We start from the raw sequence: 57671 nt of genomic DNA, 5'->3' as shown, positions 1-57671 counted from the left end.
CGATGAGCTCGCCGAAGACGATCATGGAGCGGTATTCGGCGACCGCCCGCGCGGCCCACGCCTGGCGGGCGATCTCGACGTCGGCCGGCGGGAGCGCCGCCGGGTCGAGGCGGTCCCACGGGGGCGCGGGGTAATGGCGATCGAGGAAGCGGCGGTGGAGCGTCGCGAAGAGCCGCTCGGTCGTGCCGAGAGGGAACGCGGTGTTCATGAGCGGATGGGGCGCGGCCGTCGGCGAGCGAGCGGGTCGGCGGGGGATGCCGCTCGCGTCACGGCTTCGTGCGCGCCGGCGTGTTGACGTGCACCGGCGACCTCGGCGGGAGCTGGGGTTGGCCGGGCGGAGGACGATCCACGGTCGCGGAGGACGACGCAGGGGGCGCCGTCGGCGTCGCAGTCGGGGGCGTGTTCACGTGCATCGCCGCCTTCGACGGGTCGGCGCTCGGATCGGCCTGCGGCGCTTCCGGCGGGGTCGCGGAGGACGAGGACTCGGTGGGCGCCGCGGTCGGCGTCGGCGGGACGTGGTCGACGGGAGCCCGTTCGTTGATCGTGTGGTCGGGCGCGGAGCTCCCGCCGCACCCGGTGACGAGCGCGGCAGCCGCCAGGAAATGGGCGCGAACACGGGCGAGGCGCTGCGGATCGAGGGGCATGCGGCGAGCCTAGCGGGGCGCGCGGGGGTTGGGAAGCAGGGAGGCGGGAGCGATGGGGGCGCGGCGACGCTCGCGAGGGGGTGTGGTTTACTCGGGCGCGGTCGCCATCGTGTCCGCTGCCGTCGGCAGAGCGGCTTCTCGCACGGGGGGCGGCTCCTTTCCGGAGAGCGAGCGGCCGCTGCCGCTCGCGATGAAGGCGGCCCAGTAGTAGGGGTGCAGGCCCTTGCGAGCCATGGTGATCTGCACTTCGCGCAGCGCATCGCTGCGCCCGTGATCGGTCGAGAGGCGGCCGTAGTAGTACGTCATCAGCGCCTGGGTTTCTTCATCGGCCACCTTCCACAGACTCATGATCTGGCTGTCGACCCCCGCGAGCACCAGCGCGCGCCGTAGCCCGTAAACGCCCTCGCCCCGGTAGAGCTCGCCCACCCCCGTGTCGCACGCCGACAGCACAACGAGCTTGGTGCCCCACAGATCCAACCCCGCGACCTCGAGCGCGGTCAGCACGCCGTCCTCGCGGCCGCTGCGCCGCAGGTTGGCGCCTGCGAGCGCCAGGCCCGAGCGCAGCAGCGGGTTCTCGAGCAAGGGCGGCAGCGCTCGGGGCTGCGGCACGGGCACGAGCGCCCGGAACTCGCCGGGCGCGTGCGGTACCGTGCGTGGCTGCTCCAGGAAGAAGCCGTGCGTCGCCATGTGCAGGATGGAGGGGCCATTGAGCGCCTTGACCGCGCCCTCGGTGGCATCCTTGTCGAGCAGCATGTGTGCGTTGGGCAAGAGGTTCGCCACCTCGCGCGCCTCGGATTCGGTCCACCGGAGTGGGCCGAACTGCATCTCGCCCATGGCGTCCGAGCGGCGCCCCGAGAGCGCGCCGGCCGGAGCATTGCCGCCCTCGTCGTAGGCCGGGTTGCCGATGACCAGCGGAGGCGAGCGCGGGCTCTGGGTCTGGGTGGCCTCGAGGCGCAGTAGATCCCGGCCGCTGGTCAGGTAGGTGAAGCGATAACGCGCGAGCAGGAACTGCCCGCGTTCGTCGACGAGCGCCGCGAAGGGCACGAGGTTGAGCTCTCCGTCCGGCGACACGTACACCTCGCGCGCCTCGCCGAGGAGCTGCCTCACCGGCTCCATGACCTTCTCGTCAAGCTTGCGTGCCGTCTCGGCGTAGCGCGGATTGGCCGCGCTCAGCGCTGCGCGCGTTTCAGTGATGAGCGCATCGATGGGCGCGGCCGGGCCCAGCTCCACCCAGATCGGATCGCCAGTCCGGTGCAGCACATAGGCGACATAGTGCGGCTCGCCAGACTCTTGGTGGGGCTTGGTGTGCGGATCAGACGGCTCCAACAGCGCGATCTCGACGAGCGCGGCGCCCGGACCGAGCGTGGCTTGCACGGCCTCGAGGGTGACGGCCCGACGCTCCACGGCGAGAGCCTTGTACCGCGCCGCCAGGTCCCGCTCGAGCACCTCGATATCCGCCTGCAGCTTGGCGAGCGCGTCGCCGTGATGGCTCACCTCCTCGCCGGGCACAGGCCCGCGCAGCGTGCGCGTTGCCAGCTCTCCCCTGAGACGTGCGAGTTCGTCCAGCTTCGACTTGTCCTCCTGCCGACCGTGGGCGCGGAGCTGCGTGAGCAGGTCGGCCATGGCGTCGAGGATGCGGCCTTTGCGCTGCAAGAGGACGGTCAGCGCGAGCCGGGCGGCGTCGGCGCGGTCAGGCAGCGCGCGGACGTGAAATCTGACGATCGAGTTGGTCTCGTCTTCCACCGTCGACGCAAACGCGTGCTTTTGCCGCTCGTTGCTGGTGGCAAGGACAGAGGTCAGCTCCCGCTCCTGGATCGCAGCAGCCCGCTGCATCAACGGAAGCGCTCGCGTGGGCGCTTCGCTCTTCGAATACAACCAGGCCAGATTGATGAGGATGGCGGTCGACTCAGGATGCTCGGGCCCGAGCGCCTTCTCCTCGATGGTCAGAGCGCGACGCAAGAGCGGCTCGGCCGTTGCGTAGTCGCCTTGCGCCAGGAGCGACAAGGCCAGGTTGTTGAGGGGGGTAACCAAGGCATGATGCTCGGGCCCGAGCGCCTTCTCCAAGATGGTCACAGCGCGACGGAGGAGCGGTACGGCTGCTGCGTAGTCGCTTCTTTCAAGAGGCCATAGGGCCAGGCTGCTGAGGCTTCTGGCCACGTCGGGATGCTCGAGCCCGAGGGCCTTCTCCCGGATCGCCAGAGCGCGACGCAAGAGCGGCTCAGCCGCGGTGTCGTCGCCTTTCGCCAGGAGCAACAAGGCCAGGCTGTTGAGGCTGTTGGCTACGTCGGGATGCTCGAGACCGAGCGCTTTCTCCTGGATGGCGAGAGCGCGACGGATGAGTGGCTCGGCCGCCGCGTTGTCGCCTTTGACCCAATGCAACATGGCCAGGCTGTTGAGGCTCTGGGCCACGTCGGGGTGCTCGAGACCGAGGGCCTTCTCCCGGATAGCGAGAGCGCGACGGTAGAGCGGCTCGGCCGACGCATGGTCGGCTTTCGTGGAGAGCAACCCGGCCAGGCTGGCGAGGCTCTCGGCCACATCGGGATGCTCAGGCCCGAGCGCCTTTTCTCGCAGCTCGAGCGCCCGGCGTGCGAGCAGGATGGCCTCGTCGTATCGGCGTGCCTGTTCGAGCTCGACGACGCGGCGATGCAGCCGCTCTGCCTCTTCGAGCCGCCCTTTCGCCGCCGTGGCCGCCTCCTGTGTCGGCGTCTGCGCCAGTGCTTCGACCCACGGATGCGCCGCCACGATCGCCGCTGCGAGTCGTGTTGCACGCATCCTTAATCCCCCCTTCATCTCACCGCTCCTCATCTCTCAGATTCGAGCTCGACGACAGCGCTCACGCCGGCGAACGGCGTAAGCTGGGCGCGGCCCCCTCACCACGGGCTCGCATCTACTCGAGCGCCATCTCCCCGGTGTCCAGAGCCCTCGGCACGTCGGCGTCTCGCACGGGGGGCGGCTCCTTTCCGGAGAGCGAGCGGTCGCTGCCGCCTGCAATGAAGGCGGCCCAGTAGTACGGATGCAAGGGCTTGCGAGCCATGGCGAGCTGCACTTCCCGCAGCGCATCGCTGCGCCCGTCGCCGGCCGAGAGGCGACCGTAGTAGGCCTTCATGAGCGCCTGGGTCTCCTCGTCGGCCACCTTCCACAGACTCATGATCTGGCTGTCGGCCCCGGCGAGCACGAGCGCGCGCCGGAGCCCGTAGACGCCCTCGCCCCGGGAGAGCGCGCCGACCCCCGTGTCGCACGCCGACAGCACAACGAGCTTGGTGCCCCACAGATCCAGGCCAGCGACCTCGAGCGCGGTGAGCACGCCGTCCTCGCCGCCGCTGCGTCGCTGGTTGGCGCCTGCGAGCGCCAGACCCGAGAGCAGCAGCGGGTTCTCGGGCAAGGGCGGCAGCGCTCCGGGCTGCAGCAGCGTCAGGAACGGCCGCTGGGCCCCGCGGGACGCGTGCGGTGCCCCGGGTTCCTGCGCCAGGAAGAAGCCGTGGGTGGCCAAGTGCACGATGGCGGGGCCCGCCAGCGCCTTGATCGCGGCCTCGGTGGCGTCCTTGTCGAGCAGCAGGCGTGCGTCCGGCAAGAGCTCCTTGACGGCGCGCGCCTCTGGCTCCGTCCACCGGAGTGGACCGAACTGCATGGCTCCCATGCCGTCCGACCGGCGCCCCGAGGTCGCGCTGGCCGGCACGCCTCCGCCCTCGTCGTAGGCCGGGTTGCCGATGACCAGCGGCGACGAGCGGGGACTCTCGGTCTGGGTAACTTCGAGGCGGAGCAAGTCGCGGCCGCTGGTCAGGTACGTGAACCGATAGCGTGCGAGCAAGAACTGCCCGCGCTCGTCGACCAGCGCGGCGAAGGGCACGAGGTTGAGCTCTCCGTCTGGCGACAGGTACACCTCGCGCGCCTCGCCCAGAAGCTGCCTCACCGGCTGCATGACCTTCTCGTCGAGCGCACGCGCCGCCTCGGCGTAGCGCGGATCGGCGGCGCTCAGGAGCGCACGTGTTTGAGCGACGAGCGCATCGATGGGCGCGGCGGGGCCGAGCTCCACCCAGCTCGGATCGCCGGTCCGGTGCAATACATAGGCGACGTAGTGCAGATTGCCAAGCCTGCGCTCCGGCCTCGCGTGCGGATCAAACGGTCGAAATAGCGCGATCTCGACGAGCGCGGCGCTCGGACCGAGCGTGGCTTGCACGTTCTCGAGGGGGACGGCGCGGCGCTCCGCGGCCAGCGCCTTGTACCGTGCGGCCAGGTCCCGCTCGAGCACCTCGACATCCGCCCGCAGCTTGGCGAGCGCGTCGCCATGATGGCTCACGTCCTCGCCAAGCGCAGGTCCGCGCAGCGTGCGCGTCGCCAGCTCGCCTCTGAGGCGAGCCAGCTGGGTCAGCTTCGCCTGGTCCTCGGGCCGGCCGCGCGTGCGGAGCTGCGCGAGCATGTCGGTCATGGCGTCGAGGACGCGGCCCTTGCGCTGTAGCAGGACGGCGAGCGCGAGCCGGGCGGCGTCGACGCGGCCCTGCAGCGTGCGGACGTGAAGGGAAACGGTCACGTCGGTCTCGCCTTGCACCGTCCGCACAAACGCGTGCTTTTGCCGCTCGCTGCTGGTCGCAAGGACAGATGCCAGGACCCGCTCGTGGATCGCAGCGGCCCGCTGTATCAGCGGAAGCGCCCGCGTGGGCGCTGCGCTCACCCAATGCAAGACGGCCAGGTTGTAGAGGCTGGCGGCCACCCTGGGGTGCTCAGGCCCGAGCGCCTTCTCCTGGATAGCCAGGGCGCGACGGTAGAGCGGCTCGGCGGACGCGTGGTCGCCTTTCGCCTCGAGCAACACGGCCAGGTTGTTGAGGTTGATGGCCACGTCGGCGTGCTCGGGCCCGAGCGCCTTCTCCCGGATGGCCAGAGCGCGACGGTAGAGCGGCTCGGCGGACGCGTGGTCGCCTTCCTTATCGAGCAACCCGGCCAAATTATCGAGACCGACGGCCACGTCGGGATGCTCTGGGCCGAGCGCCTTCTCCCAGATGGCCAGAGCGCGACGGTGGAGCCGCTTGGCTGCCGAGTAGTCGCCTTTCTTGTCGAGTAACACGGCCATGTTGTTGAGGGCAGTGGCCACGTTGGGATGCTCCGGCCCGAGCGCCTTCTCCAAGATGGCCAGAGCGCGACGGTGGAGCGCCTCGGCCTCTGGATCGTCCCCTTTCTCCTGGAGCAACCAGGCCAGGCTGTGGAGGGATCTAGCCACGTTTGGATGCTCTGGGCCGCCCACCTTCTCCTCGATGGCCAGAGCGCGACGGTGGAGCGGCTCGGCCGCCGCGTAATCGCCCTTCGCATAGGCCAATAGGGCCAGATTGTGGAGGACGGCGGCCACGCTGGGATGCTCGGGCCCGAGCGCCTTTTCCCGGATGGCCAGAGCGCGACGGTAGAGCGGCTCGGCCGCCGCGTAGTCGCCTCTCAGAAAGAGCAACTCCGACAGGTTCTTGAGGGCAGTAGCCACGTTGGGATGTTCCGGCCCGAGCGCCTTCTCCCGGATGGCCAGAGCGCGACGAAAGAGAGGCTCGGCTGCCGTATAGTCTCCTTTCGCCTGGAGCAACGCGGCCATATCGTTGAGGGCAATGGCCACGTTGGGGTGCTCCGGCCCGAGCGCCTTTTCCCGGATGGCCAGAGCGCGACGAAAGAGAGGCTCGGCCGCCGTATAGTCGCCCTTCGCCTCGAGCAACCCGGCCAGACCGCTGAGGCTCACAGCCACGTCGGGGTGCTCGGGCCCGATCGTCTTCTCGCGGATGGCCAGAGCGCGACGGTAGAGCGGCTCTGCCGCCGCATCGTCGCCTTTCGTCTGGAGCAACTCGGCCAGGCAGTTGAGGCTGAAGGCCACGTCGGGATGCTCGGATCCGAGCGCGTTCTCTTGGATGGTTAGAGCGCGGCGGAGGAGCGGTTCGGCCGCCACGATGTCGTCTTTTGCATAGAGCAACCCTGCCAGGCTGTTGAGGCTCTCAGCCACGTCGGGATGCTCGGACCCGAGCGCCTTCTCCCGGATGGTTAGAGCGCGACGAAAGAGCGGCTCGGCCGCTGCGTAATCGCTTTTCGTCGCGAGCAATGCGGCCAGGTTGTTGAGCGTGGTGGCCACGTCGGGATGCTCAGGCCCGAGCGCCTTCTCCTGGATGGCCAGGGCGCGACGGAAGAGAGGCTCGGCCGCCGCGTAATCGCCTTTCGCCTTGAGCAACGCGGCCAGGTTGTGGAGAGTGATGGCCACGTCGGGATGCTCAGGCCCGAGCGCGTTTTCTCGCAGGTCGAGCGCCCTCCGAGCGAGGGGGATGGCCTCGTCATATCGGCCGGCCTTATGGAGCTCGACAGCGCGGCGATTCAGCCGCTCTGCCTCTTCGAGCGGCCCTTGCGCCGCCGTGGCGGCCTCCTGTGTCGGCGTCTGCGCCTGGGCCGTGACCCCTGGTTGCGCGACCACGATCGCTGTGGCGAATTGTATTGCACGGATCCTCGAACCCCCCTTCATCTCACCGCTCCTCATCCCGCAGCTTCGACAATGGCGAGCGCCGTCGCGTCGGCGAACGGCGCAACCTGGGCGTAGCCCCCTTACCACGCGTTCGCGTCTACTCGGGCGCATTCCCCCCGGGGTCCAGAGCCCTCGGCACATCGGCGACTCGGACGGGGGGAGGCTCGTTTCCGGACAGCGAGCGGCCGCTGCCGCCTGCGATGAAGGCGGCCCAGTAGAAGGGGTGCAAGCCCTTGCTCACCATGGTGATCTGCACTTCGCGCAGCGCATCGCTGCGACCCTCGTCAGCCGAGAGCCGATCGTAGTAGGCCGTCATGAGCGCCTGGGTCTCCTCGTCGGCCACCTTCCAGAGACTCATGATCTGGCTGTCTGCCCCGGCGAGCACGAGCGCGCGCCGCAGGCCGTAGACCCCCTCGCCCCGGTAGAGCGTGCCAATCCCCGTGTCGCACGCCGACAGCACGACGAGCTTGGTGCCCCACAGATCCAGGCCCGCGACCTCGAGCGAAGTCAGCACGCCGTCCTCTCCGCCGCTGCGTCGCAGGTTGGCGCCTGCCAGCGCCAGGCCCGAGCGCAAGAGCGCGTTTTCGGGCAAGGGCGGCAGCGGTCCGGGCTGGAGCACGGTCAGGAACGGCCGCGCCTCGCGGGACGTGTGCGGTGCCGCGGGTGCCTGTGCCAGGAAGAAGCCGTGGGTTGCCATGTGCAGGATGGAGGGGCCCGCGAGCGCCTTGACGGCGGCCTCTGTGGCGTCCTTGTCGAGCAGCAGGCGGGCGTCTGGCAAGCGCTCCTTGACCGCGCGCGCCTCGGGTTCGGTCCACCGGAGTGGGCCGAACTGCATCGCGCCCATGGCGTCCGAGCGCCGCCCCGAAATCGCAGCGGCCGGCGCGCCGCTGCCTTCGTCGTAGGCGGGGTTGCCGATGACCAGCGGCGATGAGCGCGGGTTCTCGGTCTGGGTGACCTCGATGCGGAGCAGGTCGCGGCCGCTGGTCAGGTAGGTGAAGCGATAACGCGCGAGCAGGAACTGCCCGTGCTCGTCGACAAGCGCCGCGAAGGGAACCAGATTGAGCTCTCCGTCCGGCGACAGGTACACCTCGCGCGACTCGCCCAGGAACTGCCTCACCGGCTGCATCACCTTCTCGTCAAGGGCGCGTGCCGCCTCCGCGTAGCGCGGATCGGCCGCGCTCAGCGCCGCGCGCGCTTGAGCGACGAGCGCGTCGATGGGCGCGGCGGGGCCCAGATCCACCCAGCGTGGATTGCCGGTCCGGTGCAGCACATAGGCGACGTAGTGCGGCTCGCCAAATCTTTGGTCGGGTTTCGCGTGCGGATCGAAAGGGTGAATCAGGGCGTTTTCGACGAGCGCGGCACCCGAATTAAGCGCGGCCTGCACGGTCTCAAGGGCGATGGCTCGGCGCTTCGCGGCCAGTTCCTTGTACCGTGCTGCCAGGTCCTGCTCGAGGACCTCGATGTCCGCCCGCAGCTTGGCGAGCGCATCGCTGTGATGGCTCACGTCCTCGCCGGGTGTGGGCCCACGCAGCGAGCGCGTCGCCAGCTCACCTGCGAGCCTTGCCAGCTGGGCCAGCTTCGCCTGGTCCTCCTGTCGGCCGCGGGCGCGAAGCTGCCCGAGCATGTCGGTCATGGCGTCGAGGACGCGACCCTTGCGCTGCAGCAGGACGGTGAGCGCGAGCCGGGCGGCGTCGGCGCGGCTCTGCAGCGCGCGGACGTGAAGGGCAACGAACACATCGGTCATGTGTTCCGTCGCCCTTGTGAACGCGTGCTTCTGCCGCTCGCTGCTGGCGGCAAGGGTGGCTGCCAGGACCCGCTCGTGGATCGCAGCAGCGCGCTGCATCAGCGGAAGTGCCCGCGTGGCCGCAGCGGTCGCCCAATGCAACCCGGCTAGGTGGATGAGACTGGTGGCCACGGCGGGATCCTCGTACCCAACCATCTTCTCCCGGATAGCCAGAGCGCGACGGAAGAGCGGCTCGGCTGTCGCATAGTCGCTGTTCTCAGCGAGCAACCAGGCCAGGTTGTCGAGGCTGGTGGCTACGCGGGGATGGTCTGGTCCGAGCACCTTCTCTCGGATAGCCAGAGCGCGACGGAAAAGCGGCTCGGCCGCCGCGGGATCATCCTTCACCAAGAGCAGCCACGCCAGGTCGTTGAGACTGGTGGCCACGGCGGGATGCTCGGACCCGAGCGCCTTCTCCATGATGGCAAGAGCCCGGCGGAAGAACGGCTCGGCCGCTGCGTAGTCGCCCTTCGCCATGAGCAACCAGGCCAGGTCGGTGAGGCTATGAGCCAAGGCGGGATGCCCGGACCCGAGCGCTTTCTTCCGGATGGCTAAAGCGCGATAGGAGAGCGGCTCGGCCGTTGCATAGTCGCCCTTCCCGTACAGCAACCTGCCCAGGCTGTGGAGGCTGTCAGCCACGTGGAGATGCTCGGATCCGAGCGTGTTCTCCCGGATGGCTAAAGCGCGACGGAAGAGCGGCTCGGCTGTCTCGGAGTCGCCCTTCGCGTACAGCAACCTGGCCAGGCTGTCGAGATTGGTGGCCACGTCGGGATGCTCGGATCCGAGGGCCTTCTCCAAGATGGCCAAAGCGCGACGGAAGAGCGGCTCGGCCGCCGCGTAGTCGCCTTTCGTATGAAGCAACCTGGCCAGGCTGTGGAGGCTGCTGGCCACCTCGGCATGCTCTGGCCCGAACGTCCTCTCCCGGATGGCCAAAGCGCGACGGTAGAGCGGCTCGGCCGTCGCGTAGTCGCCTTTCCTGTCGAGTAACAGCGCCAGGCTGTCTAGGCTCTCAGCCACGTCGGGATGTTCTGGCCCAAGCGCCTTCTCTCGAATGGCCAGAGCGCGGCGGAGGAGCGGCTCGGCCGTCGCGTAGTCGACTTTCACCAAGAGCAACAGCGCCAGGTTGTTGAGGCTTTCAGCCACGTCGGGATGCTCGGGCTCGAGCGCCTTCTCTCGGATGGCCAGAGCGCGGCGGAGGAGCGGCTCGGCCGTTGCGTAGTCGACTTTCACCAGGAGCAACGTGGCCAGACGGTTGAGGCTCTCAGCCACGTCGGCATGCTCTGACCCGAGCGCCTTCTCTCGCAGGTCGAGCGCCCGCCGTGCGAGGGGGATGGCCTCGTCGTATCGTCCGGTCTGCTCGAGCTCGACGACGCGGCGATGCAGCCGCTCTGCCTCTTCGAGCGGCCCTTTTGCCGCCGCGGCCGCCTCCTGTGGTGGCATCTGCGCCTGCGCCTCAACCCCCGGATGCACGGCCACGATCGCCACGGCGAATCGTGTTGCACATGCCCGCAAAATAGCTTTCATCTCACTGTTCCTCATCGCTCGGGTTGAGCCGGGCGAGCGCTGTCGCGTCGACGAACGGTACTACCTGAGCGCGGCCCCCTCACCACGGGCTCGCATCTACTCGGGCGCAATCCGCCCGTTGTCCAGAGGCCTCGGCACGTCGGCTTCTCGCACGGGAGGCGGCTCCTTTCCGGAGAGCGACAGCCCGCTGCCGCCAGCGATGAAGGCGGCCCAGTAGAAAGGGTGTAATCCCTTGCGAACCATGGCGATCTGCACTTCGCGTAGCGCATCGCTGCGCCCGTCGTCGGCCGAGAGCCGACCGTAGTAGGCCGTCATCAGCGCCTGGGTCTCCTCGTCGGCCACCTTCCACAGACTCATGATCTGGCTGTCGGCCCCGGCGAGCACGAGCGCGCGCCGTAGCCCGTAGACGCCCTCGCCCCGCTGGAGCGCGCCGATTCCGGTGTCGCACGCCGACAGCACCACGAGCTTGGTTCCCCAAAGATCCAGCCCCGCCACCTCGAGCGCGGTCAGCACGCCATCCTCGCTGCCGCTGCGCCGCAGGTTGGCGCCTGCCAGCGCGAGGCCCGAGCGCAAGAGCGCGTTTTCGGGCAAGGGCGGCAGCGCTCCGGGCTGGAGCACGGTCAGGAACGGCCGCGCCTCGCGGGACGCGTGCGGTGCCGCGGGTGCCTGTGCCATGAAGAAGCCATGGGTTGCCATGTGCAGGATGGAGGGGCCCGCGAGCGCCTTGACGGCGGCCTCTGTGGCGTCCTTGTCGAGCAGCAGGCGTGCGTCCGGCAAGAGCTGCTTGACCGCGCGCGCCTCGGGTTCGGTCCACCGGAGTGGGCCGAACTGCATCGCGCCCATGGCGTCCGAGCGGTGCCCTGAGGTCGCAGCGGCTGGTGCGCCGCCCTCGTCGTAGGCGGGGTTGCCGAGGACCAGCGGCGATGAGCGCGGGCTCTCGGTCTGGGTGACTTCGATGCGCAACAGGTCCCGGCCGCTGGTCAGGTAGGTGAAGCGATAACGCGCGAGCAGAAACTGCCCGCGCTCATCGACCAGCGCTGCAAAGGGCACCAGGTTGAGCTCTCCGTCCGGCGAGAGGTACACCTCGCGCGCCTCGCCCAAGAGCCGTCTCACCGGCTGCATCACCTTCTCGTCAAGCTTGCGCGCCGCGTCGGCATAGCGCGGATCGGCCGTGCTCAGCGCCGCGCGCGCTCGAGCGACGAGCGCGTCGATGGGCGCGGCCGGGCCCAGCTCCACCCAGAGTGGCTTGCCCGTCCGGTGCAGCACGTAGGCAACGTAGTGCGGGTCGCCAAACCATCGGCCTCGCTTCGCGTGCGGATCGTAAGGATGAAACAGCGCAATCTCGATCAGCGCGGCATCCGGACCGAGCGCGGCTTGCACAGCCTCGAGGGTGACGGCCCGACGCTCCGCGGCGAGCGCTTTATACCGTTCCGCCAGGTCTCGCTCGAGGACCTCGATGTCCGCCTGTAGCTCGGCGAACGCGTCGCTGTGATGGCGCACGTCTTCGCCACGCCGCGCCCCGCGCAACGTGCGCTTTGCGAGCTCGCCCCGGAGGCGTGTCAGCTCGGCCAGCTTCGCCTGGTCCTCAGGCCGGCCGCGAGCACGGAGTTGCGTGAGCAGGTCGGTCATGGCGTCGAGGACGCGGCCCTTGCGCTGCAGCAGGACGGCGAGCGCGAACCGGGCGGCGTCGGCGCGGTCCGACAACGCGCGGACGTGGAGAGACACGGTCATGTCGGTGTGACCTTCCAGCATCGACGCGAAGGCGTGCTTTTGCCGCTCGCTGCCGGCGGCAACGACGGAGGCCAGGACCCGCTCGTGGATCGCAGCAGCTCGCTGCAACAGCGGAAGCGCTCGCGTGGGCGCCGCGCTGGCCCAATGCAACCAGGCCAGGTTGTCGAAGCTCTGAGCCACCGCGGGATGCTCGGGGCCGAGCGTCTTTTCCCAGATGGCCAGAGCCCGGCGGTAGAGCCGCTCGGCCGCCGCGTGCTCGCCTTTCGCTTGGAGCAAGACGGCCAGATTGTTGAGGCTCTGAGCCACGTCGGGATTCTCTGGCCCGAGCGTCTTCTCCCGGATGGCCAGAGCGCGACGGACGAGCGGCTCGGCCCTCGCGTGGTCGCCTATCGCCTGGAGCAAGACGGCCAGATTGTTGAGGATGGCTGCCACGTTGTGATGCTCGGCCCCGAACGCCTTCTCCACGATGGCCAGCGCGCGGTGGTAGAGCGGCTCGGCCCCCGCGTAGTCGCCTATCGCCTGGAGCAACCCGGCCAGGGCGTTGAGGCTCTGAGCCACAGCGGGATGCTCGGGGCCGAATGCCTTCTCCCGAATGTCGAGGGCGCGACGGTAGAGCGGCTCGGCCACGGCATAGTCAGCCTTCTGCTCGAGCAACAAAGCCAGGCTGTAGAGGCTGGCGGCCACGTGGGGATGTTCTGGCCCGAGCGCCTTCTCCCGGATGACCAGAGCCCGGCGGTAGAGCGGCTCGGCCGCCGCATAGTCACCTTTCTCCTGGAGCAGCAAGGCCAGGCCGGCGAGGCTCTGAGCCACGCCGGGATGCTCTGGCCCGAGCGCCCTTTCTCGCAGCGCGAGCGCCCTCCGTGCGAGGGGGATCGCCTCGTCGTATCGGCCGGCCTGCTCGAGCTCGGCGACGCGGCGATTCAGCCGCTCTGCCTCTTCGAGCGGCCGTCTTGCCGCCGTGGCCGCCTCTTGTTCGGGCGCCTGCGCCTGCGCCTCGACCGCCAGATGCGCGGCCATGATCGCCGCTGCCAATCGCGTTGCACGTGACGGCAAAAGAACCTTCATCTCACCGCTCCTCGTCGCTCAAGTTGAGGCAGGCGGGCGCAGTCGGGTCGGCGAACAGCGCAACCAAGGCGCGGCCCTCCTTGCGATGGGCTCGGCGCTATTAGGGCGCGGCCCCTGCGGTGTCCAGAGCCCTCTCCAAGTCGGCTTGTCGCACGGCGGGCGGCTCCTTCCCGGAGAGCGAGCGGCCGCTGCCGCCAGCGATGAAGGCGGCCCAGTAGTAGGGGTGCAAGCCCGTGCGAGCCATGGTGATCTGCACTTCGCGCAGCGCATCGCTGCGTCCCTCGTCGGCGGAGAGCCGACCGTAGTAGGCCGTCATCAGCGCCTGGGTCTCCTTGTCGGCCACCTGCCACAGACTCATGATCTGGCTGTCGGCGCCGGCGAGCACGAGAGCGCGCCGGAGCCCGTAGACACCCTCACCCCAGTAAAGCGTGCCGACCCCCGTCTCGCACGCGGACAGCACGACGAGCTTGGTTCCCCACAGGTCCAGGCCTGCGACCTCGAGCGCGGTCAGCACGCCGTCCTCTCCGCCGCTGCGTCGCAGGTTGGCGCCTGCGAGCGCCAGGCCCGAGCGCAAGAGCGCGCTCTCGCGCAAGGGCGGCAGCGCTTCGGGCTGCACCAGGGTCAGGAACGGCCGGGCCTCGCCGGGCGCGAGCGGTGCCGCGCGTGCCTGCGCCAGGAAGAATCCGTGGGTGGCCATGTGCACGATGGCGGGGCCCGCGAGCGCCTTGACGGCGGCCTCGGTGGCGTCCTTGTCGAGCAGCAGGCGTGCGTCTGGCAAGCGCTCCTTGACCGCGCGCGCCTCGGGCCCCGTCCACCGGAGTGGGACGAAGTGCGTGGTGCCCATGGCGTCCGAGCGGCGCCCCGAGGTCGCGCCGGCCGGCGCGCTGCCGCCCTCGTCGTAGGCGGGGTTGCCGATGACCAGCGGTGGCGAGCGGGGGCTCTCGGTCTGGGTGACTTGGAGACGGAGCAGGTCCCGGCCGCTGGTCAGGTAGGTGAAGCGATAACGCGCGAGCAAGAAATGCCCGCGCTCATCGACCAGCGCGGCGAAGGGCACCAGGTTGAGCGCTCCGTCCGGCGACAGGTACACCTCGCGCGCCTCGCCCAGGAGTTGCCTCACCGGCTGCATGACCCTCTCGTCGAGCGCGCGCGCTGCTTCGGCGTAGCGCGGATCGGCCTCGCTCAGCGCTGAGCGCGCTCGCGCGATGAGGGCATCAATAAGCACGGCCGGACCCAGCTCCACCCAGGTTGGATCGCCGGTCGGATGCAACACATACGCGACGTAGTGCGGGTCGCCAAACCTGGGCTTGGGCGTCGCGTGCGGATCAAAGGGGTGAAACAGCGCGATCTCGATCAGCGCGGCGTCCGGACCGAGCGCGGCTTGCACGGCCTCGAGGGTGACGGCTCGGCGCTCCACGGCGAGCGCTTTATACTGCTCCGCCAGGTCTCGCTCGAGCGCTTCGGCGTCCGTACGCAGGCTGGCGAGCGTGTCGCTGTGATGGCTCACGTCCTCGCCGGGCGCAGGTCCACGCAGCGTGCGCGTCGCGAGCTCGCCCCTGAGGCTTGCCAGCTGGGCCAGCTTCGCCTGGTCCTCCGGCCGGCCGCGGGCACGGAGCTGCGCGAGCATGTCGGTCATGGCATCGAGGACGCCGCCCTTGCGCTGCAGCAGGACGGTGAGCGCGAGCCGAGCGGCGTCGGCTCGGTCGGGCAGCGCGCGGACATGAAGAGAGACCGTCCTGTCGGTCTCGCCTTGCACCGTCCACGCGAACGTGTGCTTTTGCCGCTCGCTGCTGGCGGCGAGTACAGCGGCTAGGGCCCGTTCGTGGATCGCGGAAGCCCGCTGCAAAAGGGGAAGCGCCTGCGTGGGCGCGGAGCCTGCCCAATGCAACGCGGCCAGGTGGTTGAGACTCTGAGCTACGGCGGGATGCTCGGGCCCGAGCGCCTTCTCTCGGATGGCCAGCGCGCGACGGAGGAGCGGCTCGGCCGCCGCGTAGTCGCCTTTCGCCCAATGCAACGCGGCCAGGTTGTTGACGCTGCCAGCCACGTGGGGATGCGCGGGCCCGAGCGTCTTCTCCAAAATGGCAATAGCCCGGCGGACAAGCGGCTCGGCCGCCGCGTAGTCGCTCTTCGCAAGGAGCGCCCCAGTCAGGTTGTTGAGGCTGCCAGCCACATGGGGATGCTCGGGCCCGAGCGTCTTCTCCAAAATGGCAATAGCCCTGCGGAGGAGCGGCTCGGCCGCCACGTGGTCGCCTTTCGCACGTAGCAGGAACCCGGCCAGGTTGTTGAGGCTGGTGGCCACCTCGGGATGCTCGGGCCCGAGCGCCTTCTCCCGGATGGCCAGAGCCCGGCGGTAGAGCGGCTCGGCCGCCGCGTGGTCGCCTTTCGCCCAATGCAGCGCGGCCAGGTTGTTGAGGGCGATGGCCACCTCGGGATGCTCGGGCCCGAGCGCCTTCTCCCGGAGAGCAAGCACCCGGTGGAGGAGCGGCTCGGCCGCCGCGTAGTCGCCTTTCGCCTCGAGTAACAAGGCCAGGTTGCTGAGGCTGGTGACCACGTAGGGATGTCTGGGCGCGAGCGCCTTCTCCCGGATGGCCAGAGCGCGACGGTAGAGCGGCTCGGCCGCCGCGTAGTCGCCTTTCGTCTTGAACAACAAGGCCAGCTCGTTGAGGCTGTGAGCCAGGTCGGGGTGCTCGGGCCCGAGCGCCTTCTCGCGGATGGCCAGAGCGCGACTGCCGACCGGCTCGGCCGCCGCGTAGTCGCCCTTCGTACGGAGCAATCCGGCCAGGGTGTTGAGGCTGGCGGCCACCTCGGGATGCTCGGTCCCTAGCGCCTTCTCGCGGATGGCCAGAGCCCGGCGGAGGAGCGGCTCAGCCGCCGCGTAGTCGACCTTCGCCTGGAGCAACAAGGCCAGGTTGGTGAGGGAGGTGGCCACATCGGGATGGTCGGCCCAGAGCGCCTTCTCGCGGATGGCCAGAGCGCGACGGAAGAGCGGCTCGGCCGCCGCGTACTCGCGCTTCGCCTTGAGCAACCCGGCCAGGTTGGTGAGGGAGGTGGCCACGTCGGGATGCTCGGTCCCTAGCGCCTTCTCGCGGATGGCCAGAGCGCGACGGAAGAGCGGCTCGGCCGCCGCGTAGTCGCCTCTCGCCTTGAACAACAAGGCCAGCTCATTCAGGCTGGTGGCCACGTTGGGATGCTCCGGTCCGAGCACCTTCTCGCGGATGGCCAGAGCCCGGCGGTAGAGCGGCTCGGCCGCCGCGTAGTCGCCTCTCGCACGGAGCAACAGGAACAGGTTGTTGAGGCTCTGAGCCATGTCGGGATGCTCTGGCCCGAGCGCCTTCTCGCGGATGGCCAGAGCCCGGCGGTAGAGCGGCTCGGCCGCCGCGTAGTCGCCTTTCGCCTGGAGCAACCCGGCCAGGTCGTTGAGGGAGGTGGCCACATCGGGATGCTCTGGCCCGAGCGCCTTCTCCCGGATGGCCAGAGCGCGACGGTGGAGCGGCTCGGCCGCCGCGTAGTCGCCTTTCGTCTGGAGCAACCCGGCAAGATTGTTGAGCGAGGTGGCCACATCGGGATGCTCTGACCCGAGCGCCCTCTCCCGCAGCTCGAGCGCCCGCCGTGCGAGGGGGATGGCCTCGTCGTATCGGCCGGCCCGCTCGAGCTCGAGGACGCGGGCACTCTGCCGCGCTGCCTCCTCTAGCGGCCCTTTCGCTGCCGCCTCGTGTTTCGGCATCTCCGCCAGTGCCTCGACCCGCGGGCGCCCGTCCCCGACCGTCACCCCGAGCCGTGTTGCGCGTGGCATCGAAAACTGCTTCATCCCACCGCTCCTGATCCTTCGGCTTCGGCTGGGCGGGCGCCTTCGCGCTGGCGAGCAGCGATACAGATACCCGGAGCATCCGTCCGAACACGCGTTGCCGTGACCCGTCGACGACTGCCTGGCAGAGATCCTCTCGCCGACATCGAAAGTTCCTCATGCGCGTCGCACACCGGTGATCGTGGGTGCGCCGCCCCGGACGTCAAGTGGACATCGCTCCCTCGTTCGGGAGGGGCTGTCGGCGTCTGGGGGCCCCATCTCCTGGAGCACGCGTCGCTCAATGAAGCTGAAAATGCCGCAGCTGGCTCCCTCGGCCTGAAAATCAGCGTGAGACGACCTGGCGTTTGCCCCTTCCGCCCCTGCTTGACCTTTGAGCGCTGTTCTTTATCGATCTGTCATGGGCTGCTCGCGCGCACGAGCGCACGTCGGCTTTCGCGGAGGGGTAGAAATATGGTGACGCCAGGAGCCAACGTCGGCATCTGCCAGGATCGGAAGCTCCCGCGCGATCTGCAAGAGGATGGAATACGGGGCGGCGTGCGACGCGCGTCCTTCGCGGGCACATGATGGTCCGGGGGCCCATCGGGAGGAAACGGCCTCGCGGCCGCTATTGTTGGAGGAGCACCATGAATAGCCAGCCGAACGACGAACACGACGACGCGGGGAGGAGCAGCGCTGACGACACGGGCCCGACCTTCCGGGCGCTGCTCATCGGCATCGACCTCTATCTCCCGAACCGACTCGAGAACGGCGCCACCTACGCGCCGTTGAGCGGCTGCGTGAACGACATCCGCCTCGTCGAGGCGGCGCTGCACACCCACGTCACTGGACCGCTCGAGATCACGAAGCTCGTCGCACGCGACACCGGTGCTGACCAGCCCGACGGGCCGAGCTCCGACTGGCCCACGTACGCCAACATGAAGGCGGCGTTCGACGCGCTGGTCACCCGTGCGCAGCCAGGCGACCAGGTGTACATCCACTACTCTGGCCACGGTGGCCGCGTCCCCACGAGATTCGAGGAGCTGAAGGGGGCGGACAGAGACGACGAGACGCTGGTGCCTATGGACATCGGCGAGCGATCGACGCCTTACCTGAGCGATGTCGATATGGTATATTACCTTGACGCGCTCACGAGGAAGAGCCAGGCGATCGTGACGGTGGTGCTCGACAGCTGCCATTCCGGCGGCGCGACGCGGGGGATCGACGTCGCGCCGCGGTGCGCGACTGGCGCCCGCGAGGGGGTCGATCCCACGCTCGACACCACGGAGCGGCCGAGGGGCGGCGTTGCCTCGGATGACGAGCTTCGCGCCGCGTGGCAGCGGCTCGTGGCGACGGGCGCCGCGCCGGGAGCGGCTGCTGGCACGACCTGGCTGCCCCCGTCCAACGACTACGTGCTCCTTGCGGCGTGCCGCGACGACCAGACAGCGCTGGAGGCCAACGACGGTGACCAGCGGGGCGGCGTGATGACGGCGGCCTTCCTGAACGCGCTGACGCGGCTCGGCAAGGACCAGAGCTGGAAGACGCTCTACGAGCGCGTGTTCACGGTGGTGCATAGCAATCACCCGACGCAGACACCCCAGTTCCTCGGCAAGGGTGAGCGCCAGGTGCTCGGCGTCGCGCTCCGGCCCGTCGCGTACAAGGTGAGGGTCATCGGAATCGATGAAACGAACCGGAGGGTGAGGCTCAGCGCTGGCCGCGCGACGGGGATGAAGATGGGCAGCAAATTCGGCCTCTATCTTCCCGGGACGACGGACTTCACGCAGGACAACAGGCGTGTGGGCGGCGCCACCATCGACGAGGTGTCAGGCACGGAGAGCTGGGCGACGCTGGACGAGGGCACCCCGGTCGAGGCGGTCCAGGGCGCCCCGGCGATCCTCGAGGACGTGGGATCGGTCGCGCTGAAGCGCGCAGTCAACCTCTTCCGCCGGAATGACCTGCCGCCCGGGATCGATCAGGAGCGGGCGTTCGCGGCCCTGGGGGCAGCGATCGAGACGAGAGGGCGCGGCTTCCTCGTGCTCCACACGAGCGGGACGCCGCACTATCAGGTCGCCATCAACGACGGCGGCCAATACGAGATCTGGGACCCGAGCGGAAAGCGGATGCCCAACGTGCCGGCGGTGAGCGTCGGCGCGCCGAAGGCCGTCGAGCTCGTGGTCGACCGGCTGATCCACATCTTCCGGTACAAGACCATCGAGGAGGTGTACGATCCGTTCTCAGGGCTCAAGGACACGCTTCGCGTCGAGCTCCGCGCTCCCCCGGCAGGGTGGTCGCCGGGTGACTGGATCGAAGGCGGCACGGTGATGGAGCCGGAGGGCGGCAGATACGTCGTGAAGCCCGGTTCCTACTCGTTCGTTCGTGTCGTGAACGACAGCGATCGTCGAATCAATGTCGTGGCTGTCGACCTCGAAGATGATTGGAGCATCGGCGCCGTCATGCCCCCCGACCCGTCCCGGCAGTACTACACCACCGTGGATGCCCATCGAGACGCCTGGTTCGCGCTCGGGGCCGTCCTGCGCGCCGGGCACACTTCGGCCGTCAACGTCATCAAGATATTCGTGACCGTCGACGACTCCGATTTCTGGTGGCTCCTGCATCCGCCGATCGATCAGCCCATCACCCGGTCGGAGAGGAGGAGAGCCAGCGCTGCGCGAGACGCGCTCTTTCGGCTGCGCGAGGCGCTCGACGCTGAAAAGAACGAGGAGAGCAGGATGCGCGTCGTGTCCCAGCCGGGCTTCGACTGGACCGTGCATCAGATCCTCGTCGACACGAAGTAGGCTCGAGGATTTGCGCAAGGCGCACTCGTGCTCCGGGTCGCGCCTCGCGCCAGTGCCCCGTCTGAAGGTGCGTGTCGGTAGGCCCGGGGAGCGTGTCCTGATCCCTTCTGTGCGACACGATGGCCTGCGGCGGGCCGCGGCTCGCGTGCCATGGCTTGCCGGCGTGGCGCCTCTCGCCACCGGGCCTACTCGGGTGCGGCCCTGCCCACGGTGTCCGCTGCCTTCGGCACGTCGGCTTCTCGCACGGCGGGCGGCTCCCTTCCGGAGAGCGAGCGGCCGCTGCCGCCTGCGATGAAGGCCGCCCAGTAGTAGGGATGCACGCGCTCGCGCGCCATGGCGAGCTGTGCTTCGCGGAGGGCGTCGCTGCGCCCCTCGCCGGCCGAGAGCCGACCGTAGTACGCCGTCATGAGCGCCTGGGTCTCCTCGTCGGCGACCTTCCACAGACTCATGATCTGGCTGTCGGCCCCGGCGAGCACGAGCGCGCGACGCAGCCCGTAGACGCCCTCGCCGCGGGCGAGGGGGCCGATCCCCGTGTCGCAAGCCGAGAGCACGACGAGCTTGGTCCCCCACAGATCCAGGCCTGCGACCTCGAGGGCGGTCAGCACGCCGTCCTCGCCGCCGCTCCGCCGCAGGTTGGCGCCTGCGAGCGCCAGACCCGAGCGCAAGAGCGCGTTCTCGGGCAAGGGCGGCAGCGCTTCGGGCTGCAGCACGGTCAGGAACGGCCGGGCCTCGCGGGACGCGTCCGGTGCCGGGCGTGCCTGCGCCAGGAAGAAACCGTGGGTGGCCATGTGCAGGATAGAGGGGCCCTCCAGCGCCTTGACAGCAGCTTCGGTGGCGTCCTTGTCGAGCAGCAGGCGTGCGTCTGGCAAGCGCTCCTTGACGGCGCGCGCCTCTGGCCCCGTCCACCGGAGTGGGCCGAAGCGCATTGCGCCCATGGCATCCGATCGGCGCCCCGAGGCGGCACCGGCCGGCGCGCCGCCGCCGTCGTCGTAGGCTGGGTTTCCGATGACGAGCGGCGACGAGCGCGGGCTCCCGGTCTGGGTGACTTCGCGGCGGAGAAGATCGCGGCCGCTGGTCAGGTAGGTGAAGCGATAACGCGCGAGCAGGAACTGCCCACGCTCGTCGACCAGCGCCGCGAAGGGCACGAGGTTAAGCTCTCCGTCGGGCGACAGGTACACCTCGCGCGCCTCGCCGAGGAGCTGCCTGACCGGCTGCATGACCTTCTCGTCGAGCGCGCGTGCCGCCTCGGCATAGCGCGCATCGGTCGCGCTCAGCGACGCGCGCGCAGCAGCGACGAGCGCATCGATGGGCGCAGCGGGGCCGAGCTCCACCCAGCGTGGCTCGCCGGTTGGGTGCAGCACATAAGCGACGTAGTGCGGGTTGTCGTACCGGCGGCCGGGCTCCGAGCGCGGGACAAGGGGCCGAAACAGCGCGACCTCGACGAGCGCGGCGCCCGGCGCGAGCGCGGCTTGCACGGCTTCCAGGGTGACGGCGCGGCGCTGCACGGCAAGGGCCTTGTACCGCGCCGCCAGGTCCTGGTCGAGCACCTCGATTTCCGCCCGCAGCCTGGCGAGCACGTCGCTGTGATGGTTCACATCCTCACCGGGCGCAGGCCCGCGTAGCGCGCGCGTTGCCAGCTCACCCGCGAGCCTTGCCAGCTGGGCCAGCTTCGCCTGGTCCTCCTCCCGGCCGCGGGCATGGAGCTGCGCGAGCATGTCGGTCATCGCGTCGAGGACGCGGCCCTTGCGCTGCAATAGGACGGCGAGCGCAAGCCGGGCGGCGTCGGCGCGATCGGGCAGCGCGCGGACGTGAAGGGATACGGTCTGGTCGGTCTGGCCTTGCACCGTCCGCGCGAAGGCGTGCTTTTGCCGCTCGCTGCTGGCGGCAAGGACCGAGGTCAGGACCGGCTCGTGGATCGCTGCAGCCCGCTGCATCAGCGGAAGCGCCCGCGTGGGCGCCGCGCTCGCCCAATGCGACCAGGCCAGGTTGCCCAGGAGAATGGCCACCTTGGGATGCTCGGGCCCGAGCGCCTTCTCCGAGACGGCCAGGGCCCGGTGGTAGAGCGGCTTTGCTGCTGCGTGGTCGCCTTTCTCATCGAGCAAGACGGCCAGGTTGCCGAAACTGAAGGCCATCATGGAATCGTCTGGCCCGAGCGCCTTCTCCCAGACGGCCAGGGCCCGACGGTAGAGCGGCTCGGCCGCCCCGTAGTCGCCTCTCTCCAGGAGCAACCCGGCCAGGTTGTGGAGGGTCCGAGCCACGCGGGGATGCTCAGGCCCGAGCGACTTCTCCCGGATGGTCAGAGCGCGACGGAGGAGCGGTTCGGCCGCCGCGAAGTCGCCCATCTCGAAGAGCAATACGGCCAGGCTGTCGAGGCTTTTGGCCGCCGCGGTATGCTCGTGCCCGAGCGCCTTCTCCAGGATGACCAGGGCCCGCCAGTGCAGCGGCTCGGCCGCCACGTGGTCTCCTTTCGTCATGAGCAACCCAGCCAGGTTGTGGAGGGTGGTGGCCACGTCGGGATGCTCGGGGCCGAGCGCCTTCTCCGTGATGACCAGAGCCCGGCGGAGGAGCGGCTCGCCCGCCGCGTAGTCGCCTCTCGCATGGAGCAGTAACGCCAGGAGGTTGAGGGGGGTGACCAGGGCCGGGTGCTCAGGCCCGAGCGCCTTCTCCCCGATGGCCAAAGCGCGACGGACGAGCGGCTCGGCCGCCGCGAAGTCGCCTCTCTCCATGAGCAACCCGGCCAGGATGTTGAGGCTGATGGTCACGTCGGGGTGCTCAGGCCCGAGCGCCTTCTCCCCGATGGCCAAAGCGCGACGGACGAGCGGCTCCGCTCCTGCGAAGTGGCCTTTCTCTATGAGCAATGCGGCCAGGCCGTTGAGGCTGGCGGTCACGTCGGAATGCTCAGGGCCGAGAACCTTCTCCCGGATCGCAAGAGCGCGGCGGTAGAGCGGCTCGGCCGCCGTGGTGTCGCCTTTCCCATGAAGCAACAACGCCAGGATGTCGAGGCTTTGGGTCAGGTCGAGATGCTCGGGCCCGAGCGCCTTCTCTCGGATGGCCAGAGCGCGGCGGAGGAGCGGCTCGCCTGCCGCGTAGTCGCTCTTCACCAAGAACAATAATGCCAGGCTGTCAAGGCTTTGGGCCACGTCGGGATGCTCAGGCCCGAGCGCCTTTTCTCGTAGATCGAGCGCTCTCCGTGCGAGGGGCATGGCCTCGTTGTACCGGCCTGCCTGCTCGAGCTCGGCAACGCGGGCATTCAGCCGCTCTGCCTCTTCGAGCGGCCCGGTTGCCGCCGTGGCCGCCTCCCGTTTCGGTGTCTGCGCCTGCGCAGCGACCGCCGGATGCACGGCCACTATCGCCGCTGCGAATCGTGTCGCACATGCCCGCGAAAACCGCTTCATCTCACCGCTCCTCATCCCTCAGCCTCGAGCTGGGCGAGCGCGGTCGCGTCGGCGAACAGTGCGATCAAGGCGCGGCCGCCCTCGCCACGGGCGCGCTGCGATTAGGGCGCGGCCGCTACGGTGTCCAGCGCTCTCGGCACATCGGCCTCTCGCACGGGCGACGGCTCCCTTCCAGAGAGCGAGCGGCCGCTGCCGCCTGCGATGAAGGCCGCCCAGTAGTAGGGATGCAAGCGCTCGCGCGCCATGGCGAGCTGAACTTCGCGCAAGGCGTCGCTGCGCCCCTCGCCGGCGGAGAGGCGGGCGTAGTACGCCTTCATGAGCTCCTGGGTCTCTCTATCGGCGACCTTCCACAGACTCATGATCTGGCTGTCGGCCCCGGCGAGCACGAGCGCGCGACGCAGCCCGTAGACGCCCTCGCCCCGGGCGAGGGTGCCGATCCCCGTGTCGCACGCCGAGAGCACGACGAGCTTGGTCCCCCACAGGTCCAGGCTTGCGACCTCGAGCGCGGTCAGGACGCCGTCTTCGTTGCCGCTGCGCCGTAGGTTGGCGCCTGCCAGCGCCAGGCCCGAACGCAGCAGGGGGTTCTCGGGCAAGGGCGGCAGCGCTCCGGGCTGCATTAGGATCACGAACGGCCGGTCCTGGTGGGGCGCGAGCGGTGCGGCGCGTGCCTGCGCCAGGAAGAAGCCGTGGGTGGCCATGTGCACGATGGCGGGGCCCGCCAGCGTCTTGACGGCGGCCTCGGTGGCGTCTGTTTCGAGAAGCAGGCGTGCATCTGGCAAGAGATCCTTGACGGCGCGCGCCTCCGGCTCGGTCCACTGGAGTGGGCCGAAGCGCATCGCCCCCATGGCGTCGGAGCGACGCCCCGGGGCCGCCCCGGCTGGCGCGGCGCTTCCCTCGTCGTAGGCGGGGTTGCCGACGACCAGCGGCGACGAGCGCGGGCTCTCGGCCTGGGTGATCTCGAGGCGGAGCAGATCGCGGCCGCTGGTCAGGTAAGTGAAGCGATAGCGCGCGAGCAGGAGCTGCCCGCGCTCGTCGACCAGCGCCGCGAAGGGCACGAGGTTGAGCTCTCCGTCCGGCGAAAGGTACACCTCGCGCGCCTCACCGAGGAGCTGCCTCACCGGCTGCATGAGCTTCTCGTCGAGCGCGCGCGCCGCCTCGGCGTAGCGCGGATCGGTGGTGCTTAGCAACGCTCGAGCAGAAGCGACGAGCGCATCGATGGGCGCGGCCGAGCCCAGCTCTACCCAGTGTGGATCGCCGGTCCGGTGCAGCACATAGGCGACATAGCGCGGGGCACCAAACCTGCGGCCGGGTTTCGCCTGCGGATCATAAGGCCTGAAGAGCGCGATCTCGACGAGCGCGGCGCCCGGACGGAGCGCGGCTTGCACGGCCTCGAGGGTGACGGCGCGGCGCTCCGCGGCCAGTGCCGTGTACCGTGTCGCCAGGTCTTGCTCCAGGACCTCGGTGTCTGCCCGCAGCTTGGCGAGCGCGTCGCTGTGATGGCTCACTTCCTCTCCGGGCGCAGGCCCGCGCAGCGTGCGCGTCGCCAGCTCGCTCCTCAGGCTCGCCAGCACCGCCAGCTTTGCCTGGTCCTCCTCTCGGCCGCGCGCACGGAGCTGCGCGAGCATGTCCGTCATGGCGTCGAGGACGCGGCCCTTGCGCTGCAACAGGACGGCGAGCGCGAGTCGGGCGGCGTCGGCGCGGTCGGGTAGCGCGCCGACGTGAAGAGAAACGTTCATGTCGGTCTGGCCTTCCAGCGTCCACGTGAACGCTTGCTTTTGCCGCTCGTTGCTGGTGGCAAGGACAGCGTCCAGGACCCGTTCGTAGATCGAAGCGGTCCGCTGCATCAGCGGCAGCGCCTCCGCGGGCGCTGCGTTCGCCCAATGCAAGTCGGCCAGGTTGTCGAGGGCGGCGGCCACGTTGGGATGCTCGGGCCCGAGGGCCTTCTCCCAGATGGCCAGCGCGCGACGGTAGAGCGGCTCGGCCGCCGCGCGGTCGCCTTTGGTCTCGAGCAGCGCGGCCAGGTTGTTGAGCGTGATGGCCACGTTGGGATGCTCCGCTCCGAGCGCTCTCTCCCAGATGGCGAGTGCGCGACGGAAGAGCGGCTCGGCCGTATCGTAGTCGCCTTTCGCGTCGAGCAACGCGGCGAGGTTGTTGAGGGTGGTGGCCACGTTGGGATGCTCCGGCCCGAGCACCTTCTCCCGGATGGCCAGAGCCTGGCGGAAGAGCGGCTCCGCCGCGTCATAGTCGCCTTTCGACCGGAGCAGCTCGGCCAGGCTGTTGAGGGTGGTGGCCACGCCGGGATGCTCCGGCCCCAGCGCCTTCTGGATGGCGAGCGCGCGACGGAGGATCGGCTCGGCCGCCGTGTAGTCGCCTTTCGCCCAGAGCAACGCAGCGAGGTTGTTGAGGGTGGTGGCCACGTCGGGATGCTCCGGCCCCAGCGCATTTTCCTGGATATTCAGCGCGCGACGGAAGAGCGGTTCGGCCGCCGCATAGTCGCCTTTCGCGTGGAGCAACTCGGCCAGGTTGCTAAGGGTGGCGGCCATGTCGGGATGCTCGAGTCCGAGCGCCTTCTCCCAGATTGTTCGAGCACGACGGAAGAGCAGCTCGGCCGCCGCGTATTCGCCTCTCACCTGGAGCAATCCGGCCAGGTTGCTAAGGGTGGTGGCCACGCTGGGATGCTCGAGTCCAAGGGCCTTCTCGCGGATGGCCAGAGCGCGACGGTAGAGCGGCTCCGCCGCTGCGTAATCGCCTTTCTCATGGAGCAACCAGCCCAGGTTGCTGAGGGTGGTGGCCACGCGGGGATGCTCGAGCCCGAGCGCCTTCTCGCGAATGGCCAGAGCGCGACGGTAGAGCGGCTCCGCCGCGGTATGCTCGCCCTTCGCATGGAGCAACGCCGCCAGGTTGTTGAGGGTGACGGCCACATCGGGATGCGCGGGCCCGAGGACCTTTTCGCGGATGGTCAGAGCGCGGCGGAAGAGCGGCTCGGCCGCTGCGTAGTCGCCCTTTGCACGGAGCAACTCCGCCAGGTCGCTGAGGCTGTTGGCCACGTCGGGATGCTCAGATCCGAGGGCCTTCTCCAAGATGGTTCGAGCGCGGCGGAAGAGCGGCTCGGCCGCTGCGTAGTCGCCTTTCGCCTGAAGCAACCCCGCTAGGTTGTTGAGGCTCTTGGCCACGTTGGGATGCTCGGGTCCGAGCGCCTTCTCCAAGATGGTCCGAACGCGACGGAAGAGCGGCTCGGCCGCCGCGTAGTCGCCCTTTGCGCGGAGCAAGAGCGCTAGGTTGTTGAGGGGGACGGCTATGTCGAGATGCTCGGGTCCGAGCGCCTTCTCCACGATGGCCAGAGCGCGACGGAGGAGTGGTTCGGCCGCCGTATAGTCGCCTTTCTCCTGGAGCAACCCGGCCAGGCTGTTGAGGCTCTCTGCCACGTGGGGATGCTCGAGCCCGAGCGCCTTCTCTCGGATAGTCAGCGCGCGACGGAAGAGCGGCTCGGCCTCCGCATAGTGGCCTTGTAGCTGGAGCACGACGGCCAGATTGTTGGAGGCGGCAGCTACGCGGAGATGCTCCGGCCCGAGCGCCTTCTCCACGATGGCGAGAGAGCGACGCAAGAGCGGTTCGGCTGCCGCATAGTCGCCTTTCGCGTGGAGCAACCCGGCGAGCCTGTCGAGGGCGGTGGCCACGCGGTGATGCTCGGGCCCCAGCGCCTTCTCGAAGATGGCCAGCGCGCGACGATAGAGCGGCTCGGCCGTTGCGTAGTCACCTTTCGCGTAGAGCAGCCCGGCGAGGTCGTTGAGGCTGATGGCCACGCCAGGATGCTCCGGCCCGAGCACCTTCTCCCAGATGGCTAGCGCGCGGCGGTAGAGTGGCTCGGCTGCTGCGTAGTCGCCTTTCGCGCCGAGCAACTCGGCGAGCCTGTCGAGGGTGGTGGCGACGTCGGAATGCTCTGGCCCGAGCGCCTTTTCCAGGATGGCCAGAGCGCGGCGGTAGAGCGGCTCGGCCTCTGCGTAGTCGCCTTTCGCTGCAAGTAATGCGGCCAGATTGCTGAGGCTTTGGGCCGTGTCGGGATGGTCCGGCCCGAGCGCATTCTCTCGGATGGCCAGCGCGCGGCGGAAGAGCAGCTCGGCGGCCGCGTGGTCGCGCTGCGCACGGAGCAGCCGGGCCAGGTTGTGGAGGGTGGTGGCCGTGTCGGGGTGCTCCGTGCCGAGGGCCCTCTCCTGGATGGCCAGAGCGCGGCGGAAGAGTGGCTCGGCGGCGGTGTAGTCGCCTCTGATGGCGAGCAGGTCAGCCAGGTTGTGGAGGGTGGCGGCCGTGTCGGGATGCTCGGGTCCGAGGATGCTCTCCCGTATCGCCAGAGCGCGACGGAAGAGCGGCTCGGCTGCCTCGTGGTCGCCTTTCGCCTGGAGCAGTGCGGCAAGATTGTTGAGGCTCTGGGCCACGTCGGGATGCTCAGCTCCGAGCGCTCTTTCTCGCAGCTCGAGCGCCCTCTGTGCGAGGGGGAGGGCCTCGTCGTATCGGCCGGACTCGTAAAGCTCGACGGCACGAGCATTCAGCCGCGCTGCCTCTTCGAGCGGCCCGTTCGGCGCCGCGTCCGCGTCCAGACTCGGTGCCTGCGCGGGTGTCTCGACCGACGTATGCGCGGCGACGACCGGCGCCGCGAAACTTGTAGCACGTGCTCTCGAAAACTGCTTCATCTTACCGCTCCCGATTCCTCAGTTTCGAGCAGGGCGCGCGCCGTCGCGCCTGCGAAGCGCAATCCGGCGACAGTCCGTCTGGCGCTATCTTCGCGAGGACCGCAAGCCGTAGGTTCTTGCCCGACCGCATCGATACCGAATTCCGGAGCACCCGTCTGAAATCCCGTCACCGCACTCGGGCGAGAACTTCCCGGCAAGGCGCCTGTCGCCGAAATTGAAAGTTCCTCATGCACGCCGCACACTGGTAATCGTGCGTGCGCTGGCTGGGACGTCAAGCGGACGCTGCTCCCCCCGTTTGGGGGGGCGCCGTCCGCACCGACGTGAGCCGCGGCTCTCTGAACTGACTTGCTTGTCTCATCCCCGCGGCATGGGGCTCCACCTCCTCGAGCACGTATCGGCTCAATGAAGCTGAAAATTCCACAACTGCCTCCCTCAGCCTGAGAACCGACGCGAAACGAGCCGACGGTTGCCGCCCCTCCGCAGCTTGACCTTCGCGCCCTCTTCCTTATCGATCCATCACGGGCTGTCCGTGCGCCCGGGCGCGCGCCGGCCTCTGAGGAGGGATAGGAATATGGCAACGCCGGAAGCCAATGTTCGCATCTGCTACGATCGGAAGCTACCGCTCGCTCTGGAAGAGGATGGAAGACGGGCCGCCGTGCGGGAAAATCCGGCGAACGACGTGGATCCCAGCCTCAATCCGAACGACCCGAACCTCACGCCATCGGAGAAAATTGCGCTCATCGCCAGCAAGCGGTGGCGCCCCGGGAAGGTCCTGAAGATTCGCTTCCTCGACGGTTCTTCCACGATGCGGGCGAAGGTCGAGCAGTACGCCAAGGAGTGGACGCAGCACGCAAATATCGAGTTCGATTTCGGCGATTCGACCTACGCGGAGATCAGGATCTCCTTCTACGCCGACTCGGGCTCGTGGTCGGCGCTCGGAACCGACGCCCTGGTGGAGCAGCACTTCCCGCTCAGCCAGCCCACCATGAACTTCGGCTGGCTCCGGGACGATACCAGCGACGAGGAGTACTCGCGCATCGTGCTCCACGAGTTCGGCCACGCACTCGGCGCCATTCATGAGCACCAGAATCCCCAGGGCGGCATCGTGTGGAACAAGGAGGCCGTCTACAGGTATTTCTCCGGGCCGCCGAATTACTGGACCAAGGAGCAGATCCGCTTCAACGTCCTCGAAAAGTACTCGGAGGATATTCTCCTGGGCACCGTGTTCGATCCCGCCTCGATCATGCTCTACCCCATCCCCCCCTCGCTCATCGTAAGCCCCGCGGGCTGGGTGGTCCGAGATAACGCCAAGCTGTCGCAGATGGATATCGACTTCATCAAGATCGCCTATCCTCAGACAGCCTCGGCGCGGTAGCATCGGTGCCGCGCTCGATCGGCGACGCGCAGCCGTCGCGGAGTCATCAAATTCAGGGGACCACCGGAGGGACCGGCCTCGCGGCCGCTATCATGGGAGGGGCACGATGGGGAGCCAACCGAACGATGAACACGACCTGACGGAGAGGACCAGCGCCAGGGACACGGGCCCGACGTTCCGGGCGTTGCTCATCGGCATCGACTTCTACTTCCCGAACCGCCTCCCGAACGGAGCCACGTACAGGAACTTGCGAGGATGCGTGAGCGACGTCGGGCGCGTCGAGGTGAGGCTGAACGCGCAGGTCCCAGGGCCCCGCGAGATCACGAAGCTCGTCGCGGCCGACACCGGGGCAGGCGTGCCCGCCGGGCCGAGGAGCGACTGGCCTACGTACGCCAACATGAAGGCAGCGCTGGATGGGCTGGTCGCCCGGACGCAACCGGGCGACCAGGTATTCATCTACTACTCCGGCCACGGGGGCCGCGTCCCCACGAAGTTCCCCGAGGAGAAGGGGCCCGGCGGGCGCGACGAGACGCTCGTGCCCATGGACATCGGCGAGGCGTCGACGCGCAACCTGCGCGATCTCGATCTCGCATATTACCTCGTCGCGCTCGCGAGGAAGAGCCAGGCGATCGTGACGGTGGTGCTCGATAGCTGCCATTCCGGCGGCGCGACGCGTGGGGTCGACGTCGCGCCGCGGTGCGCGACAGGCGCCCGGGCAGAGGCCGAGCCCACGCTCGACACCACGGAGCGGCCGACGGACGGCGTCGCTCCCGATGACGAGCTGCGCGCCGCGTGGAGGCGGCTCGTGGCGTCGCGCAGCGCACGAGGTGTCGTCGCTGCCACGAGCTGGCTGCCCGCGTCGAACGACCATGTGCTGCTCGCGGCGTGCCGCGATGACCAGTCGGCGCTGGAGGCCAACATCGAGGGGAACCGGCGAGGCGGCGTGATGACGGAGGCGCTCCTGGACGCGCTGGAACGGCTCGGCACGGACCAGACCTGGAAGACGGTCTACGAGCGGGTGCTCGCCCGGGTGCACAGCCGATTCCCATCGCAGACACCCCAGCTCCTCGGTGAGGGCGGGCGGCAGGTGCTCGGCGTCAAGCTCCAGCCTATCGTGCACACTGTGACGGTCATCGGAATCGACGCCTCGAACCGGAGGGTGAGGCTCCGCGTCGGCCGGGCGATGGGGATCTCCAAGGGCAGCACATTCGGCCTCTACCGCCCTGGGACGACGGATTTCACGCAGCTCGACAAGCGCGTGGGCGGCGTCGTCGTCGACGAGGTCATGGCAACGGAGAGCTGGGCGGTCCTGGAAGAGGGCACCCCGGTCGACAAGGTAGAGCTGGGCGCCCCCGCGCTCCTCGAGGACGTGGGATCCGTCGAGCTGCGGCGTCAGGTCAACCTCTTCCGCCGAGACGACTTGCCGCCCGGGATCGATCAGCAACGGGCGTTGGCCGCCCTCGAGGCCGCGATCAACACGAGAGGGCGCGGCTTTCTCGTGGTCCACACGAGCGGGACGCCTTACTACCAGGTCGCCATCAACGACGGCGGTCAATATGAGATCTGGGACCCGAGCGGAAAGCCGATGCCGAACGTGGGAGCGGTCAGCGTCGGCGCGCCGAACGCCGCCGCCCTCGTGGTCGATCGGCTGATGCACCTCTTCCGGTATCAGACCATTCTGGAAGTCGACGACCCATTCTCGGCGCTCAAGGATGCGCTCCGCGTCGAGCTCCGCACTCCGCCGCCAGGGTGGTCGCCGGGCGATTGGATCGAGGGCGGGACCGTGATCGAGCCGAGCGGCGACGCTCATGCTGTGCAGTCCGGCGCATATACGTTCGTCCGTGTCGTGAACGACAGCAATCGTCCAATCAATGTCGTGGCCGTCGACCTCGAAGATGATTGGAGCATCGACCCCATCATGCCTCCTGATCCGTCTGCGGGGTATTACACCACCGTGGAGGCCCAGAGGGATGTCTGGTTCGCATTCCAGTCCGTCCTGCGCCCCGGGCGCACTCGGGCCGTCGACGTCATCAACATCTTCGCGACCGTCGACGACGCCGATTTCTGGTGGCTCCTGCAGCCGCCGATCGACCAGCCGATCACCCGGTCGGTGATGGTGAGGAGCGGGGCTGCTCGCGACGCGCTCTTCCGGCTGCGCGAGGCGCTCGATGCGGATCGGAACACGGCGCGCGTGATGAGCACCGTGTCAAAGCCGGGCTCCGACTGGACCGTGCGGCAGATCCGCGTCGTCACGAGCTAGGCTCGACGACGGGATCAAGGGCGCAACCGCGCCGCGCGGTGAGTTCCTGCCGATTTGCTGGTCAGGTCGGCCACGCGGCTGCGCGCGACCCGCGTCGCGCGCAGCCGGCCTCTCCCGATGTGGAAGCGGGCGATAATCAGAAGCTGACGACGAGCTGGCTGCCCGCCGTGGCGTTGTTGCCCTCGAGGAGCTCGGGGACTTCGCCGTAGGCGTCCACGATGGCCCCGAGCGTGTAGGTATCCACGGGGACGTAGGTATCCGCGGGGACGAGGAGGCTCTCGCACTGACCTACGGCGAGGCTTGGCACCCAGGCGCCTCCGGGGATGAAGTCGTCCGTCGTGATCGTCGCGTCGGCCGACAGCCGGACCTCCACGATGGTGCCGTAGCTCGGGGCCGTCCCTTGGTTGCAGACGGTGATCGAGACGTCGAAGAGGCCGCCCTGCGTGACGCTCGGCGGGCCGCTCACCGCCGAGACGACGAGATCGGGGCCGTGGCCGATGGCCATCAGCTCGCCGGCGGCGGCGTTGTTGGTCTCGATGAGCTCCTGGACCGGGCCGTTCAGGTCCACGATCGCGCCGAGGTGGTAGGCGCCGTCAGGAGCGTAGGCGCCGGCCGCCACGGTGATGCTTTCGCACTGGCCAGGGCTCAACCCGGGGACCCAGCCGTTGCCGACATGGATATCGGAGGGCGTGATCGTCCCGTCTGACGACAGAAACACATCGACGTTCGTGCCGCCGCTCGGGGTCGTGCCCTGGTTGCACACGGTGACGGTGGCGTCGAAGCCGCTGCCCGGCGCGGCGGTCGATGGACCGCTCACGGACGCGATGAGATCCGGCCGGTAGCCGACGCCGAACACGCCGCTTGTGTTGGTGTTGTTGGTCTCGATGAGCTCCTGCGTCGAGCTGAAAGGGTCCACGACGGCGGCGAGGCGATAGGCGCCGTCGGGCACCGCCGAGTAGGCGGGGATGGTCACGACCGTGCACTGGCCAGCATCCAGAATTGGCACCGGCGCGCCCCCGGCGATCACACCGGCGCTGGCCGTCTGGTCGCTGGCCGCCAGGCGCAGCTCCACATCGCTGCCGTGGCTCGGCTGCGTGCCCTGGTTGCAGACGGTGACCTCGGCGTCGAAGCTGCTGCCTGGGAGTGCGCTGGGCGGGCCCTCCACTGCGGAGACGATGAGGTCCGGCCGATAGCCGACGCCGAGCACGCTGCCCGCCGTGGCGTTGTTGGTCTCGATGAGCTCGGGAACCCAGCCGTACGGATCGACGACCGCGCCCAGGTGGTAAGCGCCTTCCGGCACGTACGCGCTTGCCGTGAAGGTCACGGTGGCGCACTGGCCCGGCGCCAGGTACGGCACCGGCCCGTATGCGGCCAGGAAGTCGGCCGTGGTGATGGTCGCGTCCGAGGGGAGGCGCAACTCCACGTCGCCGCCGTAGCCCGCCTGCGTGCCCTGGTTGCAGACGGTGACCTCGGCGTTGAAGCTATCTCCCGGGGCGAGGCTCAAGGGCCCGCTCACGGCGGAGACGATGAAATCGGGAGCGAAGCCGACGCCGAGCACGCTGCCCGCCGCGGCGTTGTTGGTCTCGATGAGCTCGGCGATCGATTCGCCTGGGTCCACGATCGCCCCGAGGCGGTAGGCGCCGTCGGGCCCATAGGCGCTCGCGAAGATGAGCACGGACGTGCACTGTCCAGGGCTCAGGCCGGCCACATAGCCGCTCCCTGCCTGGAGGTCCGAGGGCGCGATGACGTCGTCGCTCGACAGGAACAGCTCGACATCGGCGCCGTAGCTCGGGGACGTCCCCTGGTTGCAGACGGTGACGGAAGCATCGAATCCGCTGCCCGGCGGGGCGCTGGGCGGACCGCCGACCGCCGAGACGACGAGGTCCGGCCCGAAGCCGACGCCGATCAGATCGCCGGAGGCGGCGTTGTTGGCCTCGATCAGCTCTTCCTGCCAGTCGTTCATATCGACGATCGCTCCGAGGTGGTAGGTGCCGTCGGGAGCATAGAGAACTGCGGCGACCGGCACCGCGGCGCACTGCCCGGGCGCCAGGAAGGGGACCGCGCCGCCGCCGGCGGGTGTGTCGCCTGCCGTGATCGTGGCGTCGGCGGACAGGTAGAGAGCCACGTCGGTGCCGTAGCTCGGCTGCGTGCCCTGGTTGCAGACGGTGACAGAAGCATCGAAGCCGCTGCCCGGCATGGCGCTGGGCGGGCCGCTGACGGCAGAGACGATGAGGTCGGGCCAGTTGCCGATGCCGATCATCGCGCTCACCTCGGCGTTGTTCGTCTCGATGAGCTCGGGGATCCAGTCGAACCGGTCGACGATGGCGCCCAGGTGGTAGGCACCGTCGGGCACGTACGCGGTCGCCGGGAAGGTCACGGTGGCGCACTGGCCCGGATCCAGGTACGGCACCGGACCGTTGCCAGCAGGAGAGTCGGCCAATGTGAGGGTCGCGTCCGCAGAGAGGAGCAGGTCCACCTGGGTGCCGTAGCTCGGCTGCGTGCCCTGGTTGCAGACCGTGACCGACGCGTCGAAGCTTCCGCCAGGGTTGAGGCTCGGCGGCCCGTTCACCGAAGACACGATGAGGTCCGGCCGATAGCCGATGCCGATCACGCTGCCCGCCGCGGCGTTGTTGGGCTCGATGAGCTCGGCGATCGCGCCGTACGGGTCCACGATCGCGCCGAGGTGATAGGCGCCGTCGGGCACATACGCGCTCGCGAGGATCGTCGCGGAAAAACACTGCCCTGCGTTCAGGTAGGGCACATAGCCGCCGCCGATCGGGAAATCAGCGGGCGTGATCCCACCGTCGGGTGAGAGCAAGAGGTTGAGCTCGGTGCCGGAGCTCGGCTCCGTGCCCTGGTTGCAGACGGTGACCGAGGCGTTGAAGGCGCTGCCCTGCGTGACGCTCGGAGGGCCGCTCACCGCCGAGACGATGAGATCGGGGCCGTGGCCGATGGCGATCAGGTCGCCGGCGGCGGTGTTGTTGGTCTCGATCAGCTCCTGGACCGGGCCGTTCAGATCCACGATCGCGCCGAGATGATAGGCGCCGTCAGGAGCGTAGGCGCCGGCGGCCACGGTGACGCTTTCGCACTGGCCAGGGCTCAGCCCGGAGACAACTTCGTTGCCGACATGGATATCGGAGGGCGTGACGTCCCGGTCTGACGACAGCAGCACATCGACGCTCGTGCCGCCGCTCGGGGTGGTGCCCTGGTTGCACACGGTGACGACGGCGTCGAAGCCGGTGCCCGGCGCGGCGATCGATGGCCCGCTCACGACGGACGCGATGAGATCCGGCCGGCTGCCGACGCCGAAGACGCCGCTTGCGTTGGTGTTGTTGGTCTCGATGAGCTCCTGCATCCAGCCGTAGGGGTCCACCACGGCGCCGAGGCGATAGGCGCCGTCGGGCCACGCCAGGGAGGTGGGGATGGCCACGACCGTGCACTGGCCACGATCCAGGTACGCCACCGGCGCGCTTCCGGCGAAGAAACCTGTGTCGGCCTCCTGGTCGCCGGCCGCGAGGCGCAGCTCCACCTCGCTGCCGTAGCTCGGCAACGTGCCCTGGTTGCAGACGGTGACCTCGGCATCGAAGCTGCTGCCTGGCACGGCGCTGGGCGGGCCCTCCACCGCGGAGACGATGAGGTCCGGGCCATGGCCGACGCCGAGCACGCTGCCCGCCGCGGCGTTGTTGGTCTCGATGAGCTCGGGAGTCCAGCCGTACGGATCGACGATCGCGCCGAGGTGATAGGCGCCCCAGGGCACGTACGACGCGCTCGCCGGGAAGGTCACGGTGGCGCACTGGCCCGGCGCCAGGTACGGCGCCGGCCCGTTGCCGGCCAGGAAGTCGGCCGTCGTGATGGTCGCATCCGAGGAGAGGCGGAGCTCCATGTCGCCGCCGTGGCCCGCCTGCGTGCCCTGGTTGCAGACGGTGACCTCGGCGTTGAAGCTATCTCCCGGGGCGAGGCTCGGGGGCCCGCTCACGGCGGAGACGATGAAATCGGGCCCGAAGCCGACGCCGATCACGCTGCCCGCCACAGCGTTGTTGCTCTCGATGAGCTCGACGAGCCATTGTTCCGGGTCCACGATCGCCCCGAGGTGGTAGGCGCCGTCGGGCCCATAGGCGCTCGCGGCGACGAGCACGGAGGTGCACTGCCCAGGGCTCAGGCCGGGGACATAGCCGCTCCCCGCGTGGAGGTCCGCGGGCGAGATCGCGTCGTCGCTCGACAGGAAGAGCTCGAGGTCGACCCCGTAGCTCGGGGACGTGCCCTGGTTGCAGACGGTGACGGAAGCGTCGAAGCCGCTGCCCGGCGGGGCGCTGGGCGGGCCGCTGACCGCCGAGACGACGAGGTCGGGCTGGAAGCCCACGCCGATGAGGTCGCCCGCGGAAGCGTTGTTGGACTCGATCAGCTCTTCCTGCCAGTCGTGCACATCGACGATCGCCCCGAGGTGATACGCGCCCTCGGGAACATAAGCGCTCGCGAAGACGAGCACGGAGGTGCACTGCCCGGGCGCCAGGAAGGGGACCGCGCCGCCGCCTGCGGGTGTGTCGTCTTCCGTGATCGCGGCGTCGGCGGACAGGTAGAGATCCACGCCGGTGCCGTAGCTCGGCTGCGTGCCCTGGTTGCAGACGATGACGGAAGCGTCGAATCCGCTCCCCGGCATGGCGCTGGGCGGGCCGCTGATCGCGGAGACGACGAGGTCGGGCCAGTTGCCGACGCCTATCACGGCGCTCACCTCGGCGTTGTTCGTCTCGATGAGCTCGGGAACCCAGTTGTCCCGGTCGACGATCGCACCCAGGTGGTAGGCGCCGTCAGGCACGTATGCGCTCGCCGGGAAGGTCACGGTTGTGCACTGGCCCGGATCCAGGTACGGCACCGGACCGTTGCCAGCAGGAGAGTCGGCCATCGCGAGGGTCGCGTCGGCGGAGAGCAGCAGCTCCACCTGGGTGCCGTAGCTCGTCTGTGTGCCCTGGTTGCAGACCGTGACCGACGCGTCGAAGCTTCCGCCAGGGATCGTGCTCGGCGGCACGCTCACGGCGGAGACGACGAGATCCGGCGCGTAACCGACGCCAATGACGCTGCCCGCCGCGGCGTTGTTGGTCTCGATGAGCTCGCCGATCGCGCCGTGCGGGTCCACGATCGCGCCGAGGTGATGCGCGCCGTCGGGCACGTAGGCGCTCGCGGGCACGACGACGGAGGCGCACTGCCCGGGGTTCAGCCCGGGGACATAACCGTTCCCGGCGTGGATGTCCGAGGGCGTGATCGCGTCGTCGCTCGACAGCAGCAGCTCGACGTCGGCGCCGTAGCTCTGGGTGGTGCCCTGATTGCAGACGGTGACGGCGGCGTTGAAGCTGCTGCCGGGCGTCACGCTCGACGGCCCGCTCACGGCCGAGACGACGAGGTCGGGCCAGTGGCCGACGCCGATCAGATCACCCGGCGTCGCGTTGTTGGTCTCGATCAACTCGGGCTGCCCGCCGTACGGATCGACGATCCCGCCGAGGTGATAGGCGCCGTCGGCCAGGTAGGCGCTGGCGGGGACCATCACGGCCGCGCACTGGCCGGGATCCAGGTGAGGCGTCGGCACGCCGCCCGCGAACGCGTCGGCCTCCGTGATCGTAACGTCGGCGGACAGGCGCAGCTCCACCATGCTGGAGCCCGGGGTCGTGCCCTGGTTGCAGACGGTGATCTCTGCGTCGAAGCCGCTGCCCGGCAGGACGCTGGGCGGGCCGCTCACCGAAGCGACGGTGAAGTCAGGCCCGTAGCCGATGCCAATCAGAGCGCCTGAGCCCGCGTTGTTGGTCTCGATGAGCTCGGGGACCCCGCCCTGCGGGTCGACGATCGCGCCGAGGTGGTAGGCACCCTCGGGCACATGAGCGCTCGCCGGGAAGGTCACGGTGGCGCACTGGCCGGGATCCAGGTACGGCAAAGGACCGCCGCCGGCGAGGGAGTCTGCGGCCGTGACCGTCGCATCCGCGGAGACGCGCAGCTCCACGTGGGTGCCGTAGCTCGTCTGCGTGCCCTGGTTGCAGACGGTGACCGACGCGTCGAAGCCGCCGCCGGGGAACACGCTCGGCGGCCCGCTCACGGCGGAGACGATGAGGTCGGGGCCATGGCCGACGCCGATCAGGCTGCCCGCCGCCGCGTTGTTGGTCTCGATGAGCTCGAGGAGCGAGCCGCCTGGGTCCACGACGGCGCCGAGGTGATAGGCGCCGTCGGGCACGTAGGCGTTCGCGGGCACGGCGACGGAGGCGCACTGCCCGGGGCTCAGACCGGGCACATAGCCGCCCCCGGCGGGCGCGTCGAACGGCGTGATCTCCTGATCGGACGAGAGCACCACGGCGACGTCGCTGCCGTAGCTCTGCGTCGTGCCCTGGTTGCAGACGGTGACGGAGGCGCTGAATCCGCTGCCGGGCACCAGCGTCGGCGGCCCGCTCACGGCGGAGACGATGAGATCCGGCCGATGGCCCACGCCGAGCTGCCCGCCCGACGCGGCGTTGTTGGCCTCGTTCAGCTCTTCTTGCGAGTTGTACAGATCGACGATCGCGCCGAGGTGATAGACGCCGTCTGGCACGTAAGCGCTCGCCGGGAAGGTCACGGCGGCGCATTGCCCCGGTTCCAGGGACGGCGCCTGGGCGCCGCCGGCGGGCGGGTCGGCCCACGTGATGTTGTCGTCGGGTGACAGGCGCAGCTCCAGGGCGGCGCTGTAGCTCGTGGTCGTGCCCTGGTTGCAGACGGTGACGGTGGCGCTGAAGCCGCTGCCCGGAAGGGCGCTCGGCGGCCCGCTCACCGAGGAGACGATGAGATCCGGTCGATAACCGACGCCGACCACGGCGCCAGCTGCGGCGTTGTTGCTCTCGATGAGCTCGGGAACCCCGCCGTACCGATCGACGATCGCGCCCAGGTGGTAGGCGCCGTCAGGCGCGTAAGCGCCCGCGTGGAGCGTCCGCGTGGTGCACTGCCCAGGATCGAGGTACGGCACCGCATCGCCGCCGATGGGCACGTCGTTCGCCGTGATGATCGCGTCCGAGGAGAGGTACAGCTCCACGTTGCTGCCGTAGCTCGTCTGCGTGCCCTGGTTGCAGACGGTGACCGAGGCGTCGAGGGAGCCGCCAGACATCGCGCTCGGCGGTCCGCTCACCGAGGACACGATGAGGTCCGGCTGGTAGCCGACGCCGATCGCGCCGCCTGCCGCGGCGTTGTTCGTCTCGATGAGCTCGGCGGTCCAATTGGGGACGTTCACGATCGCGCCGAGCGTGTACGCGCCGTCGGGCACGTACGTGTTCGCGGGGATCGTCGCGGAGAAGCACTGTCCGGGGCTCAGGCTCGGCACATCGCCGGCTCCGATCGGGAAATCGGCGGGCGTGATCTCGCCATCGGGCGAGAGGAGGAGGTCGACCTCGGTGCCGTAGCTCGACTGCGTACCCTGGTTGCAGACGGTGACCGAGGCGTCGAACCAGGCGCCGGGCACCTGGCTCGGCGGTCCGCTCACCGCCGAGACGACGAGGTCCGGCTGATTGCCGACGCCGAGCAGCCCGCCTGCCCGCGCATTGTTGGACGTGAGGAGCTCCGCGTACCAGCCGCTCTCGTGCGCGATTGCTCCGAGGTGATAGACGCCTTCGGGGACACTGGCGCTGACGGGCACGGTCACCGACTCGCACTGGCCAGGATCCAGCCATGGAACCTGGACGCCGCCGCCGAGGAGGTGATCCGACGGCTCGATCGCGGCGTCCGGCGAGAGGAGCACATCCACGAGCGCGCTCTGGCTCGGCGTCGTGCCCTGGTTGCACACCGTGGCCTGGACCTCGAAGCCGCCGCCGGGGAGCGCGCTCGGCGGGCCGCTCACGGCCGAGACGATGAGATCCGGGCCGTAGCCGACGCCGATCTCGCCTGCGACCGCCGTGTTGTTGGTCTCCGACAGCTCGATCACCTGCTCGAACGAGTCCACCACGACGCCGAGCGTGTACGCGCCATCGGGCACGGCCGCGGCGGTCTGGACGCCGAGCTCCACGCATTGCCCCGCGTCGAGATACCCCAGCGGCGCATAGCCGGTGATGGGATCCGACGGTGTGATGATGTCGTCGTCCGAGAGGCTCACCTCGACCTGGGTGCTGTAGCTCGCCGAATTGCCCTGGTTGCACACAGTGACCCACGTCGTGAAATAGCCGCCCGGCAGGACGCTGGGCGGCGCGCTCGCGCTCGAGATCACGAGGTCCGGTTCGTCGCCCGTGAGCGCCCCGGTCGCGGCCCCTATCGCCTCGGGTTCGTCAGGGGGTCCGCTGCTCCCGCACCCCACGGTCATCGCCAGCATGCCGAACACGAAGCACGCCCGTCGCACCAGAGATACTCTTAGGCTGAGCATAGAGAATCAGGAGAAGCTAGGGGCGCGTCCACGTCAAGGGGGTCGCGATTCTCGCTGGAGTTTCGCGGGATAGGGGCTTTGCGCCGTCACGAGGCGGGGGGGCGCCTCCGCTTCCGTGACGTCTGTTCCTTCTGTTTCCATGCCGCGCGCGCCGTGGGCTTGTGCTCACCGCTGGAACCTGAGAGAGGAGCTCCATGAACGGGAAGGTCTGCATCGTCACCGGCGGCAACACGGGCATTGGCAAGGAGACGGCCCGCGGCCTGGCTCAGCGCGGCGCGAAGGTGGTGCTGGCGTGCCGCGACACCGGCAGAGGGGAGGCGGCGCGCGACGACATCGCGCGCTCCACCGGCCGCGAGGACGTGGAGGTGATCGCGCTGGATCTCGGGAGCAAGGCGAGCATCCGCGCCTTCGGCGAGCGCTTCCGCGCCGCGCACGAGCGCCTGGACGTCCTTGTGAACAACGCCGGGGTATGGCGGAGCGCGCGCGGCACGACCGAGGACGGCATCGAGGCGACGTTCGGGGTGAACCACGTGGGGACGTGGCTGCTCACGCAGGACCTCCTCCCGCTCCTGAAGAAGAGCGCGCCGTCGCGGGTCGTGGTCCTGTCCTCGAAGCTGCACTACCGCGGCCGGATGGACTGGGAGGACCTGCAGTTCGAGCGGCGGAAGTACGGCACGACCGCGGCGTACAGCCAGTCGAAGCTCGCGAACGTGCTCTTCACCAAGGCGCTGGCCCGGCGGCTCGAGGGCACCGGTGTCACGGTCAACGCCGTCCATCCGGGCGTGGTCAGGACTGACCTGATGCGCGATTATCCAAAGCTCCTTATGAAGTTCTTCAACCTGTTCCTGCTCACGGCCGAGCAAGGGGCCGAGTGTTCGCTGCACGTGGCCACGGCGCCGGAGCTGGCCGGGGTGACGGGGGAGTACTTCGAGGAGAGCCGCATCAAGCCGGCGGCCGAGGCGGCGCTCGACGAGGCCGCGCAGGAGCGGCTCTGGGCGCTGACCGAGGCGCTGGCGGCGTAGCGACGCGAGGCGGCCCGCGGTCGAGCGCGACACCGGGCCTCTTTGCAAAGGCTCGCGAGCGGAGAGAGAGTAACGCCAAGGCGCAAAGGCGCAGAGGCGCAGAGGCGCAAAAATACACGAGATTTGTTCTTTTTTGCGTCTTTGCGTCTTTGCGCCTTGGCGTTGAACTCTCTCTCCGGCTCCATGGCCAGGACTCCTGGCGGGCGGAACTAAGGGCAGCTCGGCCGCCACGCGTCGTCGGCGAAGTACCTGGCGATGAGGTCGTGGAGCGGGCGATCGTAGTCGCGCAGCTCGGCCCGCGTGTCGATCTCGTTGTGGATCCCGTTCGCGGGGATCGCCTCGGTGTTGGCGTCGAACCAGGACTGGACCCCCTCGGCCCAGTATTCGTCCTTGTTCGTCGCCGCGTAGGTGTCCTCCCATTTCCCCGCCTGGAGCGCGGCATCGAAGACGTCCTCGAGCTCCCCGTTGAACGCCGGCTCGACGAAGGCGATGCCCATGATCGCGATGGCGTGCGAGAACTCGTGCACAAGGATGTCCTCGCCGAGGTACGGATCGCTCGCATAACACAGGACGTTCTCCTCGGCGCAGGAGCTCGCGGGCCGGGCGGGGGTCGCGCCGAGGCCGCGGGCCCGCGTGTCCCAGTCCGTCCCCGGGAACGCCTCGTACAGGTCGCTGTGCTCGGGGATGTCGGTTGTCACCTCCGTCTCCGCCATCACGGCGACGCGCGTGTGGTTCTCGATCATCGCCTGACGCACGTCGTCGCGGTGGCCGAGCATGCGGACGGCCACCGAGCAGGTGCGCAGCAGCGCCGCGTCAGGCACCTTCTCGGAGCTGATGACGGGGATGCCCGCGGCGTCGACGTACTTCTTGTAGAAAGGGTCGAACCCCAGCTCGGGCGGCACCTCCGAGACGCTCCCGCACTCGCCCTCGGGCTCTCCGCCTCCTCCGCCTCCTCCTCCGGCCCCGGCGCCCGTCGCGGCGCTGGAGGTCGCGGCTTCGGCCGCGCTCGAGCTGGCCTCCGCTACGCCGCCGGAGCCGCCGCTGCCGGCTGGACCCGCGCCGCCGCCGCCTGCGCCGCCCTCGTCGGCCGGCGACTCGGAACAGGCGGCCAGGGCGCAGGTGAGGAGAGCGATCAATGCAACTCGTCCATGCACGCTTTCACGCATGCGCGCGAGGCTACAAGAGCTGAAGCCAGCATCCAAGTCGCGCGCCGGCCGAATGGGCAGTTGACCGCATCCGCCGGCGCGGCCCCCTGGCGGTGACGGCGCAGGCGCTGGCACAGCCCGGCGCACGGCGAGCCACGCGTGCGGCCGAAGGACTGGATTCCACGAGCTTTTTGCGCCGCGCCAGGCGCCTGTGCGCGCGGCACGCCGCGTGCTGGCGGAGCGGGCATGACGGTGCAGGAACGACGGGAGCATGCATGATGGAGCGCTCACCCAGCGATCGCGTTCACCCTTTGTCCCAGCCGCGCGTGGGTGCGGCCCTCTTGTCGCTCGCCCTCGGCGTCGGCTGCTCGGGCGAGACCCAGCTCCCGACGGAGGAGCACCCACCGAAGCCGACGGTGTGCGACTTCGAGCTTCCCGCGGCCTCCTCGCCCGCGCTGAGCGGCGATCTTCGCATCAACGAGGTGATGACCGGCAACGACGGCGCCTGGGTCGACGAGGTCGGCGAGACGGACGATTTCATCGAGCTGATGAACATCGGCCAGCGCCCGCTCGATCTCGGGGAGTACGCGCTGAGCGACAAGTCCGGCAAGGCGACACGGCTGCCGAAGCTGACGCTCGGGCCGGGGCGAACGGCGCTGTTCTGGGCCGACGACACGCCGGAGCAGGGCCCGCTGCACCTGCCGTTCAAGCTCTCGAACTCGGGCGCGCGCGTGGCGCTGTGGTCGTCGTCGTGCCAGCTCGCCGACCTCGTGAATGTGCCGGAGCTGCCGCGGTCCGAGAGCTACGCGCGCTTGCCTGACGGCACGGGCGAGCCGTCGATCTGCCGCTATGCCACGCCCGAGCGAGCGAACGGCGAGACCTGCGGTCCGCCGGATCCGCCGAACCTCGACGACAGCATCCGCTTCGCGCCTTTCCAGTGGCCCGAGCCGTTCCCGGCCATCGCCGGGCCGCTGGTCATCTCCGAGCTCTCGCTGCGGCCCGCGGGGTTCGTCGAGGTGCTGAACGCGAGCGGCGCGCCCGTCGCGCTCGACGGCTTCGCGCTGCGCCTCGCGGCGCTCTCTCCGGGGCAAGCGCCGCCCGGCGCCGACGCGGGCGTGCTGCTCGCGTGGCCCGAGCCGTCCGTCACGCTCGCGCCCGGCGAGCGGGTGAGCGTCCCGGTGGGCGCGAGCGACACGGCCGAGATCGAGGCCTCGCCCGAGTTCGAGGGCGTGGCGACGCTGTGGCGCGAGGACAGCCCGGAGCCGAGCGATCGCATCGACTTCATGGCCTGGCCCGAGGGCGCGTCGCTGGCCCGCGTGCCCGACGCCACCGGGGCGCCGCGCTTCTGCGGGGCGGCGAGCCCCGGCGCCGCGAACGACGGCTGCGCCGAGCTCCCGGGGCGTGAGCTCGCGAGCGGGCGCGCGCACCGGCTGGAGACGGCCGCGGACTTCGCCGAGCTGGCCGAGGGCGGCACCGCGGTCGGTGAGCTCGGCGTCAAGTTCGTCGTCGACATGGCCGCGAACGACACGGTGCACCTCCTGAGCACGCGAAAGTGGGCGCTCCACTACACCTTTGTCCGCGAGCAGATCCGGAAGGAGCCCCACCTCGATCGCTGCGATCCCGAGCAAGCCGCGGAGTTCAACGTCGGCTGGGGGTTGTTCAGCCAGACCGAGTACTTCCGGTCCGAGGGCCGTCGCTACCTCCTCGGCACGCTTGTCGAGCACACCAACGGAGCCAAGACCGTCGAGTTCTCGCCCGGCGACCAGATCGTCGGCGAGCAGATGCGGCGCGCGTTCTTCGCGGCGATGAAGGCGGTGCCCGACCCGGAGGCGTGGGCGATACGGCCCACCGAGGGGCGCCAGATCATCGAGCTGCGGAAGATCGAGGGGACGGCGCCCATCGTGGGGCCGAACGCGCCGTACAAGGGGCTCACGTACCAGTCGCTCAACCCGGCCGAGGGCTTTGGCACGCTGACGTTCGTCCCGGCGCGCGATCTGGAGACGGCCGAGCTCGGGCCGAACGTGATCGTGGTGACCGACGACGTGCCGAACGAGACCGCGTTCATGGGCGGCCTCATCACCGAGGCCTTCCAGACGCCGCTCGCGCACGTGAACGTGCTGGCGCGCGGCCGGGGCACGCCCAACATGGCCCTGCGCGGCGCGCGCGACGACGCGCGCCTGAAGGCCCTGTTCGGCAAGCTGGTGCGGCTCGAGGTGCGCGCGTCGGACTTCGACATCCGCGAGGCCACCGCGCAGGAGGCGGACGCTTACTGGGAGAAGCGCAAGCCGACCGGCGAGCGGCTCTCGCCGGCGCTCGACCTCTCCGTGCGCGGGGTCGTGCCGCTCGACGCCGCGGGTTACGCCATGGGCGACAGCATCGGCTCCAAGGCGGCAGGCATGGCCGAGCTGTACCGCGTGAGCGGCGTGGGGCAGTATTGCCCGCTCGACCTCTTGCCGCTTTACGTGCCGCCCGCCGCGTTCGCGATCCCGTTCTCGCACTACATGGATCATTTCGAGGCGAGCGGCGCGGCGGAGCTCCTGGCCGAGCTCGAGCAGGATCCCGAGTTCCGCGCCGATCCGCACGCGCACGCCGAGGGCCTGGCCGAGGTGCGGGCGCGGATGCTGGCGCACCCGGTGGACCGCGCGATCTTGAGCGAGGTCACGGGCGCTGTCGAGCAGCGCTTCGGCGGCGACCGCGTGCGGCTGCGCAGCAGCAGCAACACCGAGGATCTCGCGACCTTCAACGGCGCCGGCCTGCACACGTCGACGAGCGGCGAGCTGGACGCCGCGTCGAGCTCCATCGAGGACGCGCTGCGCACCGTCTGGGCGAGCCTGTGGAACACGCGCGCTTACGATGAGCGCGAGTTCGGCCACGTCGAGCAGGCGCGCGCGGCCATGGCCGTGCTCGTGCATCAGGCCTGGCAATCGGAGCGCGCGCAGGGCGTGGCGATCAGCCGCAACGCGCTCGACGCCACCCGCGACAGCCAGTACTACATCAACGCGCAGATCGGGGAGGCCTCGGTCACCAACCCCGCGCCCGGCGTGACAAGCGACGAGATCGTGTACACGCCGCCGCCTCGCACGATCAAGGCGGAGTACCTCACGCGCTCGAGCCTGTCGCGCGGGCGCGACGTGCTGTCGTTCCCGGAGATCCAGCGGCTCGGGTGCGTGCTCGAGTCCGTCCACGCTCATTACCGGCCGCTGGTGGACCCGAAGGGGGAGAACCGGCTGTACGCGATGCAGATCGAATGGAAGCTGATCGGCCCGGAGCGCCGGCTGCTGGTCAAGCAGGCGCGGCCCTACAGCTTCGGCACGCTGGAGGCGCCCGGCGACTGCCGCGAATACTAGAGCGACGGTCACCCGCTTCGGATACGGGCCCACCTCGACGTTTTCGGTGCTCAGCGCACCGGAGTGCGCTTGCGCGCCGAAAACGCCGATCTGGGCCCGTCTCCTGTGCGGGTGACCGTCGCTCTGCTCGGCATGGTGCAGAGGGGGGCGGGAACCGCTGTAGATCCTCTCATTCGAGGAACACCGTGATCGGGTGCAAGCTCATGGTGGTCGAGCGGCTCGCCGGATCCGTGAAGCAGGAAGGGTGATAGATGCCGTTCTTGGGGGCGATGGGGTCGCAATAGCTGTCACACGGGCCCAGGAGTCGGATCGCCCCGCACGGTTGGATGGAGCCAGTCGCCTCGTCGATGTGCCCGGCGGCGCAGTCGCGGAGCGCCGCGCGTGAGCTCGCGTCGTTCTCTGGAACATGGCAGGCGTAGAGCGCCGGCGAGCTCCCGTAGATGTTGCCCCAGAACGCGCCCTCCTCCCTCGTGAACGTGGACAGCTCCGGCGAATTTTGTTTGTTGATCGCCTTGGTGGGTCCACGCGAAGAGATCACGACGGGGATCCTGTAGTAGTTGGTGCGCGCCGCGAGGCACGCCGAGACCCAGCGCTGCCCGTCACCGTCCAGCGGGATCCACGCCCAGCTCCGCGCGAGTCCGAGCACGCCTGTGTAGATCTCGTCGTGATAGACGCCAGAGGCGTCGATCCACCCGAAGCGGAATGATTGCGAGCTTTCGAGGGCGCATTCGACGGCGTACCTCAGGTGCTCGCGTGAGAGCGCGCCGTTCGGCCCGGGGTCCAGGATCGCGGTCAGCGCCTGCGAGCCAAGGGCGATGAGGCTCAAGGCGCCGATCGCCAGCGCGTTGGGGTTGAGCGCGTTGGGATTGAGCGCGTTGGGGTTGAGCGCGTTGGGATTGAGCGCATTGCCGGCCTCCAGCGCGCTCTGCGCTTCGCCCAAGGGCTCTTCCAGCCACACGCCGTCCCCGCCGCATCCGGTTCCGGCCAGAACGATGACCGGTATCAGGCCTACCACGGTATTTCGAGCCATATCAGTCCCCCACTGAAAGGCTGCAATTCTGGTAATAATGGCAGAGTTTGCTGAAGGTGTCGAGTGAGCGGGGCGAAGTAGTGGCGTGACGTCCGACGGACAGACGTCTGGAGCGTGAGGGGGACTTCGATGGCGTGCTCTGTTCCGCCGCCTGTTCCGCCCCTGGTCGATGTCGGGTACGTCATTGGCGGCGAGGAGCGCTCCGGGGAGGATGCCGCCGGCGGTCCAGAGGCTGTCTGGCGTCGAGGCGCGTCCGATGACGCAGGCCGCGATGGCGTCGAGCGCGTACGAGGAGGCCATCGTCACGTCCAGCGTTTACAGGCGCGCCGTCGACCGTTAGCTTCGCGAGCAGCGAGGTGCCCATGTCCACATCTGCCCAAGGTCCGACGTCCGACGAATCCCTCACCCCCGTGCGCTGGGGCGTCCTCGGGGCGAGCAACTTCGCGTTGACGGTCAGCCTGCCCGGCATGAAGCGGGGGCCGCTGACCCAGCTCACGGCGCTGGCGTCGCGCGACATCGGCAAGGCGCGCGACGCCGCGCGGTCGCTCGGGATCGCGAAGGCGTACGGCAGCTACGATGAGCTGCTCGAGGATCCGGAGATCGAGGCCGTCTACAACCCGCTGCCCAACCACCTGCACGTGACGTGGACGGCGCGCGCTGCCCGCGCCGGCAAGCACGTCCTGTGCGAGAAGCCGATCGCGCTCAGCGCCAGGGACGCGGAGGCGCTTGTCGACGTCCAGCGCGAGACGGGCAAGCTGATCGCCGAAGCGTTCATGATCCGCAACCACCCGCAGTGGCAGCAGGCCAGGGACTGGGTGCGAGGCGGCCAGATCGGCGACCTGGTCAGCGTCCAGGCGGCGTTCTCGTATTTCAACCGCGACGCCACCAACATCCGCAACAAGCAGGAAGTCGGGGGCGGCGCGCTCTACGACATCGGCTGCTACGCGGTGAACACGTCGCGCTTCCTGTTCGGACGCGAGCCCGTGCGGGCGATCGCGCTCGTCGAGCGCGATCCCGAGTTCGGCACCGATCGCTTGACCTCGGGCCTCGTCGACTACGGCGGCGCGCACCTGACGTTCACGTGCAGCACGCAGGCGGTGGCCTACCAGCGCGTGAACGCGCTCGGTAGCAAGGGCCGCCTCGAGATCGAGATCCCGTTCAACGCCCCCGCCGACGAGCCGTGCAAGGTCTTCCTCGATGACGGCTCGACGCTGAACTGCAGCTCGGCCAGGGTCACCTCGTTCCCCGCCGTCGACCAGTACCACCTGCAGAGCGAGGCGTTCTCGCGCGCCATCCGGACGGGCAGCCCGGTCGAGAACTCGATCGAGGTCGCGGTGGGCAACATGCGGGTCATCGACGCGCTCTTCCGTTCCGTCGAGAGCGGGCGCTGGGAGAGGGTCTAGCGGCGCGTCAGCGCGTGACGGCGCCGAGCTCCACGAAGGCGCCGTCGGTCATGACCACGAAGGGGCGCTCGTCGAAGGTCAGACCGCCCTTGCCGTCGTGGTCGACGATCTGCAGCTTGCCCATGCCGTAGCCCATCGGGCCGCGCGCGTAGTAGTGCGCCTGCAGGGTGTACCGGCTGGCCCGTTGCTCCCGGGGCGCGCGGATGGTGAAGCACTCGGGCCCGTAGCCGGTGGTCACGTCGGCGTAGAGGCGCCCGCCGCCTGGCAGCGCCGGGTCGCCGTAATAGGCGTGGCCGCCGCGGTCGTCCCGGATGTGGAAGTCGACGTCGTTGGCGTCGGTCTCCCAGTTCAGCACGAAGCGGAGCGAGGGCGCGCCCTCGAGCGCGGCGCCGGCCTTCGCGAGCCGGGCCAGGATGGCCGCCCGGCGCGCGGGCTCCACCTTGAGCCACGCCGCGGCGACCAGGCCGAGATCCTCGCGCAGGATGCTCTCCACGCCGGCGAAGCGCCCCGGCGGGTAGCGGCGCGCGATGCCCGCCGCGAGCGCGTCGAAGGCGGCGGCGTGCTCGCCCCGCTTGAGGCGGGCGAACGCGAGCAAGCGGTGGCTCGCGGGGTGGTCGGGGCGCTGCTCCCGCGCCTTCTCGTACGTGTCGACCGCCAGCTCGAGGCCGGCGCCGCCCGCGAGCCGCTCGAGGCGCGCGCCGGCGAAGCGGCGGAGGTCCGCGCGCGCCGGGAACAGGTCGATCAGCGAGCCGTACGCGCGGGCGGCGCCCGGCGTGTCGCCCGCCGCCTCGAGCGCCTCGCCGAGCGCGACGAGCGCGAGCACGTCGCCGGGGGCCTCCGCGCGCCAGGCCCGGGCGTCGCGCACGGCGGCCGGCGCGTCGCCCCGGGCGAGGGTGTCGTGGATCTGCTTGAAGCGGCCGGCATACGGCTCTGATCGCGGGGGCGCGGCGTCGTCGGGGGCGTCGGCGGCGTCGGGGGCGGCGGGCGCGGCGCTCGGGGGCGGCGAGAACAGGACGGGGTACACCACGTCGACGCTGCCGCCCTCGGGCGCGGGGAAGGTGAGGTCGCGCAAGGCGCGGACCACGCAGGAGACAACGGCCCTGTCGGGCAGATCGGAGCCGCCGTCGCGCGCGTTGATGAGCGCGCCGCGCGGGTCGATGGTGAAGCGCAGGGTGACGCGGCCTTGCAAGCCCTCGTCGCGCAGGAGCCCGCTCTCGTAGCAGAGGCGGAAGCGGCCGAAGTTCTGGCGGACGATGCGCTGGATCACCTCCGGCGGGAGGCGGCCGCTCACCTGGGTGGCGCCCATGCGAACCTGCGGCGCCCTGGTCCGGTGGCTGCCAGCGAGGCGGCCATGGCCGCTGCCGAAGCCCTGGCCGGTGCCCGTGGCGGCCGACACGGCGCTCGGCGCGGGCGCCGCGGCCCCGGCCGCGCTGCCGTGGCCAAGGGTGCCGATATTGCCGAGGCCGATGCCCTCGCCGCGGCCGCCGCCGCCCTCGCCGACGCCCGATAGCCCGAGCCCGCCGGCGCCCCCGCTGACGACCGACAGCGCGCGCCCGTCCGCGCCGAAGGAGTCCTTGCTGTCCGCGCCCGCAGGGGGCGCCGGCGGCGCGGGGGGAGCGCGCAGGGCGGCGCTCCCGCCAGGGGAAACGTCGGCGGCCTGCTCGGAGAAAATCTCGGCGCGCTTGCCAGGCGAACCGCCGGCGACCGGGCTTTGGGCCGGCGCGGGGCCCCACGGCTTCCCGCCCTGCGGCCGCGAGCGCCTCTGCACGGCGACGCGGCCGCCCTCCACGGTCAGGATGTCGGAGAGCCCTCGCCGGGCGATGTCGAAGCGCGCGTAGTCGTGATCGGTCTCCAGCACGAGCAGCGCGGTGTACGGGCTCAGCACCCGGTGCGCGATCGAGAGATCGATGATCTGCTTGCGGATCGCGTCCTGATTGCCACCTTCGCCCTCCCGGGCGAGGAGGCCGTCGATCTTCGCCCGGGCCCAGGAGCGCTGGAGCAGCGGGCGCTCCACGCCGCGGAGGTCGGGCGTCGTGGTGCGGCCGTCGACCGTGAGCCGGACGGGCAGCTCGGCCGGCACCTCGGCGTAGACGAGCGCCTCGTCGCCGGGCTGCACGCCGTTCAGGGTGCGGGGCCAGACCCAGCGCGCGCCCTCGATGTTCACGGCGATCCCCGAGCGCGTGGCCGAGCCGAGGCGCCGCTCGATCTCGGCGGCGCCGCGCGCGCCGTCGACCACGGCCCCGTCGCGGGGCAGGCCCGCCGCGACGAGCTGCCGCAGCGCGGCCTCGTCGCGGAGGCCGCCGAGCGCGACCGCGTCGAGCCGCTCGACCCCCGCGCCCCGCAGCGCCGCCGCGGCGCCGCGGAGCGCCCCCGTCGCGACCTCGCCCGCCGTGGCGATGCCGTCGGAGAGCAGCACGACGCGCCGCTGCCCGCGGGCCCGCGCGCGTTCGCCGGCCCAGCGGAGCGCGCGCCCGAGATCCGAGGCGCCGAGCGCCTGCCGCTCGCGGATGCGCGCGAGCTCCGCCTCGCCGAACGCCGCGGCCGCGCCGTCGAAGACGGGGGTGACGGCCTGGTCGTAGCAGGCGACGGTGAGCGGCGCGCCCGGGCCGCCTGCCTGGGCGACCGCCCGCGCGAGGGCCGCGAGCACGCCGAGCTGCTCCTCGAGCCCGAGCGCGCGTGAGGCGCTCGTGTCCACGAGGATCACCGCGGAGGCGAGGGGATCGGGCCGCGCGTCCACCGGAGCGTTCACGCGGGCGAGCACGAGCTCGCCGCTGCGCAGGCCGCCGCGCGCCTCGATCGACGTGAGCCGCGCGGGTTCCACCACGAAATCGGCCTCGGGCGCGGCGTCGTTCCGGCGCAGCGCGTGGACGGGCGCGGCGGCGCCGGCGACGGTGGCCTCGATGTCGAGGCGGCTCACCGTGGGCAGACCGCGCAAGGGGACGGCGAAGGGAGCGTCCGCGCGGAGCTCCTGGGAGTACGACAGGACGATGTGCTTCACGCCGCGCGCCGGGATGGGGAAGACCCGCGCGCTCACCTCGTTGCCCGCCGCCTGCTCGAGCAGCGCAGGGTCCTGCTTGCGGTGGAGGAAATCCTCGTACGCCTCGCGCGCGCGCTGGCGCTCGACGACCTCGCCCTCCTGCCATCGGTCGTCGATCTTCATGGCGAGGCGCCCGACGCTCGCGCCGGGCGGCAGCGTCACGCTGAAGGTGCCCTCGAGCACGCGATCCTCCGGGTTCTCGAAGGTGAGGTGCAGCTCGGCGAGCGCGAGCGGCGCCTCGATCACCGCGCGGCCGGTGAGCGCGACGAGGCGCAGCCCGGTGCCGTCCGCGGCGGTGAGCCGGAACGGCGCGGCCTCGGGGCGGCGCGCCGCGACGGCGACGGCCGGCGCGGCGGGCAGGGGGCGCGGCGCGGCTGGCCCGGGCGCGTGCGAGAGCGTGGCGGGGGTGGCGGGCGGCGAGGGGCTGTCGGCGCAGCTGAGGAGGGAAGGAACGAGGGCGGCGATCGCGGCGAGCGCAGCGCGGCTGCGGAAGAGGGCTCTGGGCACGGGGGATCTCCGGTCGTTGTGCGGTGGGCCGAGCCTGAGCGCGGGCCCGCCAGCGGTGGGGCAGGGCGATCGACAACCCGGGCGGGCCCGAGGTTCCCGCCTCGGTGAGCCCGGCCGAGCGGCGAATTCCAGGGCGTGGTCGGTGCGGCGTGGAGACGCAGGGGACTTGCGTCTTCTCGACGGACAGCATCGCCGCGGGGGCGCGACAGGGGCGCCAGCGCCGGCGTCGAGACATGTGTACGGCGTGCGCTTGAACTAGATTGCTGCGCACCTCATGCAGCTCCTGAACCTCCCTCCCGCCGAGCGCAGCTCGCTGCGTGTGCCGGGCGCGCCGTCGAGCCGCTGCCGGCTCGTCCCCGTCTTCCTGCTGGCGCTTGCGGCAGCCGCGTGCGGCGGCGGGGAGCGCGGGGGCCACGACCGTACGCGTGATGGCGGCGCCGGTGGCGACGGCGGCGCTGGCGGCAACGGCGGCGCTGGCGGCAACGGCGGCGCCGGGAGCGCGGGCCAAGGCGACGCGCGTTGCCACGACTACACGCGCTTCGACGCCGGGGGCCCCGTGGAGTTCCGGACGGAGGTGCTGCCGCTCCTGCAACGCTCCTGCGCGACCGGCGCCGCCTGTCATGCCGACACGCGCGGCGACACGACGCGGCCCTACCTGGGGCCGACCGCGAGCACGCCGCCGGCGCAGGTCAGCGCGGAGGAGCTCGCCGCCATCCGCGAGCAGAACGTGAACGTCGACTCCGGTGAGGCCTCCGGGATGAAGCGCGTGGCGCCGGGGGACCCGGAGCACAGTTACGTCATGCACAAGATCGATGGAACGCTCGAATGCGGGCTCGTCTCGTGCGACGAGGGGTGTGGCCTCGCGATGCCGCCGACGCTGAAGCCGCTCTCGGCCGACGAGAAAGACACCGTTCGCCGCTGGATCGCTCATGGCGCCGCGATCGATTGAGGAGGAGGCCGCCGGCGCTCGATGGCTTCACTGAAAAGGAGATCCGTCACGATGTCTCACAGGAACGGTTCGCTGTGGTTCACACGGTGCATGCTCGCCGCGGCGAGCGCTCTGGCAGTCCTGGGTTGCGGCGATGGCGACGACGAGCAGCTGCGGCCGGTCCCGACGCCCTCCGTGTTCCGCACGCTCCCCACGGTCCCCACGGGGGAGGCCAGGGAGCTCGATCTGCCGCGGGCTCAGCCCCCGCGCCGCTATCCCGACCTGCCGGAGGCCGTCAGCTCCTTTGGCGCCGCCCTCGCCGACGACACGATCTATACCTACGGGGGGAACCTCGGAGGAGGCTTTGCGGCCGAGCACCAGTCGACCGGGTTCCGGCGGCTCTCCCTCGCGCAAGGCGGCGCCTGGGAGGACCTCGGGGCCGTGGAGCACCTGGAGAGCATCGCGCTCGTGGCCCACGGCGGCTTCATCTACCGTATCGGCGGCCTCCGCGTGGACAGCGCCATCGACGAGCCGGAGGTCCTCACCTCGGTGGCGACGGTCCAGCGCTACGATCCGCGCGAAGGGACGTGGCAGGCCATGCCGGACCTGCCCGAGGGGCGCTCCGGGCACGGGGCCGTGGTGGTGGGTGACCGGCTGTACGTCGTGGGGGGCTGGACGCTCGCGGGCCCCGGCGAGCTGCTGACCCGGGGCGTCGTGCTCGACCTCTCGACGCCCGACGCGGCGTGGGTCCCCCTGCCCGAGGCGCCGTTCATGCTCCGCTCGCTGGGCGTCGCGAGGCGCGGTGACACGATCTACGCGCTCGGCGGCGTCGGCGAGGGGATGGCGTTCTCGGGCGAGGTCTACCGGTTCGACACGAAGACCGAGGCCTGGTCGCCCGGCCCGGCGCTCCCCTCGGAGATCCCGATTGCGGGCTTCGGCGCGACGGCGTGCAACGACGAACAGGACCTCTACCTCAACATCGTCGACGGCCTCTTCCGGCTCAACGCGGCGGGCGACGGCTGGGAGCCCGCGGGAGCCCTGGAGGTCACGCGGTATTTCAGCCCCCTCATCTGTCCTGGCGGCGGCGAGGTGATCGTCCTCGGCGGGCGATCCGCGGCGGACAACGAGCTGACCGCATCCGTCGAGTCCGTCGGCGTGGCGCAGTAACGGCCGCGCGCCGGGCGCAGGAGCGTCGGCTCATAGAGTGGAGCTGGTTCCAGTTTGCTGGAGTCGTGCAACCCGCCGGGCATGCGGCGAGGGGCGGGTTGGCCTCCCTGGGTTCAGCGCGTGACGGGGATCGTGCAGGAGAACGTCGTCCCCGCGCCGAGCTCGCTATCGACCGAGATCTGCCCCCCGTGCGCCTCGACGATGCCCTTGACGATGTACAGCCCGAGCCCCGCGCCCGCGCAGCGCGCCGCCCGCCCTTGCCAGTAGCGATCGAACAGGCGCGGGATGTCTTCCGGCCGGATCCCCGTGCCCGTGTCGCTGACGGACAGGCGGACATGGGGCCCCTGGCGCTCCGCGCCGATCGTGATCTCCCGTCCTTCGGCGGTGAACTTCAGGGCGTTGCCCACGAGGTTCGACAGCACCTGGAGCATGCGGCCACGGTCGCAGCCGAGCTCCAGGCCGCTCCCGGGAAGGAGGGTGTGGAGCTGGATCCGCTTCTGCTCGGCGAGCGGCGCCAGCATCTCGGTGACCTCGCGCACGAGCGAGCCCACCTCGCACAGCTGGATGTCCAGCTTCAGGCCCTTCGCCTCGATGATCGCGGCGTCGAGCAGCTCGCCGAGCATCTCGACGGCGCGCTCCGCGGCGCGCTTGATCTGCCGCGCCCGGTTGCGGATCGGCTGCCCCGCCGCGTCCGCCGGGGCCGATCGCTCGAGCAGGGCCGCGGCCAGGATGATCGACGACAGCGGGTTCCGGAGGTCGTGCGCCGCGATGGCCAGCGCCTCCTCGCGGAGCCGCCGCGCCCGCTGCTCGGCCTCGTAGAGGCGCGCGCGCTCCAGGGCCTGCGCGCATTGCAGGGCGAGCGTCGTCATGAAGCGCCGGTCGTCCTCGCTGATCCGGCAGGTGTCGCGATACGTGACCCCGAGCACCCCGATGGTCACGTCGCCCAGCGTCATGGGGACGCAGATCAGGGTCTTGGCCCAGTCGCCTGCCGGCGTGTCGGGATAGGCAGCCCGATACGCCGCGAGCGACTCGAAGATCAGCAGCTGGCCCGTGCGGATGCAGTCGACGACAGCCATGCGCGCGGACATCGGAATGCGGCGCAGGCGCGCGACGACGTCCTCGGGGTAGCCGGGCGCGCGGAGGACCTCGATCACGTCGTCCTCCGCGAGCAGCGCGACGTACCCCGCGTCGGCGCAGAGCGCGGCGAGCCCGAGCGAGAGGACCACCTCGGCCACCTGCGCGGGCGTCACCGCGCGCGAGAGCTCGGACGTGAACGTCTGGAGGCGCGCGACGCGCGCCTCCGCCAGCTCGACCCGGACGCGGGCGACGCGCTCGCAGGCGAGCGCCCGCTCCCGGGCGTCCTCGGCCCGCTTGCGGCGCTCGATCTCGTTCACGACCTCGACGACATACAGCGGCGCCCCCGCGCGATCGCGGGCGAGCGAGCGCGTGACCGCGACCCAGAGCATCGACCCGTCCCGCCGCACGCAGCGCTCCTCGGTGGTCGAAGAGGGGATCGTCCCATCGCCCAGCGCATGGACGTGCCGGAGCGCTCCCTCCGCGTGGTCCGGGTGGCGGAGATCCTGGGCGCGGAGCGCCATCAGCTCCTCGACGGTGTATCCGAGCAGCTCACAGAGCTTCGGGTTCACGCGGAGCAAGCGGTCGTCGAGGGAGACGTGGGCCATCCCCACCGCCGCCTGGTCGAAGGCCGCGCGGAACCGCTCGTCGCTCGAGGCGCGCGCGACGTTCGCGGCGCGCGCCTCGAGCAGAGCGCGGACGGCCGTCATCAGGAGCCGGCGCTCGGTCGGCCATGCGCGCGAGCCGGCACGACAGCAATCGTACGCGGAACCATACGCGGAACCATACGCGGAACCGTTCGTCGAACCGCACGTCGAACCGAGCATCGAGCTCGAGGTCGATGGCTGACCGCCGGCCGCGCTCGGCCGGCTGGCGTGCAGCACCGGCGTGGCCGCCGCGCCCAGCGCCGCCTGGAGGCGCTGGCAGAGCTCGCACCGCTCGCCGTCCGGCAGATCGACGCCGATGAGCACCAGGTCCGGCGGTCGATGGGCTCTTCGCAGGCTCTCCGCGACCGTCGCTGCGAGCTCGACCCGCAGCCCAGCGGCCTCGAGCGTGCGGCGGATCTCCTCTCGTTGGGCCTCGTCATGATCGACGATCAGGACGGTAGGTGCCTGCATACGGTCCGCGCTCTTCCTTGGGGAAAATGGAGAGTTGAAATAGCTCACTTCCTCACGGCTCGCCTCTCGAGGAGGCGTGTCGAGGGTACGAACTGTGCAAGATCCCGGAGCAGAATCGCGGACGATGGCGGACGCAACCGCGCGCTCGGACGAGGGGTGGGCTCATGGCAGCGTGGCTGGAATCAGCGCTCGAGGCGGGGCGCCTCTACCGCTCGATCGGCGCCCTGGAGGCGGAGCAGCTGCGTCCTCACGTGCACCGCGCCTGGGTGCGCTCTCACGGGGGAGGGGCCGATCCGCGCCGCCCCAAGGCCGAGTTCCTGAGCGCGCTCGACACCGAGCGCCTGCGCGAGCGGCACCGGGACCTCATCCTCGCCTCCGAACCCTACCTTCACGCGCTCAGCCTGGCCTCGGGCGACGAGCGCCACGCGGTGATGGTGGGGGACACGCGGGCGATCCTCCTGGATGTCCGCGGTGACGAGCAGACGCTCCACGGCCCCGAGCGGGTGCCCGGTGCCGGCGCGTTGCTTGATGAGAGCGTCTGTGGCGCGAACGGCGTCGGTACGGCGCTCGCCGAGGATGGCTATACGGAGCTCGTGGGGCCGGAGCATTTCATTCAGGGATTCCACGTCTTCACGTGCCATGGGCTCCCGCTCCGGGACGGCGATGGGGCGGCCATCGGCGTGCTCAGCCTCTCGGTCAGGAGACCCGAGATTGGCTTTCGTCTCCGGGAAATTCTGCTCTGCGCCGCGCGCGCCATCGAGATGGATCTCCTCGCCATGCGGCTCGAGCGGGACATGGAGCGTCTGCTCACTGCGCGGGACGTGCCCATCGAGGACCTGAGGCGGTTGCTCCAGGACATCCTCCAGGCGCGGGCCGCAGCGCGGCTCAGGATCGATCTCGCCGCGGATCAGCTCGCCGGGAGCGTCCTCGCCCAGACGCGCGATCTGCTCCACCTCGCCGCCAGCGTGCTGCGCCGCTTCCAGCGCTCCGCTGCGCTGTGGCGGGCGCTCGCGCTGGGCGAGGCGGCGGCGCCGCGCCCGGTGGCGCTCGACGCGCTGATCCGCGATCTCGCGGAGCTGCTGGAGGTCGAGTCGGCGGTCTTCAACGTCACGACCAGCATCGAGGAGATCGAGCCCGTGGTGGTCCAGGCGGACCACGACACCCTGGCGCGCGGGCTCTTTCGCGTGCTGGTGAGCGCCATCCGGGCTGCGCGCCGCGGCGCCGTGCACCTCGCGCTCCGAGCGAGGCCGACGGGCGGAGAGCTGTGCCTCACGCTCTCACCCGGCGCGGGGGTCGCCCCGCGCGCGCCGCGCCCCGTGCGGGTGCTGGTGCCGGCACACCCGGGAGCCCCGGAGCGCGCGCCGAGCGATCTCTCGGCGTGCGTGGCCTGAGCCGGCGGGCCCGCGCGCGCCGCTCACCGCAGGAGCGAGCCATCACCACCGCCGATCGAACGGCTTCGTCCCGGCGATCCGATTCTTGCTGCGCGCGCCGCGAGCGCATCGACGCGCGTTATGCTCGCCCGTCTTTTCGCTTGGAGGAGGTCCAGCATGAGTCGATCAGCGCTTGTCAACGTCGGGTTCGCGGCGATGTTCCTCGCGGCGGCGCCGCTGCTCCCGGCGTGCGCCGTCGGTCCGGACGGCACGGAAGAAGCGGAGTCCACCGGCCGCGCGAGCATCGCCCTGGTGGCGCAGACCAACGGGCACGTGTACCGGCTGAGCAACGCGATCTTCAGGGTCGAGGGGCCGATCGTCACGTACCTCGGCACCTCGGATGATCCGGGCGAGACGGTGCTCAGCGCGGCATTGCCCACCGGCGATTACGCGAGCACGCTGGAGCAGGGCTGGGTCTTGCAGCGCGATGACGGGGGCACGTTTGTGCCCGTGCAGGCGACGCTGCTCACCCCTCCCACCGTCTCATTCACCATTTACGATGGGGCCGTCACGCCGCTGGTCTATCAATTCCAGACGGACGGCACGATCATCACCATCGGGGATGGGCAGCTGGACATTTCCATCGAGGTGACCGAGGTC

General features: G+C 70.1%; 24 protein-coding genes (2 of these 24 cut by a window edge). 10 read left to right on the top strand and 14 right to left on the bottom strand.

Annotated features, from left to right (window positions below):
* The 7 genes from WME95_RS29830 to WME95_RS29800 form a co-directional block, all read right to left on the bottom strand.
* Positions 1-208 carry the beginning of a hypothetical protein gene (locus tag WME95_RS29830; protein ID WP_437902739.1) on the bottom strand. Its footprint begins 650 nt before the window's first position, so only the first 208 of its 858 coding nucleotides appear in the window; the start codon lies at positions 206-208; its stop codon lies beyond the left edge, outside the window.
* A gap of 58 nt (positions 209-266) precedes the next feature.
* The gene (locus WME95_RS29825) at positions 267-644 is read right to left on the bottom strand and encodes a hypothetical protein (RefSeq protein ID WP_437902738.1); all 378 of its coding nucleotides are present in this window, start codon (positions 642-644) and stop codon (positions 267-269) included.
* An 87-nt stretch (positions 645-731) separates the two neighbouring features.
* Positions 732-3434 carry a CHAT domain-containing protein gene (locus WME95_RS29820; protein WP_437902737.1) on the bottom strand — a complete coding sequence of 901 codons (2703 nt, stop codon included), beginning with the start codon at positions 3432-3434 and terminating at the stop codon, positions 732-734.
* A gap of 97 nt (positions 3435-3531) precedes the next feature.
* Complete coding sequence (locus tag WME95_RS29815; RefSeq protein WP_437902736.1) at positions 3532-7119, bottom strand: tetratricopeptide repeat protein; 3588 nt, start codon at positions 7117-7119, stop codon at positions 3532-3534.
* A 97-nt stretch (positions 7120-7216) separates the two neighbouring features.
* A complete protein-coding gene (locus tag WME95_RS29810) occupies positions 7217-10423 on the bottom strand; it encodes a tetratricopeptide repeat protein (RefSeq protein WP_437902735.1) in 3207 nt (1068 codons plus the stop codon).
* Positions 10424-10519: 96 nt separating this feature from the next.
* Positions 10520-13219 (bottom strand): CHAT domain-containing tetratricopeptide repeat protein, encoded by a 2700-nt coding sequence (locus tag WME95_RS29805; protein WP_437902734.1) that lies wholly within the window; start codon positions 13217-13219, stop codon positions 10520-10522.
* A 100-nt stretch (positions 13220-13319) separates the two neighbouring features.
* Positions 13320-17024 carry a tetratricopeptide repeat protein gene (locus WME95_RS29800; protein WP_437902733.1) on the bottom strand — a complete coding sequence of 1235 codons (3705 nt, stop codon included), beginning with the start codon at positions 17022-17024 and terminating at the stop codon, positions 13320-13322.
* 620 nt (positions 17025-17644) lie between these two features.
* Between WME95_RS29800 and WME95_RS29795 the strand changes: the two genes are divergently transcribed.
* The gene (locus tag WME95_RS29795; RefSeq protein ID WP_437902732.1) at positions 17645-19792 is read left to right on the top strand and encodes a caspase family protein; all 2148 of its coding nucleotides are present in this window, start codon (positions 17645-17647) and stop codon (positions 19790-19792) included.
* 185 nt (positions 19793-19977) lie between these two features.
* Here the strand turns inward: WME95_RS29795 and WME95_RS29790 are convergent, their stop codons facing one another.
* A complete protein-coding gene (locus WME95_RS29790) occupies positions 19978-23187 on the bottom strand; it encodes a tetratricopeptide repeat protein (protein WP_437902731.1) in 3210 nt (1069 codons plus the stop codon).
* Between the two features lie 101 nt (positions 23188-23288).
* Positions 23289-27875: a tetratricopeptide repeat protein gene (locus WME95_RS29785; RefSeq protein ID WP_437902730.1), complete on the bottom strand. Its 4587-nt coding sequence runs from the start codon at positions 27873-27875 to the stop codon at positions 23289-23291.
* Between the two features lie 655 nt (positions 27876-28530).
* Between WME95_RS29785 and WME95_RS29780 the strand changes: the two genes are divergently transcribed.
* Complete coding sequence (locus WME95_RS29780) at positions 28531-29250, top strand: M12 family metallopeptidase (protein WP_437902729.1); 720 nt, start codon at positions 28531-28533, stop codon at positions 29248-29250.
* A gap of 106 nt (positions 29251-29356) precedes the next feature.
* The gene (locus WME95_RS29775; protein WP_437902728.1) at positions 29357-31510 is read left to right on the top strand and encodes a caspase family protein; all 2154 of its coding nucleotides are present in this window, start codon (positions 29357-29359) and stop codon (positions 31508-31510) included.
* A gap of 136 nt (positions 31511-31646) precedes the next feature.
* Here WME95_RS29775 and WME95_RS29770 read toward each other — a convergent pair whose 3' ends face one another.
* The gene (locus tag WME95_RS29770; RefSeq protein ID WP_437902727.1) at positions 31647-39839 is read right to left on the bottom strand and encodes a CARDB domain-containing protein; all 8193 of its coding nucleotides are present in this window, start codon (positions 39837-39839) and stop codon (positions 31647-31649) included.
* Between the two features lie 218 nt (positions 39840-40057).
* Here WME95_RS29770 and WME95_RS29765 point away from each other — a divergent pair, with 218 nt between their 5' ends.
* Positions 40058-40885: an SDR family oxidoreductase gene (locus WME95_RS29765; RefSeq protein WP_437902726.1), complete on the top strand. Its 828-nt coding sequence runs from the start codon at positions 40058-40060 to the stop codon at positions 40883-40885.
* Between the two features lie 209 nt (positions 40886-41094).
* On the opposite strand, the gene WME95_RS29760 is transcribed toward WME95_RS29765, so the two are convergent.
* A complete protein-coding gene (locus WME95_RS29760; protein ID WP_437542193.1) occupies positions 41095-42021 on the bottom strand; it encodes a hypothetical protein in 927 nt (308 codons plus the stop codon).
* A 350-nt stretch (positions 42022-42371) separates the two neighbouring features.
* Here WME95_RS29760 and WME95_RS29755 point away from each other — a divergent pair, with 350 nt between their 5' ends.
* The gene (locus tag WME95_RS29755) at positions 42372-45377 is read left to right on the top strand and encodes a PEP/pyruvate-binding domain-containing protein (protein WP_437902725.1); all 3006 of its coding nucleotides are present in this window, start codon (positions 42372-42374) and stop codon (positions 45375-45377) included.
* 169 nt (positions 45378-45546) lie between these two features.
* Here the strand turns inward: WME95_RS29755 and WME95_RS29750 are convergent, their stop codons facing one another.
* Complete coding sequence (locus tag WME95_RS29750; RefSeq protein ID WP_437902724.1) at positions 45547-46317, bottom strand: hypothetical protein; 771 nt, start codon at positions 46315-46317, stop codon at positions 45547-45549.
* A gap of 452 nt (positions 46318-46769) precedes the next feature.
* Between WME95_RS29750 and WME95_RS29745 the strand changes: the two genes are divergently transcribed.
* A complete protein-coding gene (locus WME95_RS29745; RefSeq protein ID WP_437902723.1) occupies positions 46770-47810 on the top strand; it encodes a Gfo/Idh/MocA family protein in 1041 nt (346 codons plus the stop codon).
* A gap of 7 nt (positions 47811-47817) precedes the next feature.
* On the opposite strand, the gene WME95_RS29740 is transcribed toward WME95_RS29745, so the two are convergent.
* Positions 47818-51354: an AgmX/PglI C-terminal domain-containing protein gene (locus WME95_RS29740; RefSeq protein ID WP_437902722.1), complete on the bottom strand. Its 3537-nt coding sequence runs from the start codon at positions 51352-51354 to the stop codon at positions 47818-47820.
* Between the two features lie 274 nt (positions 51355-51628).
* On the opposite strand from WME95_RS29740, the gene WME95_RS29735 reads away from it, so the two are divergent.
* The gene (locus WME95_RS29735) at positions 51629-52303 is read left to right on the top strand and encodes a hypothetical protein (protein WP_437902721.1); all 675 of its coding nucleotides are present in this window, start codon (positions 51629-51631) and stop codon (positions 52301-52303) included.
* A 51-nt stretch (positions 52304-52354) separates the two neighbouring features.
* Positions 52355-53449, top strand: coding sequence for a Kelch repeat-containing protein (locus WME95_RS29730; protein WP_437902720.1), 1095 nt, complete (start codon positions 52355-52357; stop codon positions 53447-53449).
* Positions 53450-53562: 113 nt separating this feature from the next.
* Here WME95_RS29730 and WME95_RS29725 read toward each other — a convergent pair whose 3' ends face one another.
* The gene (locus tag WME95_RS29725; protein ID WP_437902719.1) at positions 53563-55641 is read right to left on the bottom strand and encodes an ATP-binding protein; all 2079 of its coding nucleotides are present in this window, start codon (positions 55639-55641) and stop codon (positions 53563-53565) included.
* A 164-nt stretch (positions 55642-55805) separates the two neighbouring features.
* Between WME95_RS29725 and WME95_RS29720 the strand changes: the two genes are divergently transcribed.
* Both WME95_RS29720 and WME95_RS29715 read left to right on the top strand, forming a co-directional pair.
* On the top strand, positions 55806-57032 hold the full coding sequence (locus WME95_RS29720; protein WP_437902718.1) for a sigma-54-dependent Fis family transcriptional regulator: 1227 nt from the start codon (positions 55806-55808) through the stop codon (positions 57030-57032).
* Positions 57033-57188: 156 nt separating this feature from the next.
* Positions 57189-57671, top strand: partial view of a hypothetical protein gene (locus tag WME95_RS29715; RefSeq protein WP_437902717.1) — the 5' portion only. Its footprint extends 297 nt past the window's final position; 483 of the gene's 780 nt are visible here — the first part of the coding sequence; its start codon is at positions 57189-57191; its stop codon lies beyond the right edge, outside the window.

Source organism: Sorangium sp. So ce327 (assembly GCF_051530205.1).
In the GTDB taxonomy this organism is placed as follows: Bacteria; Myxococcota_A; Polyangia; order Polyangiales; family Polyangiaceae; genus Sorangium; species Sorangium cellulosum_B.
This window is presented reverse-complemented; position numbering and strand designations above follow the sequence as displayed.

Coding starts and splice junctions, on each gene's coding strand:
- WME95_RS29805 (WP_437902734.1), bottom strand. CDS start 13,219: ATGAAGGTTCTTTTGCCGTCACGTGCAACGCGATTGGCAGCGGCGATC.
- WME95_RS29810 (WP_437902735.1), bottom strand. CDS start 10,423: ATGAAAGCTATTTTGCGGGCATGTGCAACACGATTCGCCGTGGCGATC.
- WME95_RS29820 (WP_437902737.1), bottom strand. CDS start 3,434: ATGAAGGGGGGATTAAGGATGCGTGCAACACGACTCGCAGCGGCGATC.
- WME95_RS29720 (WP_437902718.1), top strand. CDS start 55,806: ATGGCAGCGTGGCTGGAATCAGCGCTCGAGGCGGGGCGCCTCTACCGC.
- WME95_RS29825 (WP_437902738.1), bottom strand. CDS start 644: ATGCCCCTCGATCCGCAGCGCCTCGCCCGTGTTCGCGCCCATTTCCTG.
- WME95_RS29775 (WP_437902728.1), top strand. CDS start 29,357: ATGGGGAGCCAACCGAACGATGAACACGACCTGACGGAGAGGACCAGC.
- WME95_RS29735 (WP_437902721.1), top strand. CDS start 51,629: ATGCAGCTCCTGAACCTCCCTCCCGCCGAGCGCAGCTCGCTGCGTGTG.
- WME95_RS29730 (WP_437902720.1), top strand. CDS start 52,355: ATGTCTCACAGGAACGGTTCGCTGTGGTTCACACGGTGCATGCTCGCC.
- WME95_RS29765 (WP_437902726.1), top strand. CDS start 40,058: ATGAACGGGAAGGTCTGCATCGTCACCGGCGGCAACACGGGCATTGGC.
- WME95_RS29745 (WP_437902723.1), top strand. CDS start 46,770: ATGTCCACATCTGCCCAAGGTCCGACGTCCGACGAATCCCTCACCCCC.
- WME95_RS29795 (WP_437902732.1), top strand. CDS start 17,645: ATGAATAGCCAGCCGAACGACGAACACGACGACGCGGGGAGGAGCAGC.
- WME95_RS29815 (WP_437902736.1), bottom strand. CDS start 7,119: ATGAAGGGGGGTTCGAGGATCCGTGCAATACAATTCGCCACAGCGATC.
- WME95_RS29790 (WP_437902731.1), bottom strand. CDS start 23,187: ATGAAGCGGTTTTCGCGGGCATGTGCGACACGATTCGCAGCGGCGATA.
- WME95_RS29785 (WP_437902730.1), bottom strand. CDS start 27,875: ATGAAGCAGTTTTCGAGAGCACGTGCTACAAGTTTCGCGGCGCCGGTC.
- WME95_RS29725 (WP_437902719.1), bottom strand. CDS start 55,641: ATGCAGGCACCTACCGTCCTGATCGTCGATCATGACGAGGCCCAACGA.
- WME95_RS29800 (WP_437902733.1), bottom strand. CDS start 17,024: ATGAAGCAGTTTTCGATGCCACGCGCAACACGGCTCGGGGTGACGGTC.